The organism is uncultured Selenomonas sp., from assembly GCA_905372355.1.
Classification (GTDB): domain Bacteria; phylum Bacillota; class Negativicutes; order Selenomonadales; family Selenomonadaceae; genus Selenomonas.
In genome coordinates this window covers 1-41,129 of record CAJPOT010000013.1, presented here as the reverse complement: position 1 = coordinate 41,129, position 41,129 = coordinate 1, and the positions used below count along the sequence as shown (strand labels likewise).

The following is a 41,129-nucleotide window of genomic DNA, read 5'->3' as shown; positions in this document are numbered from 1 at the left end:
AGCCGCGCAGTTTCACCGACATACCGTCCTGGTGCGACCAGAAATAGCGCACATAAGCGTCGAGGGAGGCGCTCTCCTGCAGCGCGAAGGTTTTGCCGACGCCGAGGTGGATGCCATAGTAGGTATTCGAGCCGTCGTATCCGGCATTCTCACCGTGCAGGCTGTAGTCGCTCTTGGCGCGGCCTGCGCGTGCAGAGGCTTCGAGCCACAAGCCGTCCTGCTGCGTCAGTTTGCCCAGGACACCGAGGCCAAGATAGCTGAACTTGCCACTGCCGTGTGCGCCATTGTCGAGATAGGAATCGTAGGTGCCGCGTCCGTATTCGACGAAGGGGCTGAAGAGCCGCTTCGTGCCGCCCTTCGCTGCATCTTCACGCGCCCAGCCAACGCCGAGATTCCAGCCCTTGGAGTCAACATGGGAACCACTCTCCACACGCATGGCATTGGCCCCTGCGCCTGCCCATAGATGATAGGATGCCAAATCTGAGGCGGCCGTCCTGCGCTGCGTGTCCTTGGCAGATGATTCTGCCGTGTCGTCGGCACTTGCGTTTTCCGCACCACTTTCGGCAGACATTTCAGCGGCGGTAAAACCGCTCTCTACAAGATAGTCCGCGCCTTGGTTGACGAAGTTCGCGAGCCCCGCACGCGTCTCCACGGGGGATTTCGCCGTCTCGCCAACGCCCGTCTTGGTGACAGTCGCCCGGAGTTTCTCAGGATGCGCCTGGTCGGGCGCAATCGCAAAGAGGCAATCGTGCGCGATGCCGTCCGTTCCCTTCATCGTGACACCTTCGCCAACGGTGATCTTGCCGCTCGTGTTCTCCAGCAGTGTGAATGAATCTCCTGCCTGAAGCTTCCTTGCGGCGCCGCTGCGACGGAAGTCGAGCGTCATGTTCGTGAGATTCTTGCTGCCGCCGCTGACATTCGTGAGCTTGAGCAAGGTATGCGCCGTGCCGTCGGTCGGAGCGTCCTCGACATCGAATCGGAGGTCCTCGATCCCCTTGAAATCATGGATCGAGGATGTGCCTGCACTGTAGTAGACGGAGAGCGTGTTGCCCACACCGCCCGACGCCGTGCCGCCCGTGACGATGCCGTTGACGACAGTGTTGCGCAGATGGATGGTGTTGCCGTTCGTCGCCGTGCCATAGCCGCCCGTGACTGCGCCGTTGACCGCCGTATTCTGCAAGCTGACGGTGTTTCCGTCACTCTGCGCCGTGCCATAGCCGCCCATGATCGCACCGTTGACGTGCGTATTGCTGAGGCTCACAACGTTGCCGTTTGCCGCCGCACCTCTGCCGCCTGTGACATCATTCGTGACGATCGTGCCATCGAGACTGACGGTGTTTCCCTCTGCAGTCGCCGCGGCATCGCCGCCTACAACACTGGTAGCAGTAATGTTTCCGAGCGTCACGCGGTTGTTCGAAGCCGCGCCCATGGATCTGCCGCCCGTGACGGCTGCCGCGTTCGAGCGGATGTTCACAATGTTGCCCGACGCTTCGCCCGCGCCTTCGCCGCCGACGACATCGTGCACGGCGCTCTCAATCATGACCGCGTTGCCCCGCGCCTTGCCGCCCGCGGCATCGGTATAGCCGCCGTAGACCGTGCCCGTGACCGTCGCCGTGCCGCTGATCTTGACTTTGTTCTCATAGCTCGCGCCCTTGTCCGCAGCCGTCGTGCCTACGCCGCTTGTCCAGCCGCCATAGACGTTCGCGTATGTGCCGCTCGCGAGCGCGATCTCGTTTTCGCGCGTCGAATTGCCCGCCTTGGAGCGGCCGCCGTAGGCGTCTCTTCCTTCTCGTGTCGCTTGTGTCGCTCCCTTGAAGCGATAGCCCTCGTAAGTGATGGCGGTGATGCGTGCGCCCGACTTGCGAACGTCGATGTTCGTCTCCGCCTCATCGCCCGTCTCGGACTTCGCCGCGCCCGTGTAGTGCGCGAGGCGTATGCCCTGCTCATTCTTGAGGAGCGTGAGCGGCTTCGCCGCCGTGCCCGTCGCCGTGAGGCTTGCCCAATCGACCGCGGTCTCGCCCGTACCTGTGACTTCGAGCATCGTATCATCCTTGGCAAGGCCTGCGGCATCGAATGTCAGCTTCTGGAAGCCAGTGATTGCCCCCGCCTCGTTGCCCTTGCCCTTGACGCTGAGCGTGTTGCCCATGCCGCTTGCCTGCGAGCCGCCCTTGAGTGCGCCTGTGACTCGCGCATTGCCGTTGAGATGGACTTCGTTGTTGTTTGTAGTCGCACCTTCGCCGCCCGTGACGGAAGCGACCGTGACATTCCCGAGGTTCACGATGTTACCGTTCGCCGCCGCAGCCCTGCCGCCCGTGACGGCTGCCGCGTTCGCGCGGATGTTCACAATGTTGCCCGAGACTTCGCCCGCGCCTTCGCCGCCGACGACATCGTGCACGGCGCTCTCAATCGTGACGGTGTTGCCCCGCGCCTTGCCGCCTGCGGCATCGGTATAGCCGCCGTAGACCGTGCCCGTGACATTTGCCGTTCCCGTGACGGCAATCTTGTTGGCGATGCTGTCTCCGAGCTTGTCGGCAGCGGCATCCGAGCCTGCGCCCGTCGTCCAGCCGCCGAAGGCATTCACATAGCTGCCACTCGCGAGCGCGACGTCGTTGCCCGTCGTCGTGTTGCCGATGGCAGAGCGGCCGCCCCATATATGTGTGCCGTCACTCTCAGCTGTCGTCGCGCCCTTGAAGATCAAGCGCGAATAGAGAATCTTCCTGCCCGTCGCGTCCTTTTCCAGCGTGACCTCCGCCGTATCGCCTGTTCGTACGACCGCGTTCACGCCGTCGCGCACGACGATGCCGCCCGACGTGTTGTTCTCGATCAACGTGCCCGCAGGGGTGCTCGGCGAGCCGTAGATCGCGATGTCCTTGAGGCTCTTGAACTTCGTGCCCGTCGAATCGCGCAGAGTGAGATGCGGCTGCAGCGTATCAGTAAAATAGAAGTTGACCTTATCGAAATTGATGATGTTCTTCGCCCGTGCACTCGCCTTGACGTTGAGCGTATTGTCCGCATAGGCGGCACGATCGCCGCCCGATGCACCGAAGATGTACTTCGCGATCCGATAGCCCGCCTTCATCTCATTTTTCCCGTCGCCGAGGTTGACGACGTTGCCCTTGATCTCGCTGACATTACCGGCGGAATACGCAGCATAGACGCTGTTCAACTCGCCGCCCGTGATCGTGACGATATTCCCCATCAGAGCGCCGCCGCGCCGCGTATAGCCGCCGTAGACGTCCCCGCGAAAGACGCCGCCCGCAACGGTGACCTCGTTGTGCGCCACATTGCCTGTGGAATCCGCTTTTTCAAGCGAGCCGCCGCATACCGCTTTCTTCAATGTGCCGCCCGTGATCGTGACCGTGTTGTGCGTCACATCGCCCGTGGCATGTGCACCGCCGAAAACGCCGCCATAGACCTTTCCCGCAATCGTCCCGCCCCGAATGACGACATGATTCTTATGGATTCGCCCCGTCGCATTCGTGCTGTTGGAAAAGCCGCCGTAAAGGGACTCCGCCTTGCCGCCGTTCACCTCGACGATGTTTTCTTCCGCTCTGCCGCTGCGTCCGACGTAGCCGCCGACCAGCCATTCGGCAAACGACATCGTCCCTGCATCGAAGCGAACCCGATTCTCTCTCGCATGACCTGTACCCCATGCCGCGCCGCCATAGACGGAGGCGATCTCCGTCGTCGCACCCTTGATGCGCACCGTATTACCGTCGGCGTTTCCCGTGCCTCGGGCGACGCCACCGAAGACGCTCAGCGTATCCTCTTGATACCGATCGACCGTCAAGCTGTTGCCCGACGCATCCTCGCTGCCCGTCCCGACGCTCGCCGCACTGTTCGGCGTACTGGGATCATCGGGGTTCGGCACATTCCTCTGGGGCGGATGCGTGCTGTCGATCGTCACATCCGCCCCAGAGGCGAAGGACGGCGCAAAGAATGCTCCGCCGCTCAGAGCAATCGCTATAAAAAGCGCCAAGGATGGGCGCGAGAACTTCTTGTTGGACATTCGTTTTCTCCTCTTGGGTCTTTAGACTTGAAACTTTTTCTATAACTAGATATTTCGATTCATTATAGCAGTTTCTTCCCGTCTGAGCAACCAGAGTGTCACAACGAAATTATTTCATCAGCTCTTCCTGCGCGGCGCGAGGTTTTTCGCCCTTGGCGCGGCGCACGCGGCGGTAGCTGCCGTCGGGATGCATGAGCCAGGCGCGCGTGTTGTCGGCGAGGTATGTGGCAAGAAGCGCGAGCAGGCGCTTCTTGTGCGCCTTTTTGCGCACGGGCGTCATGAGTTCGATGCGGTTGTTGAGATTCCTCGGCATCCAGTCGGCGGACGAGAGGAAGACGTCCTCCTTGCCGCCGTTATAGAAGCAGAAGATGCGGCTGTGCTCGAGGAAGCGGCCGACGATGCTGCGCACGCGGATGTTTTCGCTGACGTCCTTGAGTCCGGGACGCAGCACGCAGATACCGCGCACGATGAGGTCGATTTCGACGCCTGCGGCCGAAGCTTCGTAGAGTTTGGCGATGATGAAGCGGTCGAGCAGAGAATTCATCTTCGCCGCAATGTAGGCGCGTTCGCCCCGCTTGGCGTGCGCGATTTCCCGCTCGATGCTCTCGGTGATGCGCTCCCTCAGCGTCAGCGGGGCGACGGCGAGGCGATTCCAGACGGGCGGATCGGAGAAGCCCGAGAGAAAGTTGAAGAACGCCGAAGCGTCGACGCCCGTGAGGACGTCGGCGGTGAAGAGGCCGACATCGGTGTAGATCTTCGCCGTCGCGCCGTTGTAGTTGCCCGTCGCGAGATGGCAGTAGCGGCGGATGCCGTCTTCTTCGCGCCGTATGACCATCGTGATCTTTGAGTGCGTCTTGAGTCCGAGGATGCCGTAGATGACGTGGCAGCCCGCTTCTTCGAGACGGCGCGCCATGAGGATGTTGTTCTCTTCGTCGAAACGCGCCTTGACCTCCATGAGCACGGTGACCTGCTTGCCGTTTTTCGCGGCCTCTTCGAGCGCGGCGATGATGGGCGAGTCGCCTGCGACACGGTAGAGCGTCTGCTTGATGGCGAGCGTGCGCTCGTCGGCGGCGGCACGGGCGAGGAAGCCTTCCACGATGGCGAAGGAATCGAATGGATGGTGCACGAGGATGTCGTCTTTTTCAATCGCCTGCCAGATGTCGCCCTCGGCGGCAAGCTCTGCCGGGCGCGGGGAAAAGCGCGGGTAGCGCAGGCGGTCGAAGCCCGCGAGATTGGCGAGCGCGGCGAAGAATGCGGCGCCGAGCGGGCCTTTCGCGCGATAGACGTCCATTTCCTCTAGCGAAAGCTGCTCCTTGAGGAAATCGAGGAGATCGGCGGGAAAGTCCTCGGCGACCTCAAGGCGCACGGCTGCGCCCTTGCGCCTTTTTTCGAGCGATTTCTCGACTTCTGCCAAGAGATCTTCGACGTCGTCGCGGATGTCGAGGTCGGCGTCGCGCGTGAGACGGAAGGCCGCCGTCTGCACGATTTCCCAGCCCGTGAAGAAGCGTGCGGCGAAGAAGCGCAGAATGTCCTCCAAGAAGAGGAAGGTCGGCTCGCCCGGCAGTTTCCACAGGCGGTCGAGCACGGGCGCGGGCACGGGAACGATGGCGAGATGCTCGGCGCTTTCGCCCGCGCGGCGAAGTTTCACGGCGAGATTCAGGCTGCGGCTCGCGAGGAAGGGGAAGGGGTGCGCGGGGTCGAGCGCCATGGGCGTGACGACGGGATAGATCTCGCGCTCGAAAAGCTCCGCAAGCCACAGCGCCCGCTCCCCCGTCAGCTCTTCGGGGCGCACGAAGCGTATGCCCTCTGCGGCGAGTTCTCGGGTGACGAGCGCGAGGCAGCGATAGATCGCGCGGTATTGGCGGTGCGCCTGGCGCGAGACGGCGAGCATCTGCTCGCCGGGAGAAAGCCCTGCGATGTCCTTGTGCGCGACGCCGCTCGCGACGAGGTGCTTCAGGCCGGCGACGCGGATCATGAAGAATTCATCGAGGTTCGAGCAGGCGATGGCGATGAAGCGCAGGCGCTCCAACAGGGGATTCTCCTCGCGCGTCGATTCCTTGAGGACGCGCTGGTTGAAGCTCAGCCACGAACATTCGCGGTTCAGGAAATAGGCTCTTTTCAACATGTCCATGACGATTCCTCCTCACGCTTTGCACAGGACAGGCTCGATGCCGAAGATTTCACGAAAGAGCGCGGCGGCGCGTGCGAATGTCCAGCGAATCAAGGAGATGTCCTCTTCCGCTTCGAAGCGCACGCAAAGCTCCTCCTTCGAGAGCTTGACCGAGAGTTTTGCGATCTTGCCGCTGTGCCCTTGGTCGAGCGCGTCCGCAAGGCGCAGGATGGCGCATAGCTTGAGCATCGTGACCTGCTGCTCGTGCGAAAGGCGCGCATAGTGCTCATCCTTGCTGCCGGGATTCTCGCGGTTGTAATAGTAGGCGACGCTCGCGACGATTTCCTTTTCCGCCTCGGAAACGCCGAAGAAGTCAGTGCCCATGATGATCTGATAGGAATAGCGGCTGTAGCGGCGCAGGTTGATGAACTTTCCCGTCTCATGCAGGATCGCGCTGAGTCTGAGCAGCAAGAGTGCGCGCGAGGAAAGCCCATGTGCGCCGCCCAAGGCGCAAAAAATCTCCTTAGCCGCCCGCTCGACGCGCGCACAGTGCTCTCTCGTCGAGCCGTACTTCTCCGCCGTCGTGCGTGCGAGCTGCACGGTGCGCTCTTCCTGCTCGGCGAGGCACGAAAGTTCCGCCAGCTGTGCGCCGCGATAGACGCTGTAGCTCATGAGAAATGTCGTGCCCATGAGGAACATGCCCTTGACGCGCGTCGCACGCACGACTTCGCCGTAGAGGAGCAGTGTCGGCATGAGGAGATGGGCGCGGCTCTCGGTGACGGCGCAGCGCGTCATGAGCTTCTGCGGAGTCAGCCCCGCGAAGGAGTCGAGGAAGCGCAGGAAGTCCTCGCCCTCTACGAACGTATACGCGCCTTTCGCGCCCGGCGCGAGGAGCGCGGCGACGGTGCGCGCTTCGAGTCCCGAGAGCACGAGATGACGGATCGCATGATGCTCGATGCTCGGCCAGAGCGGCGAAAGGGTCGCGTGGATGTAGTCGCGCACGGCGGAGGGAAATGTCAGGCTCTCGCGTTCCTTCTCGCTGAAATGCTCAAGGATGCTCAGGCTGCCGCTCGCGACGTTCTGCTGAAAGAGCAGCCTGCCCCCCTGCCAGCCCGTGAGGCCGAGTCCGCTCGACGTGATGTCCATGAGCAGCACGGGCTTTTCGCCGAAATTCTCCGCGTTCTCCAAAAGCTCGTGACTCAGGGCAAAGAACTTGTAGTAGATCTCCTGCGTCATGTCGGCGACTTCCACCATAAAGCCTGTGCGGATGCGAATCTGATCGAGGATGCCGAGGCGATTTTCCGCCTCGCGCAGGACGGACGTGCCGATGGCAAAGACCTGCGTCACGCCGTAGTCGGCAAGAAGCCGGCGAAAGCCTGCGAGGATGCGGCAAAGCTCGCGGATCGAGTCAAAGGAGAGCCGCCCGTGACGGAACACCTCCTCGCCGAACCGCGTCTCCTTGCGCACGCGCTCGATGATCTCGACATCGTCGAGCGCGGCGAATGACACGATGAGGAGGCTCGTATGAACAGAGCCGATATGCACGACGCCGTAGGTGAATCGCTGCTTCATGGGCGTGTCGCCTCCTTTCTTTCGTTCTATTATAGCATAGGATCGGTTCTTTTTATCTCCATCATTTTATTGTTGAATGATGGAGATAAAAAGGTGGCTGTTCATATAAAAACAGGACGCCGCAGGAAAATTCCCCTCCTGCGGCGTCCTGTTTTTATTTATGCGATTTCCCAGACCTTACCAGAACATCTGCACGCGCGTGTAGAAGGTCTTCGCGCTGCGGTCGCTTCCGAGCGACTTGCCGTGGAAGTAGGCCATGTCGATGTTCGTGTTCTTCATCGGCGCGTAGCTTGCGCCGACGACCCAGCCTTTCGTGCCGTACTCGCCGCCCGCCACGGGGATCTTGTAGGTCTGGCGGTGCAGCTCGTAGGTTGGCATGAGCGTGCTGTAGCCGCCGAGGTGGCGATAGGCGAGGTACATACCCCATGAGCCGGGGCTGGCGACGTTCGAGCCTTTGTAGTTGAGCTGAACGTCCGCCGACTGGTTGTAGTTGTCCGCTTCGAGATTTCTCGCGTAGTGCGCGGAGAGGGCGACATCTTTCGTAAACTTGTATTTGCCGCCGACGGAGAGGATGCCTGCCTTGTCCGTCACGGCGCCGTCGCGATAGGCGGGCAGGAATTGGAACACGTCCGAATCATAGTGGCGGTAGGCGACGCCGGCCTGCAGTTTTCCCGTCGCATGATCGATGCCGATGCCGTAGTGCTTCGCCGTGTAGTCCGAGGCCGTGCGGCCGCCGAGCTTGTCGCTGCCCGAGATGCTGAGGGCGGCGTTCCCCATGTTCCAGCGTCCGCCTTCGACCATGATCTTCGTCTTTGTGCCGTAGGTCAAGATCGCGCCCGAGAACCACGAGTCGGCGACGAGGCCGTCGTCGGAGTACGACCAGAAGTGCGACATCTTGCCCGCCTGGATGCGCAGATTGCCGTAGTTGCCGTCGGCGTAGAGGTAGCTTAGGGCGACGTTGCTCGCCTGATCTTCTGCGAGCTTCACTGATCCGGTCAGACGCGCGCGCACCTTCCAATGATCGTTGACCGTGGCGACGGGCAGGAGGCGCAGCTGCAGCGTGTTGACCGAGTGCTTGTCGGTCGCGCCTGCGGCATTTTCGTCGCGGTGCGAGAGGTGGACGTAGCGAAGCTCGCCTTCCCACTTCACGTTGTCCACCTTTTTCTCAAGATTTTCGACGCGAACGCCGAGGTTGCCCAGCTCTTCCGCAAATTCCGCCGCGAGGCGGTCGATCATGGCCTTCTGCTGTGCATTGACCTGATCTTCCTTCGCCATGGCTTTGGCGACCATCTGCGCCATCTCGTAGCGCGTGATTTCGTTCTGGCCGCGGTAAGTGCCGTCGCCGTACCCTTCGATGACGCCGTCGTCGGCAAGCTGGGCGACAGCGTCATACGCCCAGTGATCGGCGGGCACGTCGCTGAAGGGGTTCGCCGCCGCAGAGGCGAGGGCGGAGGATGTGAGGAGGGCGGAGCTGAGAAGTGCACCACAGACATACTTTTTCATGAACAACAACCTTTCATTTTCTTTTGTTTCTGGCTCATTCCACCGTGATGTCCTTCGTCAGCAGATAGTAGTCGAGTGGGAAGATCTTGACGTTCTTGACGTTCGACTTGCCCACGACGGTCGTCGTCGGCACGATGAGGAAGATTGAGGGCTGATCTTCCATGATCTGCTGCGCCGCCTTCATGACGAGGGCGTCTTTCTGTGCGGGATCGAGCGCCGTGGCCATCTCGTCTATGATGGCGTCGAAGGCGGGGCTGGCGTAGCGGCTGTGGTTCGTGTTTTTGCCGCTCTTCGAGTAGAGCATGCCGCGCAGCCACGGGTACGGATCGTTCGTCGTCGCGACGGACCAATCTTCTTCGAGCAGGTCGAAGCCGCCGACTTCATCGACCTTGTCCGGCTCCTGCACATGAACCATCTTCACATCGATGCCGCCGGCACGAAGCTGCGATTCGATGGCTTCATAGAGCGTTGTCTTCGTGCCCCAGGTTGCGAAGCGGAGCGTCAGGGGCTTGCCGTCCTTTTCGTACATGCCCTGCGCGTTCTTCTTCCAGCCTGCCGCCGCAAAGAGCGCCTCGGATTTCGCCGGATCGTACGTGACCTTCTGTCCCGTGTGCCCGTAGGGGACGCTCGGCGGGAACGGCTCGCCCGCTGCTACGGAATTGCCGTAGGACTTGGCGAGGGCGTCGTTGTCGAGCATGTAGGCGAGCGCCTTTCTGAGGTTCTTGTCCGTGAAAATGCCATCGCCTTGGTATGGCGTGACCATGAAGACGCGCACGCCTGTCGTCTCGTAGATAGTATAATCGGGCTTGTCTGCGAAGAGGCTGCGGTTTGCTTCCGTCATGCGCTGCATGAGGTCGATCTCGCCCGACTGCAGAGCCATGGCGCGCGAGGTGTCGTCTTCGAAGAGCTTGACCGTGACCGTGTCAAGCCCGGGCTTGCCGTCCCAATAGTGCTCGTTGCGCTTCATCTGGATCTCCGATCCCTTTGTCCAGCCTGTGATGGTATAGGGTCCCGTGAGAACGGGCGTGGAGGCGACCTTCGACATGTCCGCCTGCGTGTTGACGATGATGAAGAGCGGGTCGGAAAGCGCCGAGATCAAGGAGGCGTTGGGCGCTTCCGTCTCGATGACGATGTTTTCCCCGTCTACGCGGATTTCTTTCGCGTGCAGAGCCTTTTTCGCACGGTCGTTTTCCTGCAGTGTGCGCTCGAGCGATGCCTTGACCAGCTCGGGCGTCATCGGCGTGCCGTCCTGGAACTTCACGTTCGGGCGGATGTGGAAGCGCCACGTCGTCGGATTGACGTTCTCCCACTTGTCGGCGAGCTGCGGCACGAACTCCATGTGCTCGTTGACGGCGACGAGCGTCTCGCCCGCGCCGATGCGCGTCAGTGTCCAGCCGTCCCAGGCGTGCGCGGGGTCGAGCGTCTCGCCGAACCACCAAAGGGCGAGATTGAGATGCCCCGGCTTGCTCTTCATGCCGCCCCCGCCGCAGCCCGTGAAGGCCAGGAGGGAGAGGATGAGGAAGATTGCGGTAAAGATACGTTTCATGAATAAACCTCCCCGTGGAAAATGCAGCAGCATTTTCCTCAAATGAATCTCAGACGCTTCCGCGTCCGTCTCCTTGCAGGAACGGATAAAAGACAAGGAATTGCGTGCAGCCCCTTACTCTTGGCCGCACAGTTTTGTCGTTCTGCGTCCCTGCAATCTATGATACAAGCGGGGTGACGCCGCTTGGCAGACTCCGGTAAGACCGCGCGTCCTCAGCCGAGAAGCTCGCTTGCGTGCAGCAGCGCGAGAGTCGCTTCGTGCTTGGCGTGGGCGAGGTCTTTCGCCGCGAGCGTCTCGACGAAGCGGCCGTCCGCGAGCACATAGATGCGCTCCGCCACATGCTGCACGGCGCCGAGTTCGTGCCCGACGAAGAGTCCTGCGAAGCGGAAGCGCCGGCGGAGCGCGGCGATGAGGTCGAGGATTTCCTTCTGCGTGATGACGTCGAGTGCGCTCGTCGGCTCGTCAAAGAGCACGATGTCCGGCTCTTGGAGCAGCGTTCGCGCGATGATGACGCGCTGCAGCTCGCCGCCCGAAAGCTGGTGCGGCAGGGCGGCGAGGACGGCGGGCGCGAGATGCACCTCGGCGAGCATGGCGAGGATGCGGCTTTCGAGCGCAGCTTTCGTCTCGCCTGCCTTTTCGAGCGCCGTGCGGAAGAAGTCGCGCATCTGCATTCGCGGCGAAAAGGCCTCGCGCGGATCTTGAAAGACCATGCGCACGACGCCCCTTTTTTGTACTGTGCCTTCGTCGGGCAGCTCTGAGCCTGCGATGATGCGAAAGAGCGTCGACTTGCCCGAGCCGCTTGCGCCGACGATACCGCAGACTTCGCCGGACGCGAGGCGAAGCGATACGCCGCGCAGGACTTCTTGCCTGCCGCGCGGCGTATCGAAGGCCTTCTTTACATCCGTGACCTCAAGGAGCGCGCGCATATCTTCGTGCACGTCGGGCATTTCGCCTGCCTTCTTTTCTGCCGTCATGACTTCACCTCCAAGATCGCCGCCAAGAGTTCCTTCGTGTAGGCTTCCTGCGGCGCTTCCATGACTTCCTGTGTCGGGCCGGTTTCTACGATGCGCCCGTCCTTCAAGATCAGCAGGCGGTCGCCGAGGTAGGCGCCCGCGCGGATGTTGTGCGTGACGAAGATGAGAGCCGCGCCGCGCGACTGGTGGAGCTTCATGCGGTCGAGGAATTCGAGCGAAGCGATGGGATCGAGCGCACTCGTCGGCTCGTCGAGCAGGAGGAGCTTCGGCGAGAGCGAGAGCGTGATCGCCGTCGCCGTGCGCTGGCGCTCGCCGCCCGACAGCTGGAACGGGTAGGCGCTGAGCACGCGCTTCGGCTCGCTGAAGCCGACGGCTCTGAGGCGATCTTCCATCAGGGCCGGCCACTCCTTCTTGAGAACGCCGTGTGCACGCAGAAAGTCCTCGTACTGGCGGCGCACGCGCAGGTTCTGGTTCAGGTAGTTGCCGGGATTCTGGAAGACCATGGCGAAGTCGCGCCCGGCCAGTTCCTTTTGCAGCGCGGCGTTCTTCAAAAGCGGTGCGCCGTGGTAGAGGATGTCGCCCGCGATCGCCTTGCCCTCGTGCGGCAGAAGCCCGAGGATGGCGCGCAGGAGCGTCGATTTGCCCGAGCCGCTTGCGCCGATGATGGAAAGCGCCTCGCCTGCCTCCAATGCGAGCGACACGTCGTCGAGGACGCGCTTTTTCGCCACATCAATGGAAAGGTGATCGACGGCGAGGAAGGGCAGATGCGGCGAGGATTTCGCGCTGTGCGCGGCTGTGTTCTTTTCGCTCATGATTTCTCCCCCCTCCTTTCCCAGCGCGGCTCAAAGATGTCGCGCAGTTCGTCGCCCATGAGACTGAAGAGGATGACCGTGATGAAGATGGCAAGTCCGGGGAACATCAAGAGCCACGGCGCCGTCTGCATGTAGTCCTTCGATCCCATGAGGAGCATGCCCCATTCGGGCGTCGGCGGCTGGATGCCGATGCCGATGAGCGACAGTCCCGCGACGATGAGCACGATGTCGCTCAAGTGCTGGAAGAAGAAGACGAACATCTGCGGCACGACGTTCGGCAGCACATAGCGAAAGAGCCGCCGCGAAAACGGGATGCCCGACGCGTCAGCGTAGCGCACGTAAGGCTTCTCGCGCTCCGTGCGAACGATCGTGCGCACGATGCGTGCATACTCCGCCCACGTCGTGATGAAGACGGCGAGGATGACGTTGCCGACGTTCGGCCCCAGGAAGCCGAGGAGCGCGACGAGGAATACGCGGCTCGGAAAGGCGAGGAAGAAGTCGACGATTCCCGTCGAGATGAGCTGCATGCGGCCGCGCGTCAGAGCCATCGCCGCGCCGACGCCTATGCCGAAGACGGCAGAGAGGATGCCGCTTACAAGGGACGCCGAAAGGCTCGCCTGGCCGCCGACGAGGACGCGCGAGAGAAGGTCGCGCCCGAGCTGGTCCGTACCGAGGATGTGCTCTGCCGACGGCGGCAGGAGGCGTGCGCCCATGTCGTTCGTATAGGCGTCGTAGGGGAGGAAAGGCGGCACGGCGAACATCGCGGCGATCCACAGGAGAAGGAGCGCTGCGAGCACGCAGAAGAGTGGGTCTCGCCTCATGCGCGAGAAGAAGAGCCCCATGTCAGCCCACCTCCTGTTCGCGCACCTTGGGATTCAGCCACAGGCAGAGGATGTCCGCCGCGAGGTTGACGAGGATGAAGATGCCCGCGCCCCAGAGGACGTAGGCCTGCATGAGCGTGAAGTCGTTGTTCTTTATGGCCTCGACCATCAGAAAGCCCATGCCGCGCCAGCCGAAGATCGCCTCGATGACGACCGTGCCGCCCAAGAGACTGCCAAAGGACAGGCCAAACATCGTGATGATGTTCGGCAGCGCGTTCGGCATGATGTAGCGCCAGAGGATGCGCGAATCGGAAAGCCCGAGGGCGCGCGCGCCCGTCACATAGTCCTTTTGATGCTCTTCGAGGAGCGCACCGCGCAGGCGGCGCACATACAGACCCATGTAGTAGAAGGAGAGCACGAGAGACGGCAGGATCAGCCCCGTGAGTCCCGTCGTATGGATCGGTATCAAAGACAGCTTGACCGAGAAAATGTAGATGAAGATCAAGGACAGCCATATCGTCGGTATCGTGATACCAAAGAACGAGCCGAAGCGAATGACGAGATCGAGCGGCCGCGCATAGAAGCGAAATGCGAGAACTGCGAGCGGCACGGAGATGAGGATCGAAAGCCCCATCGCCGAAACCGCCAGAAGAATCGTGTTTGGTATCGCATCCTTTAAGAGCGTCGCCACGGGCATGGAGAAGAGCAGCGAGTAGCCGAGATCGCCCGAGAGGAGGTCGCGCAGCCATACGAAATACTGCACCCAGATCGGCTCGTCGAGTCCGTAGCGCGCGCGCACCTCCGCGATCAGCTCGGGCGTCGGGATGATTCCCGAGCGAATCATGTAGAGCTTCACGGGATCGGAGTCCGACGTGTGCATGAGGAGGAACGTGATGACCGAGAGCAAAAAGAGGATGACGAGCATCATCAAGAGACGACGCAGGAGAATTCGTGCCATAGATCTTTCCTTTCTGTTCGATTGCGCTGCCTTACGGACGCTTGGCGAAAAGCCATGCAGCAAGGCTTACGGCGAGGACAAGAAGCCAGGCAAGGGAGCCGCTCGTGTTGCCGAGGAAGGTGTCCGAGAGCGGTGCCGTCATGCCGATGAGGGAAAGCCCCGCGAGGAGCGCCGGCAGTTTCCAAACGGACGCCATGAGGGCGCGGCCTCTTCCGTCGGCAAAGACAGGGCGGCGCTCCTTCTGCCTGTGGCAGCGACGCCACCAGCCGAGGAAGCCCGTGACGATGACGGTGATCGTCAAGATGTCGAGCAGCGCCCAAAAGAGCTTCAGGAGAATCGTCGAATGGTTGTGGATGTGGAGGTCGAGCAGCGAGGCGCAGACGGCCAAGTAACACGGCAGCGGCTCTGTGAAGTGCAGGAGCTCGCCGTCTGCCGTGCGGGAAAAGAGCACCTTCTGCCCCATGAACATCGCGGGGTGCGCCGCATCCGTCAGGTAGAGCGTCGCGGGGAGTTTGCCCGTCGCGGCCTCCATGCTCAGGACATCCTGCTCGGGGAAGGCTTCTTTCGCATAGGCGAGCATATCCTCGTAGCGGACGCTCGCAGCATCCCCCTGCGGCGCGTGGGCGTCGACATCCGCGAGGTAAGCGCCGTAGCCCACGGAGAAGATGACGATGGCAACGCCGCTCAAGGTCAGAAGCCCCGCCCAGACCGCCGTGACGACGCCGAGGAAGTTGTGCCAGTCGAAGGAGCTGCCCGCCGAGACGCCGCCGCGCGTGCCGCCGAAAAGGCGGCGGCGCATGAAGGTCGGATAGAGCAGCAGGCCGCCGAGAATGGAGAGGAAGCTGAGGAAACACATAATGCCGAGGAAGATCATACCGCCCTGCCCCATGGCGAGCCGCAGGTGCAGGATGTGCAGCGTGTGCATGAGGCTCGCGACGGCAGGCGACTTCACTGCGCCGCTGCGCCACGGAACGGCCTGCTCCGTCATGGGCGAATAGGCGATCTGCGTGCCGCCCATGCTCATGCGCCCCGTGCGCCCGTGACTGCCCTTGTCAGCGATGCGGTAGAGCAGAAGCCCATGCTCGGGCATGGCGGAAATGGCCTGCACCTTCTTGTCGGGGTTCTCTTCCAGGACCTTGTCGAGTCCGGCAGAAGTTCCCTGCCAGAGCACATGGTAGGAGGAGTCTCCCGCATGGGGCAGAGGCTCGACGCGGTTCCACTGCGTGATCTCCTCCTTGAAGAGAAGAGGCAGCCCCGTGAGGCAAAGCAGGAGGAAAAACACTGCACAGATCGCACTGATCCAGCGGTGCAGACGATAGAGAAGTAACATGAATAAGATTCCTTTCTTTTCAGAAGTGGTTTTGCGTCGGGCGGTCTCATGCGGGATCGGGCTGAAATACCATAGAAGGGAAGCCCTGCCTTTCACGGGCTTCCCTCCCGGCTAAGAATCCGTTTGCCGCAGTTCACCAAAGCCCCAAGACTTTCCACCAGGCCGCGCCGATCGTCAGGTAAATCAGTGTCGTTATGGTCGTCATGATGAAGCCGTTCTTCCACCATTCGCCCTGCGAGACGTAGTCGCCGCCAAAGTAGATGGGGGCGCAGCCGTTGCCGTAGTGCGTGAGGGAAATCGGCACGTCGGCGAAAATGCCGAAGACGATAGCGACCAAAAGAGGCGGTGCACCGACGGTGACGCTGACGGCGATGAACGCCGCATAGAGTGCACTGATGCGCGCCGTGACGCTGGCAAACGCATAGTGAATGTAAGTGTAGAAAAGCAGGATGATGAGGCAGGAGATGACCCAGTCAAAACCGAGCGAGGAAATCGCCGCGCCGGCGCCGTTGGCAATCCAAGTGATGATGCCGGATTTTGCGAGAGCCGAGGCGAGCGTCATCAACGAACCCATCCAGAACATTGCGTCCCACGCGCCTTTTTCCTTGATGACGTCCTGCCAGTTGATGATGTCGAGCATGAGCATGAGGCAGACCGCGCCCATGGCGACGGGTGTCGCGTCGATGCCCGTGAGACCCGAGCTTGCCCAGAGCGCGAGGGAGGCGACGAAAATGACGGACAGCCCTTTCTCGGCAAGGCTCATCGGACCCATTTCGGACAATTCGCGCTGCGCCAGTCCCTTCGCGTCGGGAATGCGCACGAGTTCGGGCGGAGAGAGCTTCATCATGACATAGGGAACGAGCAGGAGCGCGATGAGTCCCGGCACGATGGCAGCGCTCGCCCAGCCCATCCATGTGACATGAACGCCCAGCGTCTTTTCGGCGAGCGCCACGCAGAGCGGGTTGCCCGCCATCGAGGTCACGAACATCGTGCAGGTCACGGCATCCGTATGGTAGCCGACCTGCATGAGATAAGTGCCGATGCGCCGCGCACTCTCGCCGGGCTTCGAGCCAAGAGCTTCTGCCAGGGAGCGCACGATCGGATAGAGGATGCCGCCGCCGCGTGCCGTGGCCGAGGGTGTCGCGGGCGAAATCACAAGTTCGCTCAGAGCGATGGCGTAACCGAGCGACAGCGCACTCTTGCCGATCGCCTCGATGATGCGAAAGGCGATGCGCTTGCCGAGTCCGCTCTTGATGAAGCCGCGCGAATAGAGGAAGGCGCAGACGATCAGCCAGATCGTGCTGTTGCCATAGCCCGCCAGGGCGTCCGAGGTCTTCAAAAGCCCCGCCCAGACGGAAAAGGAAATCGCGATGAAGGCCACCGCGCCGATGGGCAGCGGATGCAGGATAAAGCCGAGCACCGTCGCGACAAAGACCGCGAGCAAATGCCAGGCGAGCGGTGTGACGCCGTCAGGAATCGGCAGGAACCACAGGACGATTCCGACGCCGATCGTGAGGAGAGCGTTTCTTCTGTTAGCGTTCATGTTTTCACCCCATCTGAAAATATGAGTTCTCAGCCGCAGTCCCCATTTGCTGAAAGCATTTTTCTGCGGCACCTGTGGAAGCGATGGACGTACAAGGCATACAGCTGGACGTTTGCGAGGAGGGCGCATTGCGTCCTTTCACATTCGCAAAATAAAAGCAGCCTCTTTTCCTGCAAAGGAAAGAAAGGCTGCAAAATATCCTTGCCTTGCCGCATGCCGTGCTGTATATGCACACGAAACCATCGCTGGAACAGCATCCAAAAGACGTGAACCAATCGCAAGGCGCAGATCCCCTCCCCATCGCTCGCAGGTCAGACGGTGATCGTCGATCAGGCAGTTCTCCTGGCTCCAGTTCATCGCTCCTCTGCGCCTTCCCGGGTCACCCCAGTGACGTTTCCTGCAGATTCGCTCGCTGTTACAGTGGCGGGACCGCGCCGGCTCTTCCGGCTTCTCTATTGAGTCTTGCGACACCTGATCCGTCAATATGCTGTTTGTCGTGATGATGGCTTCCAGGAGGAAGAATATCATCGCTTTCGGTTATTGTCAAGGGATGGCGGCAAGTGATAGTATTCCGGACACATCTATGCCGTTTCCTAGATCGTGTCCGAATACATTGCGCATACTTTGCTCGGCGTCAGGCATGGGATATCGCTATCCATAAAGTCGCTCGCATCTCTGGTGACGATGTATCTCACGTCCACGGCGCGTCCGCATTCCATCTGCAGACAATCCTCGAAATCCTTGAATCGCTTATTTGCAAGAGCGAGCCTCAGTTTACTGTCGTCCACTGATATAACGGAAAAAATATCGAAAAGATCTAATAGAATGTCATGGCATTCGTCTGAGGGATAATACTTCCGCAGTATATAAAATAGATTCGTTATGGTATGTGCCGCCAGATATCCGTGAATCTGCTTGTTTTTGCACATCTTTAACACTTGGCGAGAGTCATGCAGAAAAGGCTCCCGCCCGACTAAGACGTCCATGATGACATTGGTATCAATCAACATCCGCATATTTTTTCTCCAGCATTTCCATCAAGTCTTTTTTATAGTCTCCGCTGCTGATACCCGGTTTGGCATGAGACAGAAGCCTGTCATAAGCCTGTTGCGCCTTATCGTCGTCATTGATACGGAGCTGGTCGTTATTCGGCAATGAATAGGTTTTGGTCTCATCTACAAAGTCATCCGTGACGATGATTTTTAGAATCTGATATTTTTTCAGACTCGCTCCTTCCAAGAGCTGCACGTTTGCGCCGTCATAATACCCTGCTAGTTCTAACATGCGATTTCCTCCTCATATTTTGACTGCATGGCACGCGCCGCCTCTTCAATACTGCTGCATCTCGTTCAAAAGCGCGAGCTTCATCTCGTAGTAGGCGGGGCTCATGTCGAGGTAGTGCGTGTGCGGGTTCTCGAAGCGCTGCTCCTCCTGCCAGATCTCGCGGTCGAGCTGCGCCTTGACGTAGGCGCGGATTTCTTCGAGCGACGGCTGCTTCGACACGAATTTGCCGTTCTTGATGACATCTTCCTGCAACTCGCGCGCCGTGCAGTTTGTGAAGAAGCGGTGCTTCCACGGCTTCTTGGGGTCGATGTAGCGATAGGGCTTCGTCATGTCGGGCGTTTCGTCGGCGAGCGTCAGGAGGTCGGCGATGGCGTGGCCTTCTGCGTCGTAGATACGGTAGACCTTTTTCCTGCCGGGGTTCGTGATCTTCTCAACCGTTTCGGAAACTTTGATCTTCGCGAGCACCTCGCCGTCCTTTTCCACGGCGGCGAGCTTGTAGACCGCGCCGAAGACCGGCTCGCTCTTCGACGTGATCAGGCGTTCGCCTACGCCGAAGGCATCGATCTTGCCCCCCTGCGCGTTGAGAATTGAGGAGATCGTATACTCGTCGAGGCTGTTCGAGGCGATGATCTTGCAGTCGGAAAGCCCCGCCGCGTCGAGCATGGTGCGCACGCGCTTGGAGAGGTAGGCGAGGTCGCCCGAGTCGATGCGCACGCCCTTGAGTCTTTTGCCCAGCGGATCGAGCACGTCCTTGGCGGCGCGGATGGCGTTCGGAATGCCCGAATGTATGACGTCGTAGGTATCGACGAGGAAGACGGCGTTGTCGGGGTACGTCTCGGCATACTTCTTGAATGCCGTGTATTCGTCGTCATAGTACATGACCCAGCTATGCGCCATTGTACCGCTGACGGGGATGCCGAAGAGCTGGCCCGCGAGCACCGTCGCCGTCGAGGCCGCGCCGCCGATGTAGGCGGCGCGTGCGCCGTAGACAGCGGCGTCGACGTTGTGTGCGCGGCGTGCGCCGAAGTCGGAGACGACGCGGCCGCCCGCCGCCCGCACGATGCGGCGCGTCTTCGTCGCGATGAGCGACTGGTGGTTGATCTCGGCGAGGAGCGCCGTCTCGACGAGCTGTGCGTCAATGATGGGCGCGGTCACGGTGAGGATCGGCTCTTCGGGGTACATGATCGTGCCCTCGCGAAATGCGCGGATGTCACCTGTGAAGCGGTAGCGCGCGAGGTAGTCGAGGAAGTCTTCGTCGAAGAGCGAGAGCGAGCGCAGGTAGTCGATGTCAGCAGGCGAGAAGTGCATCGCCTCGATGTACTCGACGATCTGCTCAAGCCCCGCGAAGATGGAAAAGCCGCCGCCGTCGGGGTGGCGGCGGAAGAAGACGTCGAAGGAGGCGCGTGTCTTCCTAGCCTCCTCGCCCTCGCGGAAATAGCCGTAGGCCATCGTCAGCTCATAAAGATCCATCATCATCGTGATGTTGCGCGATTCAAACTGTGCCATTGAGATCGTCCTTTCTGGCGGCCGCCGCAAAAGCGGCAATCGGTCGTCCCCGTCAATGGAAAATGCAGGAAGTGCTGAGAAAGAGCGATTCCTGCCTGGGCTCTTAAGAAAGCACTGATAAATTCAGCCTTTCCTTAGGAGCACGGATACATTCAACGCCGCCATTTTGGCGGCGTTTATTTTATTCGTGCCTCTTCAGCGTCTCGTATCTATGCCGCCAATCTTCCTTTCGCCGACGGAAAAGCCTGCGCCGCCCGTCTCTTCGTCCACATGCGCGAGGAGGTCGACGAGCTGCGGCAACTCTTCCTTGCCCGAAGTCTTGTAGGAATCCGCCAGCGAAAGGAGCGCATCCGCGCTGCCCCGTCTGCCGTAGTCGCCCGCTGCGCCGTGCTTGCCGCGCAGCTTCGCCTCGCGCTCGTTCTCGGGAAGCTTCTCCCACGCCTTCGATGAAGTGAACTCGCGCCATTCGTCGGCAAGTGCGCGAAGGACGATGATGTAGGTGTCGTCGAGGTCGAATTTCGCATTTTTCGCGTTTTCCAGCTCGTCCATCGCGCGGCTGTAGCTTGCCTTGAGCTGGGCGACGCGCTCTTCGAGAAACGACGGCTTCTTCTCGCCGGCATCATGCGCCTTACCGTCGTGCGCCGCGCCCTTTTCCGCCGCGCCGCTCTGTGCGGCTTCTGTACTGCCATTTGTGCTCGCCGCGCCGCCTTGCACCTCCTGCCCTGCCTGTGCAGCAGGAGCGGCCTTTGCTGCCGCTGCCTCACCTGCACCGGCCAGGGCGGGGGCAGCTCCGTCGCTAAAGCCCGACGCTCCTCCTTCGGGCGCGGCGGCAGAGTCGTTGGCGGCGGCTCTGCCGGCTTCAGCCGACGATGCACCGCCCGCACCGCTCGCAGAGGCGGCGGGCAGGCTTCCTGCGCCGCTCTTTGCAGCCTCCATCGCCTCGATCGCGACCTTGAGCTGCGCGTCCATGAGGATGCGGCGTGCAGCTTCTTTCGTCTTGGCACGCTTCAAGGCAGCCTTCAGTTCCTCGCGTGCGTCGTCCGCTTTCTTCGCCTTCTGGTAGAGCGCCTCGTCATTTTCCCTCAAGAGGCGAAGCTCCTCGGGCGTGAGTTTCTTGCCGCCGCGCGCTTTCTGCGAGATGATGGCGAGCCGCGTCGCATCCGTGACCTTGGCGAGCGTGCCGACGGTCTGCGGCTTCCTTTGACGCGCCTCCTCCGCGAAGTCCTTCTTGCTGTCCGTGAGCGAGATTGACTGCCCGGTCTTGATGCGCCAGTTCGCTTCCTTCTTCAGCCTCCACGTCGCCGTGTAGTCGCTGATCTTGCCAACCCATTCAAACATCGTGTCCCCTCCTTGGGTATGCGTCTGCTTCCTTGGGCAAAAATCCCTTCGTCTTGTTATCGTCAAAGGGGCGAGACTCCTTAAAAGCGCGGCACTACTCCTCGTCTTCAAGGAACTTGCCGAGCACGTAGAACGTGCCGTGTCCCTTGGCGTAGATCTTGCCGTCCTCGTCCTTGATCTCGCTCTCCAAGGTCATCGCGTGCTTGCCGTCGTGCAGGCAAATGCCCGTCGCGATGATCGTCTTGGCCAGCGGCACGGCGTGCATGAAGTCCATCGAGAGCGACATCGTCACGACCTTCTTGTTTCGCGCGAGCGCGGCCGCGCCCATCGCCGTGTCGGCGAGCGTCATCAGAACGCCGCCATGCACGATGTTGTAGAGGTTCGTATGCTCGGGCTCGATCATCAGACGAAGCTCGACCGTGCCATCTGGCTTCGGCACGACGGCGGCATGCAGGTATTCGATGAACGGATTGAGATGGTAGAAGCGAATGATCTCCTGCTGTCTTTGGGTCAAAGGGAAGTCCATGAGATACCTCCTTATTCTTGCGGATGTTCCTGCGGCGTTCTCCTGTGCAGACGCTCTTTCGGCACAGGTCGCGTCACGAGGAACGCCGTCGCATACGCCGTGATGGGAATGGCGAAGAGCAGTCCAATGCTGCCGATGAGCGAGCGCACGATCTCGGTTGCGATCATGTCAAGGTTTGCGACGTGCACGAAGGAGAGGTTCGGCTGCGAGAAGAGCAGCAGCATCAAAGGCAGTGCGCCGCCGATGTAGGCGAGCACGAGCGTGTTCGCCATCGTGCCCATGACGTCGCGACCGACGGCGAGTCCCGAAGCGACGAGCACGGTGAACGATGTCTTGGGCGCGAGGTTCTTCATCTCGCACTGCGCGGACGCGATGGAGACGGCGACGTCCATGACCGCGCCGAGCGCGCCGAGGACGATGCCCGAAAAGAGCAGTTCGCGAAAATCGACATCCTTCAGATACAATACCTTGAGCATTCCTGCGTGCTCTTCGGCGATGCCCGTCAAGTAGGTGAAGTGGATGGCGAGGAGCGCCAGCAGGCCTGCGACGAAGATGCCGCCGATCGTGCCGATGATCGCGCCCGCCGACTTCACGTTGCAGCCGTTGACGACGAGCTGGGTGCTGAGCGTGATGAGAGAGCCGATGAGGAACGTCCACAAGAGGATGTGCGTCGGCGAGAAGAGGATCAGCGATATGAGCCCCTTGGCGATCAGGAAGACGGCGAAGAGCAGCACGAGAAGAGCCTTGAGCCCCGTCACGCCGCCGAAGAGGATGAGGACGAGCGCGAAGCCGAAGAGCAGCCACAGCACGCCGGGCAGGCGGTCATAGTCGACGATGGCGTAGGAGCCGTGTTCCTCGCGCACGAGGATGTTCTCGCCCTCCTTCGGATGGATGTCAAAGGCCGGATTGTTGAGCGTGCGGTGGACGATGCGCGCCTCCTCGCCCTCGTTGGGGCCGGATTCGAGGCGGATCGTCACATAATATTTCTCGCTGCCCGGCGCGAACTTCTCCATATCGTTCGCGCTCTCCTCGACGGCGAGAATCTGTGCCTTGCATGTCGGCGGATCGTCCCCCTCGCCGCCCGGCAGGTGGAAAAGCCCGTAGAGGGCGAGGGCAATGAGAAAGCAAAAGGAAAGGAATGCGCCCAAACGGCGCGGCTGCGGCTGGATTTTCATAGTGAGGTCTCCTGGATGTCAGCGGCTGCTAGTGCAGACGAAAGTATTCTTTCACATTATATAACGAAGCTCTGGAAAACGTAAGATGAGGAGAGTATAATTAACCTATAATTTAAGATGAATAGAAGGGAGAATGACCATGGGGAAGAGCGTCAATATCTTTATCACATTCTTTAGCGTGATATATGGGGATGTACCAGCATCGCAGGCATACGCTTATTGCATGGATGGAAAAATTGAAAAGGGCTATGTCACGGGCAGTCTTACCAATGAGGCACCTGCCTACAGCATGGCAAAGATGCTGCAGGAGAAGGGGGAAAAGATTGACTACATTTACGGCTTCTCAACGAACGATGAGCGGACACCGCATTTTGAAGTCAAAGTTTTTGGAGAAGCGGAAAAGCGTCCGCCGTATAAGGATCAAGTTGATTTTTTCCAGAGTTTTATGACGGAGCGCTGCCCTGCCTTGCAAAAGACAGTCTTTCGTTTTATCGATTTTGAATATCCGACGGAGGAGCTTGATCGGGAATGCGTCAGGCAGGCGATTCATGCGGCGGAACGAATCAAGAAGGAGCTGAAAGACGCGGGACATTGTTGGTCGGATTGCCGACTATACGTCGATGTGACGGGGGGCATACGTTCAGCGGGCATGATCCTGAGCCAGATTGTGCAGCTTTTGCAGCACGATGGGATGACGGTGGAAAAAATTCTCTATTCCGATTATCAAAAAGCTGAGAACATACCGAGCCGCCTGTTCAATATCACAGCACTGACATCCTTGTCACAGCTCATCGCCGGAGCCGATGCCTTCGTCAAATATGGAAGCTCGCTCACACTGGAAGAGTATTTTGACTACGATTATGAAAACAATGCGAGCGGGGCATACGAGCTTTCCGAGCCTCTCAAGAAACTGCTGCATGCCATGCACCGCTACTCCGATGTCATGCAGATTTGCCAAGTTGATGCGATAAAATCCGTCCTTGCGGATTTGAAGCATGCTCTCGATGAATTCTCGCAGCACAACATTGCAGCGGACAGCCTGAAGGAAAAGGCGTTCTCGCTGATGCTCGACACGATCAACAGTGCCTACGAGGACATCTTGAAGTATGCAGAGGGCGAAGAGGCTGCACTTTACTACGAGATGATCCGCTGGTGCCTGAAGAACGGCTTCACGCAACAGGCAATGACGCTCTATGTGGAATGGATGCCCGTTTACCTGGAAGAGAAGCGGGTATTCTATCCCGTTTGGCGTGAGATGATGGAAAAACAAATGGTGGATCCGCAAAGGCCTTCGTGGCAGAAGAATGTCCTCGACCTTTGCTCGAAGGAGTCCTATGCTCTTGAACGTCAAAAATATTGTTTAAATCAGTTCCAAGACGCGATCAAACGTATGCAGAAAAGGGAAGACGATCCTTTGAGGGGCTTGGAATCGGAGATTTTTGCGAAAGGGCGGGAAACATTGGAATTTCTACTGGAGAATCGCGGAAACATCGAAAAGATGGGGAAAAATCCAGAGCAGTATATCGAGAAACTCCCGGAGCTCAAAAAGCTGTATGAAATGATTCAGAAATATCCACCCAAAAACCAGAAGATGCCAGAAGATCTTGCCGTGCTCCTACAACGAAAAGCAGGTTGGGAAAAGACCTGCAATGCATTGAACGCGATGAGCGCGGAGGGAAAATGCCGCCTCTATGGTCTGGGCGATGCCTTGGATAAAGATGATTTGCCTAAAAGGAGCAATTCGCCGGAGGCGCGTGCAGCGGAATTCAGGGTGCTGCTGGAAGAAGGCATACTGCGGACGGCTTATGCTGTAGAAGATGTCCTGACGCTCGTTGCCGATTACCGCAGGATTCGCAGAACGCGCAACAGGATCAATCATGCAGGGAATATAAAAAGCACAGAAACCTCGATGAATCGCAGAGAGGTAGACCGATGGCTCGGCGACTGCCTCGATCGCATAAAAAGCATGCAACCTATCGGAAACATGAAATCGGAGGAAAAGAAATGAAGAACTACTATCTTTACCTTGATGAGAGCGGCAGCTTTGAGCCGCAGGGAACGCCGAATACAGGACGGGCTTCGATCGTCGCCGGCTATTGGACGGAAAAGCCGCTGTCCGAGGCGGAAGCGTTTGCGCTGTTTCAAGAGGTGCGAGCAAGCAAGGAGACGTACGCGCCGATCTCCATCGAGCCGTTTCACGGGATGGAAGAGTACCGTCGCGCCAATCTCGGGGATTTCATCGAAGACATGGTGCGGGCGATGTTTGACCGCGGCATGAAGCCTGTTGTTTTCGGCGAGGGACGGTACTATGACATCGTCAACAGCGACCGCACGTATCTGAACATCCTTGCCGACGGTGTCGTGAAGCTTGCCATGGAATTGTTGGCTCAGACGGAGGACGATGTTCAGCTGCATGTCCTCTATGCGTGGCGCAAGGCGATGTCCGAAAAGGAATTGAGCGATCAAAAGAAGATGATCGCTCAGGAGGAGTATAAGCGCCGCATAGAGGAACGCATGGCACTGGGTAAAAGCCGGATCTCACGGGTAGCGCAAAAGCGTCTGCAACCGATCGATATAAAGGAAGGAAGCGCGAGGAAGCTGCATCGTCTGATGCTCGCTGATCTCGTCTGCACGGCGGTGCGCGGCGGGCGGCAAAAGCTCGATGCGGTTGCGCGCGAATACATCAGAGAACAGAAAAACAACATCCTCGTCATTGAGGACGATGCGATGGAGCAAGTGCGGCGGCTCTTCATTGAGAATCGCATTGCTGACGCCATTTATTCGTGGTATCTCATTTATGAGGAAGGACGCAGTGAGGCGGATTGCAAGAAATTTCACGATTTGCTGGCGGCAAACCTGAAAGCGATGAGTGTGAGAAGCCGCAAGCTGCAGTATGATATTTTGGTACATGCCATGGGCACGCTGATTGACTCGCGTCAGTTTGTGCAGGCGGAGCACCTTTCGGCTCGTTTGGAAGAGGACCTCTTCCCGTTCCTGCAGGAAATTGATTGCGCGTCCGATATGTTCTATTTCGACAAGCATTTCTACGATTTGACGCGTCATACGCATCAAGGCGATACAGCAGCCTCGCAGCGCGAGATCGAGCTTTGCAACAAGATCCTCAGTCAGATGCCCTTGCCGCTTGAGTCTGCTTGGTCTTGCACGGACTATCGCATTCGTGAGATCGAACATCTGAAAAATATTTATGCCTATGAAGAAGCCTTGGAAAGATTGAAGAAATTGGAAAAAGGCTTGACGGAAACCTTGTCGATCCTGCCCATCATTCATCCGATGAGAAAAGATGGCAAACAGAAAAAATCTGCTCTCCCGAATGAGGAAGAAGAGCCGCTGTACTCTGACCTTTTGGGCAAGGTTTCTTCCTCGATGGTACAGACATACAGTCTGCTCATGCAGAGCGGCGAAAAAGAGCATTGGCAAGCGGGAAGAAATGCGTCGCACAGAGCGTTCCAATACTTTTCGCAGGAAGCGGACAGGATGCGCCATGCACAGAGTCGCGCCGCATTGGAATATTGGGGCGGCGACTACGAAGAAGCGAGGCATTTCTTTGCAAAGTCTGTCGGCCTCAGTGAGGGGGCGGCTTTCAGCGAAATATTGCGAAGAATGCTTGGTAGCAGACCGAACCTTTTTGGCTTGATGCATTATGCGAAATGGATGCGCTTGGCTTTTCGTGATGGTGACGAATCTGCCGAGGAAATGTTTGCCGCTTGGAAGCAGGCGGGCGTGGAAGAACGCCTGAACGAGAAGGATGGCGACCATATTCGTTCCAAGGGCTATCCGGGCTGCGTGATCCGCTGGGATGTTGCTGCTGTGGAGGCGAGAACGGGGCAATATAGGGATGAGCCTTTTCACGCGGCAATCGTTGATATGCTGGAAGACAAGAAGAATCTCACCTTATATTTCATGGGACTTGCTGCCAAAGCGGATCGCCTGACCTTTGTCGACGGCAAGAACTGGGACAAGGACGCTCAGGAACTCGGCGAATCTGTAGACTCGCTGTTGGAAGAGGAAATGCCCGAAACGATGCGTGTTCTGGCCGAGAAGTGGAAGGATGGCATGGAGCGCCTGTCCGGGCTGTCGCGCGAGGAGAAGAAGAGCATCTTGAAATCCTTGGCAAGAGCCACGCCCATATTGTAACTTACGCAAACAGCCCGAGGACATACGCCAAAAGCCCCTCGATGCTCAGCCCTCTGCCGACGCTCTTTTCGGCGCGCAGCGGGATGCGCGTAAGCTCCTTGCCGCCGTGGGAGACGACGAGATCGCCGACGCGGTCGCCCTCCTTGACGCCGGCGGCGATGACGCGCGGCAGGTCGTAGGTCAGGCGATAGTTTTCCTCGGCCTCGCCGTCGACGAGCGGCAGGCGCAAATCCTCCGTCGGATAGACGGTGAGACGGCCTTCCTTGCCGCCCTTGACCCAGACCCTCCGCGCGAGATCTGTCTTCGTATAGGCGGGCGCGGCCTTCACGCGGCGAAAGCCCATGTCCAAGAGCTTTGCCGCGTCGGTAAAGCGCGCCTCTTCGTCCGCCGCGCCGAGGACGACGGCGATCAGTTCGACGCCGCCGCGCCGCGCCGAAGCCGCGAGGCAGCCTCCCGCCGCATTCGTATAGCCCGTCTTGATGCCCGTCGCGCCCGCGTACGTCGAGAGCAGGCGGTTCGTGTTCGCCATCAAGGCGCGTTTCTTCTCGGGCGTGACCCATGTGATCTCACGCTCCTTCGCGCCGACGAAGGAGCGAAACTTCGGATTCTTCATGCCGTAGGCGGCAATGCGGGCGATGTCGTGCGCCGTCGAGACATGCGCCGGATTGGGCAGGCCGTTCGGATTGACGAAGTGCGTGTCCTTCGCGCCGATGGCCTTCGCCTTCTCGTTCATGTGTGCGGCGAAGCTGCCGACAGAACCTGCAAGGTCTTCGGCAATGGCGACAGCGGCGCCGTTGTCCGAGCGCAGCATCATCTCGGCGACGAGCTCCGCGAGGACGAAGCGATCGCCTGCGCCGACCTCCGTATCTTCCGTTTCTGCCGCCGTGCGGCTCACGGTGAGGATGGACGAGAGATCCCCCTCCTCGATGGCGAGCACGCATGTCATCATCTTCGTCGTACTCGCAGGAAAACGCGACACATCCGCCGCCTTCTCATAGAGCACGCGCCCCGTCGAAGCCTCGATGAGAATTGCCGAGGCCGCTGTGATCTGTATATTTTCCGCCGCCCCCGCCTTCGCTGTGAGAAGCAGGAAGACGAGGATACAGAGGGAAAAGACTCGCTGGAAATGCAAGAAAAAGCCTCCTGTCGTGATTGTTTTCCCTATTATAGCACACGGCGAGAAAAAAAGGACCGTCTCACGCATCGGATTCGACGTATGAGACGGTTCTTTTGCTTTGAGGCCAAGCCGCCGTATAAATTTTCCTAGCAGCTTGCAAAGGGTGCGTTTTGTGGTTATGATAAAGATGAGATAGCGCATAAAGATGCTCCATCAACCGAAGGAGGCAAAACCATCATGAAAAAAGCGATTGTCGTCGTCGATATGCAGAAGGATTTTATCGACGGAGCATTGGGGACGAAGGAAGCGCAGGCGATGCTGCCGCGCATGGAGGCGAAGCTGGCGGCAGCACGTGCGGCGGGGACGGCGCTCGTCTTTACAATGGACACGCACGGCGAGGACTATCTGGCGACGCAGGAGGGAAAGCGGCTTCCCGTGCCGCATTGCATTCGCGGCACGAAAGGCTGGGAGATCGCCGCATCCCTGCAGCCGTTCGTCCAGGAGGCGGCTGCCGTCATCGAGAAGCCCACTTTCGGCTCGACAGAACTGCCCGCCGTGCTCGCAGACTATGACGAGATCGAGCTTGTCGGCCTTTGCACCGATATATGCGTCATTTCCAACGCCCTCCTGCTCAAGGCCTTTTATCCCGAAAAGCACATATCAGTCGATGCGTCCTGCTGTGCGGGCGTGACGGTTGAGAGCCACGAGGACGCACTGCGTGCGATGAAGATGTGCCAAGTCGACGTGAAGTGAGGGGGACTTGTCTGCAATCTTCCCATGAAATAATTTCCCTAAAAAAACGCTTGCATTTTCCTTCGGCTTTCTGTATAATACATTTTGTTCGCAGGCACACGCCTGCACAACATACGCTCGGTTAGCTCAGTTGGTTAGAGTATCACATTGACATTGTGGGGGTCACTGGTTCGAATCCAGTACCGAGCACCATTCGCTTATCAAGCAGTCATCTTCGGGTGGCTGCTCCTTTGTTATATAGGAAAGTTAAGGAATCCCTGATAAATACAGCGCCGATCCGGCAGATCTCAGATGGTCTGTGACAGCGAAAAATCGTCGCTTCGTCAAGAAAATGTTGAATGAAGCAACTTTCTGAGGAGGAATCAACCATGAAGATCGGGAAAAAGCTCTGCGCCGCCATCCTCACCAGCCTCGTGACCATCGCACCGCTTGCGCCGCACTTTCCCCTTGCGGCGAGGGCCGAGGCGGCGGCGCTCAACCCCGTGATGATCGGCATGTCCGCCATCGGCGGCTTCCTCGCCTACCAGGGCACGCTCAAGGAGATGCTTGCCATCGGCAACAACGTCGACTATCAGATCAGCGGACTCAAGCAGGACATGGAGAAAAACGGCGAGGACAAGGACGCGCTTGACCGCGAGGTCGTCGACCGCGTGCTTGGCCAGATCACAGAGCACGGCGAATACGCGCTCTCTATCAACTCCCTGCCCTTCCTGTGGCGCGTGACCGCGGGCGACGCCTTCAACGCCGCCTGCTATCCGACCGACTACATCACGGTGAACCGCGGCCTCGTGCGTGCGCTGCACCACGACGAGGACGAGCTCGCCGCTGTCCTCGGCCACGAGATGACGCACGGCCTTCGCCAGCACAGCGCGAAGAACTACGCCAAGGCCGTCGCCGAATCGTATGCGGGAATCGCCATCGGCTCGGCGGCGGACAACCTCGACTGGCAGAAGCTCAATGCCGTCGTCGGCTACGCCATCGCCAAGGACGTGACACTGCCGAGCGAGCTTGAAGCGGACGAGGGAGGCTTCCACCTCATGACGACGGCGGGCTTCAACCCCGGCGGCGGCGCGGCCGCCATGGCACGCATGGCCTACTACCTGACATACGAGACGCAGGACATCAGCGAGTACCAAGATCCCTTCGAGAATCCCAATGCACCGAACTACAACGACCACCCCGCCATGCACGAGCGCGTCGAGCGCCTCGCCGCCATGATGACGAATTACGGCATGGGGCATGTGACCGTCGAAAACGGCACGGATGTCCTCATCGACGGTGAAAAGCTCCTCTCGGCCGACTGGGATGCCGACTACAACAACACGACGGAGAACGCCTACCTCATCGCAGGCGGCATTGCCAAGGCGTTCCACGACCACGCTTCCTTCGACGGCTGGCACTTTTCCGCCGCGCCCGGCGCACGCATCTCCTACCTCGACGACAGCCGCGTCTACGAAAAGCTCAAGAAATTCGTCATGCGCAATCATGCGGAAGAGCGCCTCGAAGAACTCGTGCGCAATGCCTATGCGAGCAGCAAGGACAAGGAAATGCGGGAAAAGGTCGCCGCCGAGGAAAAGAAGCGCACGGACGCGTGGCAGAAGATTCGCGAGAATGCGCTCAACGCCAAGGGCGACTACGTCAAGCAGCTGCGCTACAACGCCGACCGCTACAGCGACAACGGCATGGCGAAGGAAGCGCTCTTCCTCATGGAGCGCGCCTTCGCCGCGAAAAATCCCGACAACATCGCGGAGAACTACGCGATCCGCGGCAGGGCCAAGGCCGTCGCCGGCGACTACGAAGCCGCGCTCGCCGACTCCAATCATGCCGTAGAGCTTGACGCGACGAACATCTACAACTTCCTCAACCGCGCCGACGTCTATCGCATGATGGGCGAGCGCGAAAAAGCCCTCGCTGACCTCGAAAAATCGCAGGAGATCGACGCAAAGAATCCCTACATCTACAAGATGCGCGGCGAAATCTACAACGAGATGGGCGAGAAGGAAGCGGCACTCGCTGCCTATAAGGAATATTGGAAGCAAGCGCCGAATGCAAACGACATTCCTGACGAATACATGCAGGAAGTCGATGCCGCAGCCTACGACAAGATCGTCAAGGAGCGCGAAAAGAAGGAACAGGAGAAAAAAGAGAAGGAAGCAGCAAAAAAAGACGCTTCTGAGAATAAAATGGGCGAAAAGCCTTAATTTTCTCCTTGAAAGTTTCGATAAAGAAGAAAAGAAGCGTGCAAGCGCTGTATTCATCTATTCTTCTCTATCGGAAAGGAGATGTAGAAAATGGGCATATTGGCCGCAGTTCTCGTTATCTTACTTGCCATCCTCTTCCTCGACGACATGGAATTGACGGCGGTATCGCTCATCATCGCCATTCCTCTCGCTGTGACGTACCAACTGACAGACTCTGCCGTTTTGTCCGCCTTCACGACCTTCGGCATCCTCATGCTCTTGGGACTGCTCTACCGCTACCGCACCGCAGCCCTGCAAATGCGCAAATAGATCGACCTTGTTCTCGAAGCCCTGTCGAATGCACCGCATCCGGCAGGGCTTTCCTTTGGCAGGAGCAGTTCTTGAAACAGCGCATTTCCAAAGATTAGAAGATTCTTTTTCCCGATTTTCGATTTATTTCGTGCAATTCTGTCGATAATGTGGTATACTATGTTTGCGGCAAGTAGACAATCAAGATCTACACGCCTATTCTGCCGTGTTTCACCAAACACGGGGGAGGTAGGCCAGCCACTGATTCTCTCCCCGTGTTTATTTGATTTACGGGGACGGAAACATCGTCAACGAAATACAGAAAGCCGCGCAGGCGTCATCCGACACTTGCGCGGCTTTTTTGTATATATTGCATAGAAAAGCTGGCACAGCAAAAGGAGAGAGTCGCAAGACTCTCTCCTTTTGTTTCAATACCGCAAGCGGTATGGATTGCATGCAATGTGTGGCATTCGCTACGCTGAAATACGGCGCGACAACGTTTCAATACCGCAAGCGGTATGGATTGCATGCAATGCAACTTCGATGCTGCTGAGTGCGACTTGTTCGAGTTTCAATACCGCAAGCGGTATGGATTGCATGCAATCACGACGAGGGCTGGGGATCGTACCCATCCGAAGCCGAGTTTCAATACCGCAAGCGGTATGGACTGCATGCAATTTATGCGGAATTCCATGGGATTGACGTATCGTTCTCGAAGTTTCAATACCGCAAGCGGTATGGATTGCATGCAATTGCGTGCATCCTGATTCAGGCAAGTCAGAACGACTTGTTTCAATACCGCAAGCGGTATGGATTGCATGCAATACCGTCCCTCACAGCCCTTGGGACAGCTGAACCCAGAAGCGGGTTTTCTAAACGGATCGCTCTTTTTGGCAAATCGCCGCAACCTCGCGGGATTTTTTTGTCGCCAAAATCGGCTGAAAACGTCCGCAAACCCTGTGATACCAAGGAAACTTTTGTCCACGGGAAAAATCTAAAACTCATGGCATTTTTCCGAGAATTTCTTCCTTCACTGTAACAGAGTATAGCATAGAAATATGTCCGTTGTCAACCGTGTACAACTGCATACATGACCATGCTCTTTGCGTACGAAAGGGCTGCCGCACACGATTCAATGTGCGGCAGCCCTTTTCTTGGTCAGCGTGCGAAGTCGAGCGCGCTCTTCAAGATCACGCGATCTTTGAAGCGCGTGTCGCTCCTGTCGCCGATGCGCATCATGGCGGTCTTTTCCTGCCACTTGGGAAGGCTCGTCTTGTTCCAGTCGAGCAGACAGCGAAGCTCCTTCATGCTCTTTTCGAAGGCTTCTTTCCCTTCGCCCAGATGCTCTTCGCGCCACCGGCGGAAGGCGGAGAGGCATTCTTCGCCTGTACTCTCTTCTAGGCTTTCGCGCCATGCGCCGTCCGTGAAGAGTCCCGCGAACTGTTCTTCCGTGTCTTCGAGCAGGAGACGCGCCTTGAGGCGCACCGAGCCGAGGCCGAGGGATTTTCCCTGCCCAATCTTGAAGCAGATGTCCTCGCCGTCCGCGCCGAGAGAGAAGACTTCGAGCAGAGCGCCGAGTTCTTCGGGGCGCAGGTTCTTAAAGCGGATAGAGCCGGAAAAATGTGCGCCGGCGGCGATCGGACGGATTTCCTGCGTGCCCTTGACGACCTTGTCACGCTCGGGGTCGAGCCGCCATGAGTCGGCGCTCGCCTTCTGATGCCAGTAGAGCTTGTAGCCGCGGATCGGCGCATCACTGTCCCAGTGCTGCGGCTCTTTTCCTGTCTGCTTCAGATAGAGCTGGAAGGATGTGGGGTTCGGCGTCATCAGCGGATGGGAGCGCGACGGCGCGAGCTGATTGGCCGTGCCTTGGAGCACGGCGTCTTCGAAGATGACGCGCCCCGCCCAAAGCGCCTTGCAGCCGAAGATGGCGTCGGCGAAGTCGATCGTATCCTTTTGAAGCGCCGCAGGCACATGGTCGGCGATGGATTTCTCGTAGGGGATGCGGTAGTAGCGCCCGTGACCGAAATGCTGCACGACGCCGTCTTCCGCCATGTAGAAGCATGGGGCGCAGAAGCTGATTTCGGCATCGTGCGTGAAGCCTGCCGCTTCCCTGCGCTTGAGTCCGTTGGCGAGGAGGTCGAAGCGTCCGCGGCTCTTGTCCTCGCGGTAGCCTTTGAGGACGCTTTCGGGCACAGGCAGGCGGCGCTCCTTGCTCCAATCTGCCTTGCTTATGCGGAAGTAGATGTACTTCTTCTGCGGCGAGCGTCCCGTGATGACGTCGGCGCTCTGCTCCTTGTGATGCCAGCGAATCTCGGCGCGGTTCTGCTCTTCGCCGCGCGGAATCTTCAGGCTCTCCTTGTCGGCGGGGCAAACGTAGTATTTACCCTGCACGGCGATGAGGAATCCCGCATTCGCCTTGGAAACGGATTTTGCGACCTCGATGGTCTTGCCGTCATCGGTCGTTTTCGAGACGGTGATGTTTTCCACCATGCGCTCCTTGTAGTAGTCGCGGAAGCTGGCGAGGCTGTCGGCGAGCGCGCGCGAGTACAGGTGGCGCTCGGTGAATTCCGCGCCCGGGCGCATCGCGCCGCCCGATACCATGCGCACCATGTGCTTGATGAAGCCGCGCAGCGTGCTGCCCGGCACGATCGGCTCGCCCGTCGGCGAGAAGAATTCGTTCGTATCGCCGCTGCTGCCGCTGCCGATGAAGAGCGGAGTCAGTGTCTCAAGGGAAAGCTCGATGCGTCCGCTCTTCGCGCCGTCGGCGCATACATAGTCGCGGTAGCGCGTGAGTCGTTTATCCTCATCCATCTTGTGCCAGTCGAGTCCTTGGTCGAGCGGCGCGGGCACGATGGCCTCGGGCAGCGACACGAAGTTGTAGGGTGCGCTCGCAGGCTCCGTCGTCTTGGGGCGCGGCGATGCGCCGCCGCCCTGTCCGCGATAACCGCCTTGCCCGCGATAGCCGCCGCCCTGCCCGCCGTAGCCGCGCCCGCCACGGCTGCTGCCTTGGTTTCCGCGTCCGCCGCCATAGCCGCCACGCCTTTCGCCGCCGCGCCTTTCGCCGCCGCGTCTCGGGCGGCGGCTTTCCGCCTTCTCATAGGCGGCGCCCCAGTCCTTCTTTTCCTCTTTTTCCTCTGGGACATCCCTGCCGAATCCTTTGGCAAGTTTTTCTCTCCAATCGTCTGCCATCGTTATCCCTCCTCCAGCGGAACGACCGTCTTGTAGCGCATATCCTCGTAGCCCGCCTGCTGCGTCTCGGGATCGTAGCCGATGTAGCAGCGCGTGACGAGAGCGAAGCGCTCCCCCTCTTTCTCAGTGGGAACGGTCAGAGAGAGGCCGCGCCCCGCATCGGCGAGCGTCACATAGCCGTCCGCGCACGCCGTGCGCTCGCCCCAGAGCGGCGCGGCGCTGTCGACGACTTCCGTGCCGTCGCCGTCCTTGTCAAAGATGTAGCGGCCGCGGAACTTGCCGCGCTTTTTCACAAGATGCAGTTCCTCCGTCTCGTTGAAGGCGCGCATCTCCCCGATGAGCGAGGTGTCGAGTGCGCTGTCGTCGGCGAGATGGATCGCTCCCGCCTGCCAACGCCCCCAGACAATGCGATGAAATTGCCAGACGATGAGAAGCGCGTCCTCCTTCATGTGCGTTCTGAGCGCTTCTTCGAGCGCCTGCTCGGAAAGGTCGACGCAAAGCCCCGCCGTCTTTTCGGAGGAGAGGCCGACGATCTTGAGCGGAGCGCTGAAATCCGTGTTCTTCATGCTTCTTTCGCCTCCTCTTCCATGTCGCGCAGAGCTTTGGCGAAGGCTTCGAGCTTTTCTGCAGCTGCTTTTTCCACCGCGCCCGCCGCGCCGATTTCAAGGACTTCATCATCGAACGAGACGGTCGCTGCTACGCCTTCCAAGAGTCCGCGCCCGACGGAGCTTTCGCCGCCGAGGGGGATCGCGCCCTGCCAGAGGTCGCGCAGCAGGTAGAGGGCGAGTCCCGCCTCCCACGGCGCATAGTTCTCGATTTCGTAGTGGAGACGGAGCGTCGCCTCGCCCGGCTTCTCCTGCCAGACAGGTTCATCGGTGAAGAGGACGCTGTCGACCGTGCCGCCCGTGAAGCAGTCGAGGCGGTTTCGCGCGTGCGTTTGAGGCTTGACGCCCTTTCGGAAGTAGGCCTCGTCGACGAGGAAGCGGCTCTTCTGCCGCCGCGCGTCCGTGCTGCAGCCCATGAGGCCGTTGAGCGCGGCGGCGGGCTTCTTGAGAATCGTCAGGATTTCCAGGGCGCGGTGGCGAAGAGCGCCCTTGATGCTCGTGCCCGGAATGAGGAAATCCGCGCCGCTCTTCTTCTGCTGCGACTTGACCTTGCGTTCGGCCGCTTTTTCATCGACGTCGTTCTCGCGCACGATGAGCGAGCGGCGGATGGCAAAGGCGGCGTCGACGGAGAAGACGCCCGCACGCTTTTTGCCCGCCGCTTTGCTGCCGTGGGCGATGCATTTGGCGTCCTTGCGGAAGAGCCAGCGGCGCACGTCGTCGAAGTCGCTGAAATCGTAGGTGGAAATGCGGACGTCCGCCGCCGAGGCCTTGCCGAATCCCTTGGCGGTCAATGCACCGAGGCGCACGCCTGCGGCAAGGCGGTCGGCGAGCGTCTGCACCGCTTCTTCCAGCCCCTTTCCCGCATGGGCGCGGCGCACGGTGACAGTCATGCGCAGCCGCCCCTTCGCGCCGCGCTCGACGGCTTCGTAGTTGTACTTGCGCCCTGCAAGACTCGTGCGTGCGAAGTCCGCGATTCCCACACCGTCGCGCACGGCGATGGCGGCATCTTCGAGGAGCACGTCCTCGACGTCGATGGCGCTCTGTGCGCCGCCTGCCTTCTCGCCGCGCTCTGCCGAGCCGAAGAGGAGCGCCGCATCCTCATCTGCGAGCAGCGTGCGCAGCACGCCCGCGAGCGATGTGCCGGGAATGAAGGGGCGTTCCTTTTTATCTTTCAAAACCTGCGTGTCGGTTTCCTGCCGGGCCTCGCGCGCCGTCAGCCCCGTGCCGATGAGCAGCGGGGAGTCGAGCGAGAGCGTGCCTTCGAGGAGGATCTTCTTCGTGATGCACGCCATCTGGCCGTTTGCCAAAACGCTTGCTTCTGCCATCAGTCAGCCACCTCCTTTCGCTGCTGCACGGCTCTCTTTCGCGCGTGGCGGAAGAACCAGAGCCAGTAATCGTAGAAGATTTCCCCATCGTCCTTCAGCGCGGGACGCGAAAAGCCTGCATCTTCGGCAAGCTCTTGCGGCACTTCCGCCGAAAGGTCAAGCGAAGCGTAGGGAGAAAGTTCAGGACGCTCGCCTCGGAGGATGTCGCGCAGCTCCGCCGCGCCGAGCTTCACGCCTTCGAGATGGCGGGCGAGCGGCGTGCGCTTCGCGCCGACCTCAGCGGCGAACTTCGCGCGAAAACGCGCCGGCGCGCCTTCGAGGTCTTCGCGCGGCCCGAGCATCGCTTCAAGACGCGCGAAAGCGTGGGTCATGCCCGCGAGCTTTCCCGTGAGGGCAGCGGCGTCCTTGTACGCCGCGAGGCGCACGCTTTGAGCGATGCGCCGGCGCAGGACGGCGCGGACGATGGCGCGCGCGCGTTCGCTCTTGACGGGGCGGCGCTCGGGTCTTTCCTGCGTCGCTTCAAAGAGCGTCGGCGCGTCGACCGTCCACAGGGCGAGCCTGCCGAAGCCCTCCTCCGTGCGAGAGCCTGCGCCCTCGGCGAGGAGAGCGGCGAGAGCCGCCGCGTCGCGGCTCGTCCACGGCGAAGCCTTCTTCAACTCGAAGATGGAGCCTGCGTCCAGCCCGAACTGCGTGGGACGGCGCATGTTCCAGACGCCGACGAAGTTCGACGCCGAGGCGGAAGCCGCGAAGATGCGCCCGAGGGAGAAGTCGTCGGATTCGGCGCTTTCTTTGAGCGGTGCGAGAATTTCCTCGTCGAGCACCTCGCGTGCGTTCCTCGAAAATGCGGCGTCCGAGAGGAGCGTCGTCGCGAGGCGCAGGCGCAGAGTGCTCGAAAGGAGCGATTGGTCAAGGGGTTCGAGCGGTGCGGGCGCATCGAGCGCGATGCGGCACAGTCCGTACTGCGTGGAGCGCGACTTGCCGATCCGGCTGAGAAAAGCGCCGTCCTCGCAGTCTATGCTCGTCAAAAGCTCTTGAATGTCCGCCGCTTCGCCGACGATTTCACCGCAGAACGCCTGCCCCGGAAGCAGCGACTCGTAGCTGTAGATGCCGCCCTCCGTGCTCTTTCCCGCGAGACGTTCGCCGTCCTCGTCGCGGCTCATGTGGAGCGAGATGTTCTTCGCCGTCTCCACGCGCTCGATTGCCGCGCCGCGCACGATGCCGCAGCCCTTGAGCGGCTTGTAGCCCTTGAGCGCCGTGCCGTCCGATGCTGAGAGGTCGGCGAGGGCGGAGGAAAGCTTGTCCTTTTGCAGCGAGAGCGGCAGGCGCATGGCGCTTTCGCCGCCTTTCGACGGATAGGCGGCGGAGAATTTCAGCGCCCCCGTGAAAAGGCGGCGGAAGGCCTCGGACTCGTGGGCGGCTCTGCCGAGGTTCTGCGCCTCGATGAAGCGCGCGGCGATCATGCCGCGCACGATCGCGCCGCTGATGGCGTCGCCCGATTCCGTCAGGATCGCGCCCTGGCTGCCCGCCGTGAGGACGAGCGGGGAAAGCGCCTCGATCGTCAAGGGGATTTTCCGCATCTCTTTCAATCAGCCCACATCCTTTCCGAGCGCTGCCAAGAGAAGTTCCTCGCCGCCCGAAAGCGTGCAGCGAATCTTGCCGAAGCCGCGGTTGCGCTTGAGTCCCGCCGTGCGCAGGTTGGCGCAGGCGAGCGCGAGCGCTTCAGCGTGGCGCGCCTCGCCGCCCGTCAGCGTGATCTCGCCGCAGAAGACGAGATCGTCGGCGAGCGCGGCCTGCATGTTGTGCAGCGAATTGTCGCGAGCCGTGCCGCTCTCCTTGTCGATCTCCGTCTGGAAGCGCACGGTAGTGTACTCTTCGAGGACGTCGAGCGGCGAGAGCGCCGCCTCGTAACGTGCCATCAGATAGGCGAGATCCGCGCTCAGTTCTTCGTAGCCCTCGGGATGAAGATCGTGCAGCGAGAGGCGCACGAGAGAGTCTTGACCTTCGCCGTGGCGGAAAAGCTCCGCGACCGTCCGGCGCGTGAGGAAGCTGCGCCCCGAAAGCTCCGCCATCTCCGCGACCTCGATGGCGCTCTCATAGAGAAGACCACGAAGCCGCTTGGCCGGGAAGAGCGGGATGCCGTACCTGTCATGCACGATGGTGGAGTCGAGCGTCACGTCCGCCTTGCCCGAGGTCAGGGCAAGCGGCGAGAGCGCTTCGATGCGCAGGGTGTAGCGAGCCATCATGACGCCTCCTTTCCATCATGCGCGCTCTTCGGCGGCAAAAATTCCGACAGCTCGATCGCCTCGACAAACGGCGTTCGCATACGGCCGCCGTGCTCCTGCCAAAGATGCGCGGCGTAGGCCTCCCAACCCGCAGGCTGCGGCAGAGCGTAGCCGTCGTGGCGAATCTGCTCGAGGTATTTTCCCGCCTCATGCTCTCCGTGCTGCAGGACGGTGCGCAGATCCTTGAGCTTGCTGCTCGGCAGGCTCTTCGAGAGGCCTTCGGCGAGCTCGCGCAGTCGGGCGAAAGCGTAGTGAGATTCGCCGTCGATGCGGTACGGGCCGAAGTGCAGGCTGCCGAGCGCCGCGCGGTACTCTTGGCGACGGATCTCAGCGAGCGTCGGCGCCTGCTCGCCGTGCAGACGCAGGAAGTCGAGCCAGCAGCTCGCCTCCTCGCGCAGGCCTTCGCGTTCGTTCGCAAGCTTTCTCATGCGCCCTTTCGCCGAGTCGCAAAGCTGCTCGGCGATCTCGTAGCCGCGGAAGAAGGGATAGGCGGTCGGCAGGATCGCGACGCCCGCGCATGTATCGACGCCCTTTTCCAGCAGCGACTTCATGATGAACGCCGTGCAGTCGAAGGCGACCTTCGCCGCGCAGACGAAGGTCATGTCGTCGCCGCCGAGGATCAGCGGGCGCACGGGCAGATAGCGGCGCTTTTCTTCGTCCTTCCTCTGCGCGAGGAAGGGGAATCTGTCCTCTTTCATGGAGAGGACAAGCTCGGCAAAGGCGCGGGTCGTCGCCGTGCAGATCTCCTGCGACTTATTCTTGTAGTCGGAAAGCGTCGCGAGATCGGCGAACTTCTTGCCCATGTTGTTGCCGTCGATGTGAACGACGGCGATGTAATTTTCTGTCTCCTTCTGCCCGAGCTTGTCCAATTCGCTTGGAAACACTGCGTTTTCCATGAAGCGCGATTTCTCCTCGTCCGTGAGGACGCCCGTGAGCTTCTCCAAAAGAGCCTGCTCCGCTCTGGCCGCCCGCAGTGCGCCGCCCTCAGGACGCGGCGTCGCGACGCGCAGCTTCGCGGCCTCGCTCTCTGCAATATAGCGCTTGCGGCTCGCATCGTAGGAGGTCGCCGTCTCGTCCGTGCCGTCGGCGGCGAGCGTCAGACCCGTGTAGGGAATCGTCGTCCGAGGAAATGCGGTGTTCTGCTGCTCTTTGAGCTTCAAGACGAGCGCGGTGCGGTTCGCCGTCTTGGACAGCCAACTGCCGTCGGATGCGAGATCGACCGTACCGATGGCGGCTCCCGTCTGCAGCCCCGGGCAGCGCACGAGAAGTTCCTTCGAGAAGCGGCGCACGATCTCCGCCGCAGCCTCGCCTGCATCGGCTCGCAGTAGAATCATCGCGTTGCCGCCGCCGATATAGGCGACACGCGCCTTCTGCGGCATCGACGTCCAGTCGGGCGAGGCGACCTCGCGCCAAGTCGCATCGTCCAGCTCCGCCGCGCCGCAGACCTCGCGGATGACGGGAAGCAGCACATCGTCAAAGATGCGGTCGACGAGATAGGAAGCGCCAATCTGCGTCTTGAGACGGCTGCTGGAAAAGATGTACTTCTGAATCGAGCGTGTGTCGAAAAGCAGTGCTTTCAGCTCCATCAAAAAGCCTCCTTTGCGTAATTTATTCACTTTTAATATTCGTGCAATTGAGGAAGATTCCTGCCGGAATGAGAAGAAATATTTCTCTAGTGATAGAAAGCACGATGGAGATGAAGAGGCTAGAGCGGATGGACGACAGGAAGGAATACAGGAAGGCTTGGCCGCCTCCATCCGCAACGTGATGCACAGCATGAATTTTTCCGTTTGTCTTCTACCCGCATAGCGGGTGGTTTATTGTGTCGCATACTGTACATGCAACACTGGGTCACGACCCATAACAAAAGAAGCCCTGCGGCTCTGCCGCAGGGCTTCTTTTCATGCTCTTAGGGATTTTCTGCACAAACCTGTCCTTTTTCAACACCGCAAGCGGTATGGATTGCATGCAATTTTTCGCAGATGGTTGCGGGATGGTTCGGATTGACGAAGTTTCAATACCGCAAGCGGTATGGATTGCATGCAATTTCGTAATGATTTTTGTAGTTCTTCATAAAAATTGTTTCAATACCGCAAGCGGTATGGATTGCATGCAATGAGAACATCCCGTTCAACGGACAGCAGAACGTTGCGTTTCAATACCGCAAGCGGTATGGATTGCATGCAATACCGTCCCTCACAGCCCTT

At 59.7% G+C, this 41,129-nt stretch carries 30 protein-coding genes, 1 tRNA gene, 2 CRISPR repeat arrays and 1 riboswitch; of the genes, 6 read left to right on the top strand and 25 right to left on the bottom strand.

The genetic code is table 11. The features are described 5' to 3' along the window. The 18 genes from QZ177_RS08310 to QZ177_RS08225 form a co-directional block, all read right to left on the bottom strand. Window positions 1–4,009, bottom strand: a 4,009-nt coding sequence (locus QZ177_RS08310; protein WP_294176750.1) for an autotransporter subunit beta, incomplete at its 3' end; no start/stop codon positions are given. A gap of 109 nt (window positions 4,010–4,118) precedes the next feature. Beyond that, entirely contained in the window at window positions 4,119–6,140 is a 2,022-nt protein-coding gene (gene ppk1 / locus QZ177_RS08305; protein WP_265070508.1) for a polyphosphate kinase 1, read from the bottom strand. Between the two features lie 12 nt (window positions 6,141–6,152). Further along, window positions 6,153–7,691: an HD domain-containing protein gene (locus tag QZ177_RS08300; RefSeq protein WP_294176746.1), complete on the bottom strand. Its 1,539-nt coding sequence runs from the start codon at window positions 7,689–7,691 to the stop codon at window positions 6,153–6,155. 177 nt (window positions 7,692–7,868) lie between these two features. After that, window positions 7,869–9,194 carry an S-layer homology domain-containing protein gene (locus QZ177_RS08295; protein ID WP_294176745.1) on the bottom strand — a complete coding sequence of 442 codons (1,326 nt, stop codon included), beginning with the start codon at window positions 9,192–9,194 and terminating at the stop codon, window positions 7,869–7,871. Between the two features lie 34 nt (window positions 9,195–9,228). Next, window positions 9,229–10,740 carry an ABC transporter substrate-binding protein gene (locus QZ177_RS08290; protein ID WP_294176744.1) on the bottom strand — a complete coding sequence of 504 codons (1,512 nt, stop codon included), beginning with the start codon at window positions 10,738–10,740 and terminating at the stop codon, window positions 9,229–9,231. Between the two features lie 212 nt (window positions 10,741–10,952). After that, entirely contained in the window at window positions 10,953–11,714 is a 762-nt protein-coding gene (locus QZ177_RS08285; protein WP_294176743.1) for a dipeptide/oligopeptide/nickel ABC transporter ATP-binding protein, read from the bottom strand. Beyond that, a complete protein-coding gene (locus QZ177_RS08280) occupies window positions 11,711–12,526 on the bottom strand; it encodes an ABC transporter ATP-binding protein (protein ID WP_294176742.1) in 816 nt (271 codons plus the stop codon). The genes QZ177_RS08285 and QZ177_RS08280 overlap by 4 nt, the downstream gene beginning before the upstream one ends. Then, window positions 12,523–13,368, bottom strand: a complete 846-nt coding sequence (locus QZ177_RS08275; RefSeq protein ID WP_265070513.1) for an ABC transporter permease — start codon at window positions 13,366–13,368, stop codon at window positions 12,523–12,525. The genes QZ177_RS08280 and QZ177_RS08275 overlap by 4 nt, the downstream gene beginning before the upstream one ends. 1 nt (window position 13,369) lies before the next feature. After that, on the bottom strand, window positions 13,370–14,305 hold the full coding sequence (locus tag QZ177_RS08270; RefSeq protein WP_294176741.1) for an ABC transporter permease: 936 nt from the start codon (window positions 14,303–14,305) through the stop codon (window positions 13,370–13,372). 31 nt (window positions 14,306–14,336) lie between these two features. Then, window positions 14,337–15,635, bottom strand: coding sequence for a PepSY-associated TM helix domain-containing protein (locus tag QZ177_RS08265; protein WP_294176739.1), 1,299 nt, complete (start codon window positions 15,633–15,635; stop codon window positions 14,337–14,339). A 133-nt stretch (window positions 15,636–15,768) separates the two neighbouring features. Then, window positions 15,769–17,178, bottom strand: coding sequence for a DASS family sodium-coupled anion symporter (locus QZ177_RS08260; protein WP_294176737.1), 1,410 nt, complete (start codon window positions 17,176–17,178; stop codon window positions 15,769–15,771). Window positions 17,179–17,316: 138 nt separating this feature from the next. Beyond that, entirely contained in the window at window positions 17,317–17,535 is a 219-nt protein-coding gene (locus QZ177_RS08255) for a hypothetical protein (RefSeq protein WP_294176736.1), read from the bottom strand. After that, window positions 17,493–17,668: riboswitch (cobalamin riboswitch) on the bottom strand. Its footprint overlaps the gene before it by 43 nt. A gap of 103 nt (window positions 17,669–17,771) precedes the next feature. Next, complete coding sequence (locus QZ177_RS08250) at window positions 17,772–18,194, bottom strand: PIN domain-containing protein (protein ID WP_294176734.1); 423 nt, start codon at window positions 18,192–18,194, stop codon at window positions 17,772–17,774. Beyond that, window positions 18,178–18,462, bottom strand: coding sequence for a hypothetical protein (locus QZ177_RS08245; protein WP_009645824.1), 285 nt, complete (start codon window positions 18,460–18,462; stop codon window positions 18,178–18,180). Before QZ177_RS08245 ends, QZ177_RS08250 begins: the two co-directional genes overlap by 17 nt. A 45-nt stretch (window positions 18,463–18,507) precedes the next feature. After that, entirely contained in the window at window positions 18,508–19,968 is a 1,461-nt protein-coding gene (locus tag QZ177_RS08240; RefSeq protein WP_294176728.1) for a nicotinate phosphoribosyltransferase, read from the bottom strand. 195 nt (window positions 19,969–20,163) lie between these two features. Continuing rightward, on the bottom strand, window positions 20,164–21,306 hold the full coding sequence (locus tag QZ177_RS08235; protein ID WP_294176726.1) for a hypothetical protein: 1,143 nt from the start codon (window positions 21,304–21,306) through the stop codon (window positions 20,164–20,166). 94 nt (window positions 21,307–21,400) lie between these two features. Then, on the bottom strand, window positions 21,401–21,832 hold the full coding sequence (locus tag QZ177_RS08230) for a PaaI family thioesterase (RefSeq protein ID WP_294176722.1): 432 nt from the start codon (window positions 21,830–21,832) through the stop codon (window positions 21,401–21,403). An 11-nt stretch (window positions 21,833–21,843) separates the two neighbouring features. Next, window positions 21,844–23,007, bottom strand: a complete 1,164-nt coding sequence (locus QZ177_RS08225; protein ID WP_294176720.1) for a YibE/F family protein — start codon at window positions 23,005–23,007, stop codon at window positions 21,844–21,846. A 223-nt stretch (window positions 23,008–23,230) separates the two neighbouring features. On the opposite strand from QZ177_RS08225, the gene QZ177_RS08220 reads away from it, so the two are divergent. Both QZ177_RS08220 and QZ177_RS08215 read left to right on the top strand, forming a co-directional pair. Then, complete coding sequence (locus QZ177_RS08220; protein ID WP_294176719.1) at window positions 23,231–25,015, top strand: TM1812 family CRISPR-associated protein; 1,785 nt, start codon at window positions 23,231–23,233, stop codon at window positions 25,013–25,015. After that, window positions 25,012–27,162, top strand: a complete 2,151-nt coding sequence (locus QZ177_RS08215) for a hypothetical protein (protein WP_294176718.1) — start codon at window positions 25,012–25,014, stop codon at window positions 27,160–27,162. Before QZ177_RS08220 ends, QZ177_RS08215 begins: the two co-directional genes overlap by 4 nt. A 1-nt stretch (window position 27,163) precedes the next feature. Here QZ177_RS08215 and QZ177_RS08210 read toward each other — a convergent pair whose 3' ends face one another. Further along, window positions 27,164–28,294: a D-alanyl-D-alanine carboxypeptidase family protein gene (locus QZ177_RS08210; RefSeq protein WP_294176717.1), complete on the bottom strand. Its 1,131-nt coding sequence runs from the start codon at window positions 28,292–28,294 to the stop codon at window positions 27,164–27,166. A 222-nt stretch (window positions 28,295–28,516) separates the two neighbouring features. Here QZ177_RS08210 and QZ177_RS08205 point away from each other — a divergent pair, with 222 nt between their 5' ends. From QZ177_RS08205 to QZ177_RS08190, 4 genes are all read left to right on the top strand, one after another. Next, window positions 28,517–29,032, top strand: a complete 516-nt coding sequence (locus tag QZ177_RS08205) for an isochorismatase family cysteine hydrolase (protein ID WP_294176716.1) — start codon at window positions 28,517–28,519, stop codon at window positions 29,030–29,032. A gap of 115 nt (window positions 29,033–29,147) precedes the next feature. Next, a tRNA-Val gene (locus QZ177_RS08200) sits at window positions 29,148–29,224 on the top strand. A 176-nt stretch (window positions 29,225–29,400) separates the two neighbouring features. Continuing rightward, window positions 29,401–31,233, top strand: coding sequence for a M48 family metalloprotease (locus QZ177_RS08195; protein ID WP_294176715.1), 1,833 nt, complete (start codon window positions 29,401–29,403; stop codon window positions 31,231–31,233). A gap of 90 nt (window positions 31,234–31,323) precedes the next feature. Then, a complete protein-coding gene (locus QZ177_RS08190) occupies window positions 31,324–31,542 on the top strand; it encodes a hypothetical protein (protein WP_009645760.1) in 219 nt (72 codons plus the stop codon). Between the two features lie 404 nt (window positions 31,543–31,946). Then, a CRISPR array of direct repeats spans window positions 31,947–32,346; the repeat unit is 36 nt; unit sequence GTTTCAATACCGCAAGCGGTATGGATTGCATGCAAT. Between the two features lie 333 nt (window positions 32,347–32,679). Here the strand turns inward: QZ177_RS08190 and QZ177_RS08185 are convergent. Genes QZ177_RS08185 through QZ177_RS08160 form a run of 6 tightly spaced genes read right to left on the bottom strand, consistent with a single transcriptional unit; the run spans window position 32,680 to window position 40,508 of the window. Further along, window positions 32,680–34,710 (bottom strand): TIGR03986 family CRISPR-associated RAMP protein, encoded by a 2,031-nt coding sequence (locus tag QZ177_RS08185; protein ID WP_294176714.1) that lies wholly within the window; start codon window positions 34,708–34,710, stop codon window positions 32,680–32,682. A gap of 2 nt (window positions 34,711–34,712) precedes the next feature. Next, window positions 34,713–35,276 carry a CRISPR-associated protein Csx19 gene (csx19, locus tag QZ177_RS08180; protein WP_265070526.1) on the bottom strand — a complete coding sequence of 188 codons (564 nt, stop codon included), beginning with the start codon at window positions 35,274–35,276 and terminating at the stop codon, window positions 34,713–34,715. After that, complete coding sequence (locus QZ177_RS08175; RefSeq protein WP_294176712.1) at window positions 35,273–36,640, bottom strand: RAMP superfamily CRISPR-associated protein; 1,368 nt, start codon at window positions 36,638–36,640, stop codon at window positions 35,273–35,275. Before QZ177_RS08175 ends, csx19 begins: the two co-directional genes overlap by 4 nt. Next, window positions 36,640–38,217, bottom strand: a complete 1,578-nt coding sequence (locus QZ177_RS08170) for a hypothetical protein (protein WP_294176752.1) — start codon at window positions 38,215–38,217, stop codon at window positions 36,640–36,642. The genes QZ177_RS08175 and QZ177_RS08170 overlap by 1 nt, the downstream gene beginning before the upstream one ends. A gap of 9 nt (window positions 38,218–38,226) precedes the next feature. Beyond that, window positions 38,227–38,880: an RAMP superfamily CRISPR-associated protein gene (locus QZ177_RS08165; RefSeq protein ID WP_294176710.1), complete on the bottom strand. Its 654-nt coding sequence runs from the start codon at window positions 38,878–38,880 to the stop codon at window positions 38,227–38,229. Next, window positions 38,880–40,508, bottom strand: coding sequence for a hypothetical protein (locus QZ177_RS08160; protein WP_294176707.1), 1,629 nt, complete (start codon window positions 40,506–40,508; stop codon window positions 38,880–38,882). Before QZ177_RS08160 ends, QZ177_RS08165 begins: the two co-directional genes overlap by 1 nt. Before the next feature lie 351 nt (window positions 40,509–40,859). Next, window positions 40,860–41,110: a CRISPR direct-repeat array (repeat unit 36 nt; unit sequence GTTTCAATACCGCAAGCGGTATGGATTGCATGCAAT). Window positions 41,111–41,129: the final 19 nt, after the last annotated feature.

Bases quoted from the DNA above. Each gene is read 5' to 3' on its own strand.
- ppk1 (WP_265070508.1), bottom strand. From the start codon at position 6,140: ATGGACATGTTGAAAAGAGCCTATTTCCTGAACCGCGAATGTTCGTGG.
- QZ177_RS08300 (WP_294176746.1), bottom strand. From the start codon at position 7,691: ATGAAGCAGCGATTCACCTACGGCGTCGTGCATATCGGCTCTGTTCAT.
- QZ177_RS08295 (WP_294176745.1), bottom strand. From the start codon at position 9,194: ATGAAAAAGTATGTCTGTGGTGCACTTCTCAGCTCCGCCCTCCTCACA.
- QZ177_RS08290 (WP_294176744.1), bottom strand. From the start codon at position 10,740: ATGAAACGTATCTTTACCGCAATCTTCCTCATCCTCTCCCTCCTGGCC.
- QZ177_RS08285 (WP_294176743.1), bottom strand. From the start codon at position 11,714: ATGACGGCAGAAAAGAAGGCAGGCGAAATGCCCGACGTGCACGAAGAT.
- QZ177_RS08280 (WP_294176742.1), bottom strand. From the start codon at position 12,526: ATGAGCGAAAAGAACACAGCCGCGCACAGCGCGAAATCCTCGCCGCAT.
- QZ177_RS08275 (WP_265070513.1), bottom strand. From the start codon at position 13,368: ATGGGGCTCTTCTTCTCGCGCATGAGGCGAGACCCACTCTTCTGCGTG.
- QZ177_RS08270 (WP_294176741.1), bottom strand. From the start codon at position 14,305: ATGGCACGAATTCTCCTGCGTCGTCTCTTGATGATGCTCGTCATCCTC.
- QZ177_RS08265 (WP_294176739.1), bottom strand. From the start codon at position 15,635: ATGTTACTTCTCTATCGTCTGCACCGCTGGATCAGTGCGATCTGTGCA.
- QZ177_RS08260 (WP_294176737.1), bottom strand. From the start codon at position 17,178: ATGAACGCTAACAGAAGAAACGCTCTCCTCACGATCGGCGTCGGAATC.
- QZ177_RS08255 (WP_294176736.1), bottom strand. From the start codon at position 17,535: ATGAACTGGAGCCAGGAGAACTGCCTGATCGACGATCACCGTCTGACC.
- QZ177_RS08250 (WP_294176734.1), bottom strand. From the start codon at position 18,194: ATGCGGATGTTGATTGATACCAATGTCATCATGGACGTCTTAGTCGGG.
- QZ177_RS08245 (WP_009645824.1), bottom strand. From the start codon at position 18,462: ATGTTAGAACTAGCAGGGTATTATGACGGCGCAAACGTGCAGCTCTTG.
- QZ177_RS08240 (WP_294176728.1), bottom strand. From the start codon at position 19,968: ATGGCACAGTTTGAATCGCGCAACATCACGATGATGATGGATCTTTAT.
- QZ177_RS08235 (WP_294176726.1), bottom strand. From the start codon at position 21,306: ATGTTTGAATGGGTTGGCAAGATCAGCGACTACACGGCGACGTGGAGG.
- QZ177_RS08230 (WP_294176722.1), bottom strand. From the start codon at position 21,832: ATGGACTTCCCTTTGACCCAAAGACAGCAGGAGATCATTCGCTTCTAC.
- QZ177_RS08225 (WP_294176720.1), bottom strand. From the start codon at position 23,007: ATGAAAATCCAGCCGCAGCCGCGCCGTTTGGGCGCATTCCTTTCCTTT.
- QZ177_RS08220 (WP_294176719.1), top strand. From the start codon at position 23,231: ATGGATGGAAAAATTGAAAAGGGCTATGTCACGGGCAGTCTTACCAAT.
- QZ177_RS08215 (WP_294176718.1), top strand. From the start codon at position 25,012: ATGAAGAACTACTATCTTTACCTTGATGAGAGCGGCAGCTTTGAGCCG.
- QZ177_RS08205 (WP_294176716.1), top strand. From the start codon at position 28,517: ATGAAAAAAGCGATTGTCGTCGTCGATATGCAGAAGGATTTTATCGAC.
- QZ177_RS08195 (WP_294176715.1), top strand. From the start codon at position 29,401: ATGAAGATCGGGAAAAAGCTCTGCGCCGCCATCCTCACCAGCCTCGTG.
- QZ177_RS08190 (WP_009645760.1), top strand. From the start codon at position 31,324: ATGGGCATATTGGCCGCAGTTCTCGTTATCTTACTTGCCATCCTCTTC.
- QZ177_RS08185 (WP_294176714.1), bottom strand. From the start codon at position 34,710: ATGGCAGACGATTGGAGAGAAAAACTTGCCAAAGGATTCGGCAGGGAT.
- csx19 (WP_265070526.1), bottom strand. From the start codon at position 35,276: ATGAAGAACACGGATTTCAGCGCTCCGCTCAAGATCGTCGGCCTCTCC.
- QZ177_RS08175 (WP_294176712.1), bottom strand. From the start codon at position 36,640: ATGGCAGAAGCAAGCGTTTTGGCAAACGGCCAGATGGCGTGCATCACG.
- QZ177_RS08170 (WP_294176752.1), bottom strand. From the start codon at position 38,217: ATGCGGAAAATCCCCTTGACGATCGAGGCGCTTTCCCCGCTCGTCCTC.
- QZ177_RS08165 (WP_294176710.1), bottom strand. From the start codon at position 38,880: ATGGCTCGCTACACCCTGCGCATCGAAGCGCTCTCGCCGCTTGCCCTG.
- QZ177_RS08160 (WP_294176707.1), bottom strand. From the start codon at position 40,508: ATGGAGCTGAAAGCACTGCTTTTCGACACACGCTCGATTCAGAAGTAC.